The following is a 57,671-nucleotide window of genomic DNA, read 5'->3' on the forward strand; positions in this document are numbered from 1 at the left end:
CCCTCGCTCACCCTCTCTCTATATATACCACCCACTACCGCGGGGTGGAGCAGCCCGGTAGCTCGTCAGGCTCATAACCTGAAGGTCGTAGGTTCAAATCCTACCCCCGCATCCAAATATACACCCCAAAAAAAACACATCAATCCAAATCGCTTGGATTAATATCGCCTGGATGTTCTGCTGTGTAGAGAAAAAGGGCTCCATATCAGGAGCCCTTCTTTATGTCTCAGACCAAAGTAACAGTCGTTTTGATGTTACCCTTTGTAGCGTTGGCGTAAGGGCAGACAAACTCTGTCTTCTTTACCAGTTCAACAGCTTTGGCTCGGTCCATACCCGGAAGAGAAACTTCAATGGCCACCTCAAGGCCAAAGCCACCATCAGAACGGGGACCAATGCCAACCGTCGCCTGAACATGCGTATCAGCAGGAATGTCGATCTTCTCTTCGCCAGCAACAAACTTCATGGCACCAAGGAAACAGGCTGAATAACCAGCAGCAAAAAGCTGCTCTGGATTATTCCCCTTGCCGTCACCACCCATTTCTTTGGGCACACCGAGATCCACACGGAAGCTACCGTCAGTGGTTTCGGCAAAGCCGTCCCGACCACCGGTTGCACGTGCTGTAGTTTTGTAAACAACGTTGATGGACATAAACCTACTCCCATCCCGTATAGGGCCTGTTATGGTTACAGGAGCCCCCCCGGCCTTCGTAAGATTACCAGTCAGGGCTTCTGTTCTAGAGATGGGCGTTATGTCAGGCCAGACAATGGGGCTGCCTCATAAAAATATTGGAGCAGCCCCGCAAGCGGAGAAGAGTGGCTGTTAATGACTAGCCGGCTCATCCGTTAGATTGGGAGAGGTAACAGGTAGGTCCGCTAGAATAGCAATGTCACTGCCGCAGCTTAGGATAGCTGCCTTTTCGGCGAGTGTTAGTTGCGCTAATGCGTCTTCCAGTGTTGCGCTTTCTTGAAGTTTCAGAGACCCCGTCAGCAGCGGCACAGAAATAGGCTCTCCAACTTTTCGGGGAGCGGGGAGCGTCCGTAGATGTGCATGTCTCAGTTCCGTATTGCTGCGGAGCGCATGAAAGGCCTCCGTAATCACGGGGTGCGGATGATTCCGCTCTTCAAGGGCCCGTTGGATGATGGCTGGCGGTGTCGTTTCTTCCGGAATGAGAAGAAGTCCCGCCTTACGCATAGCTTGCCCGATGTGGCTGCTGCTAGTGAAACCAACTAGCGGAATGGCAAGCAACAGCCCGATCAAAACCGGCAGCATCCATAAAAACAGGGAGAGAGAGACCGACCATGCGGCTGCACTTAGAATGATACCGAACAGGCTATAGAACCAGTATTTGCGGATGGTATCTGCCCAGGGGAGACTGCCATCATCACGGTTCTGTGCTTTCCAACCGGAATCGCGTCCTAGCAGAATGGACAGAATGGCGGATGTCTGGATCAGCATAGCAATTGGCGCAAGCAACGCACCAATCAGCGTTTCCAACAGAATGGACCACCCAAGCCGCACTACACCCCCAGCCTCTTTACGCCCCGTCGGGTTAAGACAGATGGCGAGGAAGGCCAGAGCTTTAGGTGCGAGAAGCACAATCATGGTCTGAATGAAGACCAACCGGGCCAGAATGGGGTCTACATGCGGCCAGTGCGGATAGAGGCTGCGCTGCGTGCTGAAATATTCAGGGTGATAGAAATGTGCCTGTAGGGCAATGAGAATACCAAACAGTAGGAACAGCAGCCAGAGAGGCGACATGATGTAGGAGCCAATACCTACCAACATGTGGGACCGGCTGACCCAATGCATCCCTTTGGTAAAGAGAATACGAGCATGCTGGAGATTCCCCTGGCACCAGCGGCGGTCTCGCACGGCAATGTCTGTTAGGGAGGGAGGGCTTTCCTCATAGGAGCCACTCAGACCGGGAACCATGTGGATGGCCCAGCCACCACGGCGCATCAAGGCGGCTTCGATGAAATCGTGGCTCAGAATATGCCCGCCAAAAGGTGGCTTCCCAGGCAGGTGCGGCAGCCCGGCTTGCTCGGCAAAGGCCTGCGTGCGGATAATGGCATTATGACCCCAATAATTGCCCTCAGAGCCATGCCACCAAGCGATACCCTGTGCAATCAAGGGGCCATAGACACGCCCAGCAAATTGTTGCATCCGGGCAAAAAGCGTTTGCCCTCCCACAATGACAGGCAAACTCTGGATGAGTCCAACCTGCTCATGCTGTTCCATGGCGGCTGCTAGGCGGACAATCAGCCCACCATCCATCAGACTATCCGCATCAAGGGTGAGCATAGCCGGATAGGCTCCGCCAAAACGGGTCACCCAGTCTCCGATATTCCCTGCTTTGCGGTCCGTGTTTTTGAAGCGGCGGCGATAGAAGAGATGCTTGCGAGCATAATCCTGTTTGTAGAGGTCTAGAACGGCTTGCTCTTCCTGCACCCAGATATCCGGATCAGTCGTATCGGAGAGGATGAAGATGTCAAAATGGTCGCCCCGCCCTGTCTCCTGAAGGCTCTTGAGCATGGCCCGGAGATTGATCATCACCCGCTGGGGTGGCTCATTATAGGTCGGGAGGAGAATGGCGGTTTTACCGGAAAGCTCTGGCAGGGGGCCAGTGCGGCGGATGCCGAGGCCCAGCCCGCCATGCCGTAACATGGCCCAGAACCCGCCCAGCGCGGATGCACAGGAAAGGGAGATCCAAAAGCTGAGGATGGTGAACAGCCCCAGCATGATGATGCCGAGCGTACTTGTTCCTAGCGAGTTGAAGACGGCATTAATCTTCACCACGCTGTAGCCAGTCAGTAGGAAGGCGACTCCAAAAACGGCCAGCCGCCGCAGCCAAAGCAGGGATGGCGTGGTTGGAAGCCGCCAAAAGGACCGACCATGGCGGTCTGGTGCTTTGTGCAGGTCCTGCACAGGCATGGCCAGTGGAGATTCAGGGGGAAGAAAGACGTTATGTTGTGGCGTGGTCATCGCTCTTACGGGGTCCAACGGTATAGCCATGTTTCGGAAACAGGCCCTTGCGCATTAGCAAGCTGAACCTGAAGCTCGCAGAGTTTTGCCCCGCCCGGGTCGAGCTGGAAGAAGGCACGCATGCCGTTGATCTCCGGATTGGGCATAATCGTGACACCCCCGATACTGCCAGCTGATGTCTGGGCGGTCAGATGATAGGCGGCGGGGTCAGACACGGTGTGGAATGGTTCGCCGTCAAAATCCAGAACGAATTGCACTTTGTCGGGATGGTCCGTTACGGCCCCGGCCCGGGTATCATGGATGCGGGCCTGATGGGTCGGCCATGGCGTATCCCACCCCCAATACATGCGATAGGTAAAATTATAGGTTTGTCCGGCTTTCATAGGGGATTGAGGACGCCAGAATGAGACAATGTTGTCGTTGACCTCACTGGGTGTGGGGATTTCCACTAGATTGACACTGCCTTTTCCCCAGTTGCCGACAGGCTCCACCCACAGGGAGGGGCGTCTCTCGTAATGCAGAGCGAGGTCTTCATAGTCATGGAAAGACCGTTTGCGCTGCATTAGCCCATAACCATACGGCCCTGCATCGCTGAAAGAAGAGAGCTGAAGGTCAGTCGGGTTTGTGAGCGGGCGGTAAATGTTCTGGCCGGCACCTGTCCATATCTGGAGGGCTTCACTGTCATGAGCGGCAGGCCGCCAGTCATTTACGTGCACCCGGTCATTAGCATCGAAATAATACATACCCGTTAGCGGGGCGATGCCACCTGCTGAGATGTCCACACGGGGGAAGAAGGAGGATTGTACATCAAACAGGGTTGTTTCACCCGGCCGGATGGTAAAGCGGAAGGCCCCTGTTAAGGAAGGGCTGTCCATCAGGGCGTGTAGCACGAGGGATTGGCTGCCTGCGGCTGGTTTTTCCAACCAGAAGGCACGGAAGACGGGGAACTCCTCCCCAGTCGGAGTGCCTGTATCCTTGGCAAAACCACGGGCGGACAGACCATAAGCCTGCCCCTTGGCAACAGCTCGGAAATAGGAAGCCCCGAGGAAGACCGCACATTCTTCCATAACGCCGGGTTGATTGAGAGCATAGCGGATACGCAGGCCAGAAAAGCCCGCCTCGGTGCTGATATTTAACGAGGCATCCCGGCTGCTAAACGTGTCAGGCGTACAAGTGACGGGGTGGGCCGAACCGTTTATGACCTCAAAAACATCGACATTCTGTTTATAGAGATAGCCACGGGGAAAGAATTGGACATCAAACGCTAGATGATCCTGCCCCCAGAGGGTCTTTTCATTATTGAACTGGACGGATGAAAACTGGTCAAACGTCATGTGTGCCAGAGAGTCGGGCAGGTCCTTCTGTGGGGCACGGTAGCTTTTACTGGCCAGATTCTGGGCCAGAGAGCGGACGGTGCCGTCATCAAAACGTGTCGGAGCTACGTCTACGGTCTGCGCTTTCAGGGAGTGTCTTCCTGCAAAGGTTAGTCCAGCTCCAAAACCCAGACCCGCTTTTACAATGTCACGACGATGCAGTTTCATAATAAGATTTAAAAACCCTGTCAGTCTGTAATGTGGACTCTGTCTACCCCGTCAGCGAAGGGCGGGGGAAATGGTATTTTCATGGCAGACTACGCTAGAGAGTGTAGTGTCTTCACCATTGAAAGACTCAACATTCTACCACAGGCTTTTCCATGAAGGAATCTGTACAGCCATCTGGCTGACATCATACGGCCCTGGTGTCCCGGGCAAGGCGGGGATGTGATGGAGCGCGCGGCACTGGCCTAGTTTTTCCAATGTTTGGCTATTTTCCGGGCATTCTGGCCCATTGGTGATGAACCCTAGGACGGGAATTCCCCGCTGATACAGTGCTTCGAGGCTGAGCAGCGTATGGTTGAGTGTCCCCAGCCCGCTGCGTGTGACCAGAATAACAGGTAGCCCCAAACGAGCGATGAGGTCGATCATCAACATGTTATCTGTCAGGGGCACCATGAGCCCACCCGCCCCTTCTACGATCAGGGGAGAATGTGTTGTTGGGGGTAGGGTAAGATGTTCAGGCTCTAGCGTTATACCTTCCAGAGCACTGGCAGCAGCGGGAGAAAGAGGGGCCTGTAAAGCGTAAGTCGGGGGTAGGATGTGATCTGCGGATAAGCCTGTCAGGTGCTGAATGGTGGGCGTGTCCCCGGCCTCTTCCGCAAGGCCGGTCTGAAAGGGCTTCCAGTATATTCCCTGCCATGCTTTCGTCAGTATGGCACTGGTGAGGGTCTTGCCAATGCCGGTGTCTGTCCCAGTGATGAAAACGCCCTTAGGAGTGGTCCGAGGTAGAGTTGGTGGAGCTTGAAGCAGCATGGGGGTCAGTATCCTTTCAGGAAGATACCAAAGGCGGTTTGATAGGTTACATGGCTAAAATGGTTGTCAAAATGATGCATGGCTCTGCGAAGCCCGTGGGCGGGCTGGTGCCCGTCCCGTGGCAAGGAAGCACCAATCATGCGGAGGCCTTTTAAGAAGTGCCGTGCCGAAGGGGTTGGATCATGAAGCGCGCAGACATCCCATTCCCCATGCCCCCCAGTAGGCCAGTCCTCTTGGAGTTGGGCAAGGCTGGGGTAATCGGGCACACCGCAGGCTATGGCAGCGTTTTTGCAGCTTTCTTGCCATTCATGCAGGCTACCTGTCAGGAGGGTGCTGACTATCATGTGCCCGCCGGGGCGTAATAGAGCGGCAAGGTCACGGAACGCTGCGGCCCGGTCCTCAAACCACTGCAGGCAAAGGCTGGAAGTGATGAGGTCGAATCCCTCTGCTGCCCCCTGTGGCTGTGGATTTTCCCCATCCATGACATAAAGCTGCACGGTCGCTGGAAGGGGAGCCAGATGCTGGCTGGTACGTTCCAGCATGGTAGGGGAAATGTCTGTGAGGTGAAACTCTGCCTTTGGGAAGGCAGAGACTAGTTCTCGGCTTAATAGGCCTGTGCCGCAGCCAAATTCCAGAATCCGGCGGGGCGGTTGTGCAGCCCGATGCTGGCGGATGCGCTCGGCCAGTATCCGGGCGCATCGCTTCTGGATGAAAGCGGCTCGTTCATAGTCTTGGGCGGCATCAAAGCGGGCGGCGATGATGGTCTTGCGGCTGTCTGTCATACAGAAGAAGCATTCTTGATGATGCGTGTCAGAAGGGTGGCGCAGTCTTGTGGGTGTGTGTGTGGTAGTAGGTGCCCGCCGGGCAGGGTACTGCTGGGGATGTCTGCCCCCAGCCCATTTCTGGCCGGAGAGAGTGGGTCATCTGGGCTGTGTAGGCTGTGGAGTCGCCCTTCCCAGCGGGGTAAGAGAGGGCGGTGGTCCATCTCTGCCAGTGTGGTGAGACCAGCTTTCAGGGCGTCACGATCCAGAGTGCTGGGAAGAATGGGGGCAGTCTCTCCGCACATCTGGCGGAACTGGTGAAGGACAGGGGCTGGTTGACGGTCTAATTGTCGGATCATGCGATGCAGGATGCGTTCTGGCACGCCTTCCGGAAAATCCTCGGCTTTGGTGAAGCGGGCAAAGCCATTGATGCTGATGATGCCAAGGCAGTGCGGCGCCTCCAGAGCCAGCAGAGAACAGGCCCCGGCAGAGTGTCCTATCGCCCAGAAGGGGGATTGAGGCAGGTTAGATCGTGCCTCCGCCCCAAGATAGCCTGCATCAGCACAAACATGCTGGAACTCCGGTAGGTGGTTCTGCAGTGGCATCCAGAAGCCGGCATCATAGCCCCAACCATGTTGAAAATAGAGAGTCGTCATTGGGGTGGTACACTCCGTAGGCTGCCCAGCAGGGCATCACCGAGCTGATCTATGATCGTGGCAGAAAGACGACTTTCTAGGGCAATTCGTAAACGGGCTGTGCCAGGGGGGACAGTCGGTGGGCGGATAGCGATGCTGAGGAAGCCTTTCTCCTCCAGAGAGCGGGCAACATGCAGGGCTGTTTCACTGTCTCCAATCATGATTGGAATAATCTGCGTGCTGGAAGGCCCGGTCTTCCAGCCTGCGTTATTCAATCGCTGGCGCAGGCGGTCCGCCTGATGCTGGAGATGCTGGCGTTCAGCCTCCAGTGAGGGGACAATCTCAAGGGCAGCATCCAGTGCCCCGAGGCAGGCAGGGGGCAGGGCCGTGCTGTAGATGAAACCGGAAGCCTGATTGACCAGATAATCGCAGAGAGCCTGGCTGCCTGTTACGAACGCTCCCATGCCGCCAAGGGCTTTGCTGGCTGTGCTCATGGTGATGTCCGCCAGCCCGTTGGAAAGGCCGCTCCCTCCCGGCCCTAGAACAGCAGTGGCGTGGGCTTCATCAACATAGAGGAAGGCACCGTAACGGTCTGCCAGCGCCCGCAGGGCGGGGATGTCGGCCCGGTCCCCATCCATGGAGAAGACGCTCTCGGTGATGATGAATTTCAGGCCCTTCTGGTCGGCATGGCGCTCCAGCAGGGTTTCTAGATGAGCAAGGTCATTATGGTGGAAGCGTACCTGTCGCAGCCCGGCTGCCAGACAGCCATGATGCAGGCTGGCATGGTTCAGGCGGTCCATGAAGAGGATGGCCGGGTAGCCCACCTGCTGGCGGGACAGGTGGTTGAGGGCGGGCAGCAGGGACGCATTGGCCTGCCACCCGCTGGCGAACAGTAGGGCTGCCTCGCTTTTTTTAAAGCGGGCCAGCTTTTCCTCCAGCTGCGTATGTAGGGGTAGGGTGCCACTAACGAGGCGGGAGGCCCGTGCACCCGTGCCGTAGCGTTCTGCCCAGTCTGCCGCTCTCTGGCGTAGCAAGGGATGGTCCGCAAGGCCGAGATAGTCGTTGGAGGTGACGTCAACCAGTTTGCGATCCTGACGGAGCAGAGAGCCGCCCTGCCGCTCCACAGGGACAAGATGGCGGCGGGTATGCTGGCGGTCCCGCTCATGTAGGGCTGCCTGAAGGGCCGATTGGAGGGCGTTCATCCCAGATGGTCCTTTAGGACATGATGGATGCTGCTGGTGAGTGTGCTTAATTCGTCGGGTGTGATGGTAAAGGCAGGTGTGAGATAGACGATGCGGCGGAAGGGCCGCACCCAGACGCCTTTTTCGATAAAGGCCCGCTTAAGGGCTTCTGGGTCATCCAGCGTGTCCAGCTCTACAACGCCAATGGCCCCCAGAACACGGACATCCCTGACGCCGGGCAGGGAGCGGCAGGGTTCCAGCTCCGCAGCCATCTGGGTACTGATGGCCCGGACCTGCTCCAGCCGTGGTTCCGTATCGAACAGGTCCAGCGAGGCATTGGCCACGGCACAGGCTAGCGGATTGGCCATGAAGGTCGGGCCATGCATGAGGGCATGGAGCGGATCATCCGACAAGAAGGCCTCGAACACATGTTTCCGGGCAATGGTGGCAGCAAGGGGCAGGGTGCCGCCTGTTAGAGCCTTGGAGAGGGCCACGATGTCCGGCGTGATCCCTGCCTGTTCGCAGGCAAAGAATGTCCCTGTCCGCCCAAAGCCGGTGAAGATTTCATCAATGATGAGGAGGATGCCATGTTCATCACAGAGGCGGCGGAGATGGCAGAGGGTTTCTGACTCATGGAAGAGCATGCCACCTGCTCCCTGCACGAGGGGTTCCGTGATGATGGCGGCAATCTCGTGCCCCCGTTTGGAGAGTAGGGCCTCCAGTGCTGCCAATGTCTCGGGCGTGGAGGGGAGGTCGGCGATGATTTGTTGCGTTAAGGCATCCCCAAAGAGGCGATGCATCCCTTCTTCTGGGTCGCAAACGGCCATCATGGCCAGCGTGTCGCCATGATACCCACCTCGGAAGGAAAGCAACTTGTGCCGTCCTTCCCGCCCCTGATTGAGCTGGTATTGGATGGCCATCTTGGCCGCCACTTCCATCGCCACCGACCCTGAATCGGTGAAGAAGACCCGTTCCAGATCGCCCGGTAGCCGGTCCGACAGACGCCGGGCCAGTGTCATGGCGGGCTGATGAACCATGCCTCCGAACATGACATGAGGCATGGTCTCAGCCTGTTGGATGAGTGCCTGCCGGATATAGGGGTGATTATAGCCGTGGCAGGCTGTCCACCACGAGGCGATGCCATCAATAAGGGTGCGTCCATCCGCAAGGGTAATGGTGCTGCCAGAGGTGGCGGCAGCCTCTACGGGCATGGGAGCGGTCTGCATCTGGCTGTAGGGTAGCCAGAGATGGGGAAGGATACTGGCAGTGGTCATGTCTTGAATGTCAGCCTGACAGTCATGGAGGGAGAACCCTCTCACTATCGAACAGGGAGTGTTCCGTAAAGTTGAGGGTGGGGCAAGGAGGGAAAGCCGCCTTGAGGTGACTTGTAAAAATCTAACTTGACGATGTGGTGCCTGTTTCTGGAAAAGAGACAGGTTATGAAGCCTGCGGGAAGTCATGACCTACGGGCCTAGAAAAAGGCTTTTTCGTGTGGTGCCGTGTGTGCCTGTTGCGGACTATTCTGGAGATATGGAGAAACCATGCTGAAAACTCGTGGCCTGATGGCTGTCATGATCGTGCCTTTTCTGACACTTGGTGCCTGCACGACGCCCGGGCAGGAATCACGGCCTGATGTTTATGACCAGTCTCAGGTCAATACCGTGCAGAGAGGCCGTGCAGTGCAGATTATTTCCGTATCTGCTGCCCGGGTGAATGTGGATAATTCCAAAAATCGCGACACTGCAAGGGTTGTTGGTGGTCTTCTGGGGGCTGCTCTTGGCACGGGTCTGGCTGTGGGTGCCGGTCATGCAGGCTGGGGCGGTGGTCTGGCGGCAGGTGCTGGCGGTGCCTTGGGTGGTACCCTCGTCGGGGGACAGATTGCAGGTAGCCATACACTCGTTAGCGGCGTGACGATTGCTTATCAGGACCGTGCCGGCGGGGATGTTCTGCTTTCTACACAGGTAGGCAAAACATGCGAATACAAGCCTGGTACAGCACTGCTAGTATCAACTGGTGGCAATGGAACTCGTGTCCAGCCTAATGCGGCCTGCCCGCGGCGTTAAGAGGCAGGCCTTCCGGAGGAGGATGGAATGATACGTCCAGATAAATGGCATGTTGGGCTATTGTGTTTGACTCTGGGAGGCATCGGCCTGTGTAGGGCGGTGCCCGTTGTCTATGCACAGGCAATGGATCCTGCCCAGCTCGAGGCACTGGCGCATATTCAGGATGGTCAGGACCAGCGCCGTGTGGCGCTGGAGGCCGCCCAGCAACAGGCTGCCCAGCAGGCACAGCAGCAGGAGAGAAGGCTGCGAGCACAGGCCTCAGCCAATGCGGCCCGTATTGCTGCGGCCCGTAATGCTCAGAATGAAGCAGATTGGCAAGATGACCGGCGTTACAAAGAGGCCAGCCGTGAGCTGGAGCTGAAAGAGCAGCAGCTCAAGCTGAAAATGTTGGAAGCCCGTGCCAGCCGAGAGGATGATCTCATCAAGGCTGAGCTTGCTCACAAGCAGGCGGAAACGGACAGTTTACTTCAGAGTTCGCAAGGTGATGCAAAGCTGAAAGCGGATGTGGGCGAGGCAACCAAAATGAGCCAGCGGCACTGGTGGGAGGGTAACTGAACAGGCTGGTGACCAGTAGGTTCCAATGGTCTATAAGGCTGCACGGCAAGAAATAGTGCAGGGGCAGGAAAGAGCATGGCAAAAGGCATGAGGATAGTGCAGCTGTTGGGGGGGCTCTGGGGTGTTGTGCTCCTGTTGGGAGGATCCGCCCATGCAGCAGCTAGCCTACCGAATGGGGCGAGCATCCTGCGGGAACGCTATCAGGACTGGGAGGTTATCTGTCAGGCCCCGGCTGAAGGGGCGGCCAATGGTGGTACTGTGCAGTGCGCCACGCAGCAGCAGGCGTTGGAGCCCCGTTCACGCAGGCGGGTCATGACCATCCATTTTGAACCTGATGGTACGCAGGTGCATGGCGTGGTGACGGTGCCTTTCGGGCTGGACATTGTCCGGGGTTTAACACTGACTAACGCTTCCCAACCTGTAGGGGATGTCTATTCCTTCTCAACGTGCCTCCCGGCTGGCTGCCTGGTTCCCCTGACATTTGATGATCAGCAATGGGCTACTTTGCTGAAAGAGCCAAAGGCTACCTTCACGGCCATGACATTTTCCGGCAAGCCGATGAGGCTCATTTTTTCAACTAAAGGGCTGAGTCAGGCCCTTCAGCGTATCCAAAGCCTGACGCACTAATGGTGCCTCTGCCCCTTCTGTGTTGATGGGGCAGAGAGGCGATTGGTCTTATGTGCCACAAAATGTATGGTGGATTTCCTCTTCTCGCTTAGGTGCAGCTGCAAGTCCGTCATCGGCTTCTGCAAAAGGGGTTTTCAGAGCGTCATGCAGGGTATGGAACAGCCGGTAATCACCTTCGATCGCTTGTGATAGAGCCGCTTCGACCTGATGATTTCTGGGGATGATGCGGGGATTGGTTGCCTGCATGGCTTGCTGGCGCATTTCAGCGGGTCGTTTTTCGAGCGTCAGGCGATGAAGTATTTCTGTCCGGCAGAGGTCGAAATGGCCCTTATTACCGGGGAACAGTTCCCGCAGGGCTGAATAATCGTCCCGGATGGCGACGTCTGGCGAACTCATCATACGGAAGGCATTAGTAAAGTCTGCTTGGCCGGTGTGCATGGTTTCCAGAATATGCTCTAACAGGCGGATATCGTGCTCGTCCTGCTCCTCTAGCCCCAGCTTGCGCCGGAACCCTGCCAGCCAAGCGTGATGGAATAGCTGGTCGTAGCCCTGTAGAGCGTCCTGTGCTTTTTCAATGGCTTTATCTTCATCGTCATCAAAAAGCGGGAATAGACATTCCGCTAAGCGGCTGAGATTCCACAGGGCTAATGCAGGCTGGCGGCCATAGGCATAGCGGCCGTCCTTGTCGATGAAGCTGAAGCGTTTCATCGGGTCGAACCGGTCCATGAAGGCGCAGGGGCCATAATCCAATGTTTCACCGGAGAGAGCGCAGTTATCGGTATTCATGACCCCATGAATGAACCCGACTTCCATCCAGCGGGCTACCAGCTGTGCTTGTTGCTGGATGGCGGTTTTTAGTAAGGCCAGATAACATTCCGGCCCTTCGTTGGTGAGGGCGGGGAAGAGGCGTTGGATGGTGAAGTCTGCTAACTGGCGGACATGGTTTAGGCCGCCATGTGCCGCTGCATATTGGAAACTGCCAACCCGAACATGGCTGCGGGCTACCCGGACGATCTGAGCCCCAGGAAAGGGTCCATTATCTCGCTCTACCATGTCCCCGGTGGTCAGTACGGCTAGTGCTCTTGTGGTGGGGATGCCAAGGGCGTGCATGGCCTCACTGATAAGATACTCCCGTAGGGCTGGCCCTAGTGTGTTTCGGCCATCGCCGTGGCGGGAGAAGGGTGTGGGGCCTGTTCCTTTTATCTGTAATTCCAGCCGATGATCGTCTTTAGTCTGGCAGTCAGCAATGAGGGCCGCTCGACCATCTCCCAGAGATGGTACAAACTGGCCGAATTGATGCCCGGCATAGGCCGTAGCAACAGGCCCTGATGAGGCCTCATCCCGGTGGGGCAGTATTCCGCAGGAGAGAAAGGCCAGACCTTCGGCAGAGTGTAGCCAATCCACATCCAACTCTAATTGTTGGGCCAGCTCCGTATTTAAGGCAACGATGCGGGGTGCAGGCGTAGGAGGCAGTGTAATGTTGCGGTGGAAAAAACTCGGCAGGGATGAGGCATAATGCGAGGGGGTGAGCATGAAGAGGCCTTCTGCTGTTGGATATTCAAGGGAGGCTGTGGCGGGCCTTGTCTGGTTTTTTCCAGATGGGAAGCTGATAGATGGAATGGAAGAGGATGAGGTAGAAAGTGTACTGCATTTGTCCTAAAAGCTGAAAGACCTTGCTTCAAGGGGGGGTGTTCCCCGTGTGGCGAGCAAAAAGTAAAGGGGAAATTATATTTGTGCCCTTGCTGTGCCTTGTAACTGCTTATAGATTCCCGGAAGGCATAGTGTGAGCGGGGTATCAGGCAGCAGGATGCCTGATGCAGATGACGAGACAAAGTAAGGATATTCTGTGGAGAACCAGCCTCCAACTGGCGAACAGTCTTCCGGGCAGGGTGCTGGAGGTCGTAAGTCCGACGCCCCCGGGGTAGATCATAACAGCACTGGGCAGAAGCCGCAGGGTGTCAGTCCGATCTATATCCGTTTGAGGGCTGTCATGGCCGCAGCACGGTATCACGGGATCGAACTGGACATACGCGATTTTGCAGCGGAGCCCGGTGAAGCATCACCATCGCCTGCAACCCTTGTCCGCTGGCTGAGGGATTACGGTGCCGTTGCTAAGGGCATGCGCCTGCGGTGGCGGTATCTCGTCAAGCTGGGGTATACGCCGCCTGTTGTGTTGCTGTTCCGGGATGGCTCTGCCGGCCTGCTGGTCCGCACGAACCCCGAGAAGGGTATCGTCTGGCTGCGTGACCCTCTGAAGGGTGAGGGTGAGCCACCTGTTCCCATTGATGAACTAAGGCTGATGCAGCTCTGGACGGGTGATGTCGTCCTGATCAAGCGGCGCAGTGATGAGTCGGAAGCAGATGCTAATTTCGACTTTTACTGGTTCGTTAAGATGGTTCTGCGGGAAAAGAAGGGCCTGCGGGATATCGTCTTCTCCTCTATGGTGCTGAGTATCCTGGGGCTATTCCCTGCCATGATCGTCATGCAGGTGGTGGACCGGGTCATTAACTATCACTCCATGGCGACCCTTGTTTCCCTTACGGGCTTTGTCGTCATTCTAAGCCTCTATGAAGTTTTGCTGACGTATGCCCGGCAGGAGCTGACACTGGTTGTTAGTACCCGGCTGGATGCTCGTATTTCCCTCCATGCCTTTAACCGCCTTCTTGCGTTGCCGTTGGAGTTTTATGAACGCCAGCAGGCTGGTGAAGTACTCGGGCGGTTTAACTCCATCTTCAAAGTGCGTGACTTCCTAACCGGACAAGTGCTGAACACCCTTCTGGACGTGTTTATGCTGCTGGTTGTCATGCCCGTGCTGTTCTATATGAGCCCCTCTTTGGCATGGCTGACTCTTGTCGCTGCTGGAGCGATTGGTTTGATTGTGGTCATCATGCTGCCAGTGGTGAGTCGTGTGGCTGGTAAGATGGTCAGGGCGGAGATGCAACGTGGGGCCGCGCTTTACGAAACCGTAGCCGGTATCCGGACAGTCAAGACATTGGCACTGGAGAATACCCGGCGTGCCACATGGGACAACCGCACGGCTGTTGTCATTCATTGGCGTTTGGCATCTCAGCGTTTGGCCAACTGGGTCAGCACGATGGTGCAGCCGCTTAATATGTTTATTAACCGGGGCATTATTCTTGTTGGTGCCTATCTGGTGCTGACAGATGCTAACACCATGCAGGGTGGTGCGCTCATGGCCTTCATGATGCTGGGTGGCCGTGTTGCGTCCCCGCTGGTTAGTCTGGCCAAGATCATGGAATCCCTCAACGAGGTAACCGTGTCTCTGGGTGAGGCCGGTGAGGTGCTCAACCAGCCGACAGAAACTTACGCTCTGACTCATGGTATGCGCCCGCCTATTAAGGGGGCACTGAGCTTCAACAACATCAACTTTACTTACCCCGGGGCTGCGAATAGGGCCCTGACGGATGTAACCTTTGATGTGCCTGCAGGGACCATGCTTGGGCTTGTGGGGCGTTCTGGGTCTGGTAAATCGACCATCACACGTCTTCTTCAGGGTGTTAGCCGAGAGTATCAGGGGTATCTGCGCCTTGATGGTGTCGATTTGCGGGAAATTAACCTGCACTATTTGCGGCGGTCCTTTGGTGTTGTGCTGCAGGATAACTTCCTCTTCCGTGGGACTATCCATGACAATATTACCGCTGGGCGACCGGGGCTGACGCTGGATGATGTCATCCGGGCGGCTCGTCTGGCTGGGGCAGAAGAGTTTATCGAACGTATGCCAGCTGGCTATGAGACGTGGATTGAAGAAGGCTCGACCAATATTTCTGGTGGGCAAAGGCAGCGTTTGGCTATTGCCCGTGCCGTGATTTCTGATCCTAAACTCATGATTCTGGATGAAGCGACATCCGCATTGGACCCAGAATCTGAAGCCCTTGTTAATGCGAACCTCAAAAATCTGGCAAAGGGCCGGACGATGGTGATTGTCTCGCACCGTCTGTCATCACTGGTGGATTGTGACCAGATCGCTGTGATGGATCAGGGGCGTGCCATTGATATCGCACCACATGAAGTCCTGTTGGAACGCTGTGATGTGTATCGGACGTTGTGGCTCCAGCAGAACCGTCATCTTGCGCCGGAAACGCAGGCGGGCGGTAATCCGTCGGCAGGAGGACAGGAATGATGAGCGAGAGCAAGCCCACCGGGTCCGGCCCTGCACAGGAGAAGGAGCAGCGGCAGGCTGCCCCTGAAGCCGCCCCCAACATGGACGAGGACAATCATAAGGGCCCTCGTAAGGCGGACGATCCGTTCGCCCCGGAGGATATGCCCCTAGCTTTGTTGGAGTTCCATTCTCCCACGCTGGGTATGGTCAACCTGCCCATGACAGCCTCAGCCCGCTATATTACGTGGCTTGTGGGGTCGCTGGTGTTGGCTAGCGTGGCGGCTATGGCGCTGTTTCCGCTCAACAAGGTTGTGACTGTTACGGGACGAATCATCTCCACTGCACCGATTGTTGTGGTGCAGCCTGTCGCTGCTGGGCGTGTCCGGTCGCTTAATGTCAAAGTTGGTGAATATGTCCGCAAGGGACAGGTTCTGGCCCGACTGGACCCGACATTGAGCGATGTGGATATGGATAATCTGTCCGCTCAGATGCAGTCCCTACAGGAGGAAGTGAGCCGACTGAAGGCGCAGGCATCGGGTACGGAATATCGCACGGATATAAGTGTGCCAGCTTCCATCCAGCAGGAGCAGGTGTTCCTCCAGATGAAGGTGGATTACCAGTCCCACATCGAGGATTTCGACCGCCGCATTGCCGGGATGCAGAACGACCTTCAGCAGGCTAGAGCTAACGCAGCCATGTATGCCAGTAAGTTGAAGGTCACACAGGCCGTGCTGGATATGAGAGAGCGTGAGCAGAAGGAGGCTGTGGGGTCTCGTCTTTCCACTCTCGGGGCGCAGGATGCCGTGATGGATACAGAGCGGGCGTTGATTTCCGCTCAGCAGGTGGCTGGTGCTACGCAGAACCGTCTAGATGCCCTCAAGGCTCTGCGGGAAAGCTTTATCCAGTCATGGAAGACAAAGATTTATGAAACGCTTGTCACTGGTGAGCGACGGCTGGACCAGCTGAAGAGCGACTACCGCAAAGGGCGTGTGCGGCAAAAGGAGATTGACCTCCGGGCCCAGCAGGATGGTGTTGTGTTGACCATTGCTCCCATTTCCGTTGGGGCGATGGTCGGGCCTACCATGCGGGTGATGACGCTGGAGCCAACCGACAGCGGGCTGGAGGTGGAAGCCCTCATGAGCCCGCAGGATAGTGCCTATGTGCGGCAGGGGCACCATGCCATCATCAAGTTTGCTAGCTTCCCTTATGTCCAGTACGGGGGTGCGAAGGGTACGGTCAGCCTCATCAGTGCTGATACGTTCTTGCCGCCTGAAATGGTCGAAGGGAACATCAGGGCCGGGATTGATCCATCCGCTATGGTAAAACAGGGTAATTCTGTCATTTTCTACCGTGTCCGGTTGAAGATTGATAAGTACACCCTGCATGGGCAGCCGTCTTTCTTCCATCCTAGTGCTGGTATGCCAGTGACGGCGGATATTGATGTGGGTAAGCGGACTCTCCTGAAATATCTGTTCAGCCATGTTGTGCCCGCAGCAACAGAAGGCATGAGAGAGCCCTCTTAAGGCGGAGGCTGGTCATGGTGGGTAGGTTTACCTTTTTTTCCTCCAAGTCCCGTAGTCTCACCCGTGCGCAACGGTTGCTGGAGGAAGGGAAGGTACCGCAGGCTTTTTCCCTCTTTGCAAAACTTGCAAAAGCGGGCGTGCCAGAGGCGGCTTATAGGGTAGGGCAGTGTTATCTGTCCGGGCAGGGGACACCTTCTTCGCTGGAGGAAGGTGCCCGTTGGACACGTATCGCCGCAGAAGCTGGAATCAAGGAGGCCAGCTTCACACTGGCCACCCTCTTTGCCATGGGGGTGCCAGAGGGGTTCGACCCCAGCCCATCTGCTTCGGCAGGTAAGAGCCTTTACGACCGGGCTCAGGCTGATGAAGTAGAATCCTATAAACCGGATTTCGCTCAGGCCCGTATTTGGGCAGAGAAGGGTGCTGCTGAAGGATCGGTCGAGGCGCAAGCCCTTTTGGGGCATATCTTCAATCATGGCCCAGAAGGGATTCAGGACAGGCAGGCAGCCCGCCATTGGTACGGGGAGGCCGTGCAGGGTGGCTCTCTACAGGGGGCGTTAGGCCTTGGCCTCATTCTGCTGGATGAAGCAGAAGATGACAGCCAGCAGGCGCAGGCCATGGAGCTGCTCCAGCGTGCGGCAGAGGGCGGCCTTGGTCTGGCTAATGCCGCCATGGGTTGGATCTATGAGCATGGGGCCAATGGACAGCCTCGGGATGCTGAGATTTCTGCCCGTTATTACCAGAAGGCCGCTGAACAGAATATTCCTTCTGCACAGGCTCGTTATGGGTTGATGCTCCTGAAGGGCGTTGGGGTAGAGGCCAACGTCATTCAGGGTGAAAGCTGGTTGCGGCGTGCTGCCTATGGTGGTGATGCCGAGGCTGCGGCCCTTCTGGGAGACCTGTATATTCGGGGAGAGGAACTCTTCCGTCGCCCTATGGAGGCCGCCCGCTGGTACCAGTTTGCTGCCGAGCAGGATCATACACCGGCTGCCCGTGTACTGGCTGTGCTGTATTTGACGGGTACCGGCGTCCCACGGGATGAGCGGAAAGCCGCATATTGGTTCAATCATGCAGCCATGTTGGGGGACCATATGGCTGATGCAGACCTCGGTAATTTGGTTCTCGCCGGTGTAACACGGCCAGATGAGGAGCAGCACAGCCTCCAGCAGCGTCTCAGGCAGCAGGCAGAGGGTGGGAATCCTCTCGGTGCTTTCAATCTGGGCGTTTGTCTGGCGCAAGGTGTTGGCGGTACGGCTGATGAGACAGAGGCCTTTTACTGGCTCGGTCTGGCACGGGAAGGTGTCGTGAATGCCCAGTACTGGTATGGCCGTTTGCTGTTCGAGGGGCGTGGCGTAGCGCAGAACAAGCAGGATGGCCTTTCATGGATGGATAAGGCCGCGCGGCAGGGTATGCCAGAGGCCTGTGTGAGTGTGGCGCAGATGCTCGTCACGGGGCAGGTGGATGGCGTCCGAAACCATGCCCGTGCGTTGGAGCTTTATCAGCAGGCCGCCGATGCGGGGCTGCCAGAGGCGTATTTCTCTCTTGGGGCCATGTATGGTGGGGGGCACGATGTGCCTGCCGATCTTCCACGGGCTCGTGAGTGTTTTGAGGAAGCCGCACAGCGTGGGCACGGCCTTGGGCAGATGATGTTAGGGCGCTATCTGCTTAGGGGGCTTGGGGGACCAGAGGATAATGAGCAGGCCCGGTATTGGTTGGAGCAAGCGGCTGGCCAGGGGCTGGGGCAGGCACAAAAAATGCTGGATAGTTTAACAGCGACCTTGCAGCGGGAGCCCGCTTTGGTGGAGGCAGGACCTGGTCTGTGAAGATGCAGGCCAGTTTTATTCCGGGGTATGGCCGTGTTCTTCGGGCGGCGGATGAAGCCCGCTGGACGTCTCGGCGTATGGAGGCGATTCAGACAGCTTTTGACAAGGGTAGAGACTGTCTAAAACAGGGGCAGCAAGCGGATGGCCTCTTCTGGTTAAAACGGGCTGAAGCATTATCGGGGCGTGACGATAATATCAGTTTCACCTGCGCTATGGCTCTGTTGGATAATGGAGCTATTCCGCAAGCTTTGCCCCGGCTGGAACGTCTATGGGCTCGTTATGGCCTGCGAGAAGCTGGATTGGCCCTGGCAGGGGGGTATCTACGGTGTGGGGCTGTTGGCCCTGCGGTTCGCATCATGGGGCAGGTCTTGTCCCGAAACAGCTTGATACATGAACATTATGCGCTAGCAGACAGCCTTTCCTTTCCTGTCGGGTTGCCGGGCTGGGGTGTGCTGTCCAACACGGGAGATTTACGCCTGCGTGTGGTTGGGCCAGTGGAGTTGGTGCTGGATGGCAGGCCGCTCGGCACTGTGCCGGCAGGTGTGCATGACCTGGCCCAGTTGGTGCCGGATGAGGCAGGGTGCTGGTGGCAGGGGCAGCAGCTTGTCATGCTGTGTGATGGCCGCCCGCTGCTGGGTAGCCCGATCGACATACAGGGCTTGATACGCTTCCAGTCGCTCGTCATGGCGGAGGCCGAAGGCGTGCGGGGCTGGTTATGGTACCCCGGCGAGCCGGATTTTCTGCCCTCCTTGAAGGTAGAGGGGTATGGTGAGCCCTTGCTGGTGGATGATTCCGTGGAGGGCTTTAGCAGTACCGTCTTTCTGCAACGGCCTAGAGAGTTTTATCTGCCTTATGTGGATTGGCCCCGCCCATTGCATAGCTCAACTGCTTTTTACGATCAGTATGGACGTCTGCTCAAAGGTGCCCCGCTTGACCCGGCCTTGGTAGGTCTGATGCGTCAGCCTGAGGCCAGCGGGAGCAGCCGTAAGGGCTGGACGAAGCAGGGGTGCCGTATGCCCCGGAAGAGCGGCGGAACCTCTGATGAGCGATGGGTGGTGGCCGTGGGGTGTGCTGTCATTATACCGGTCTATCGGGGGGAGAGTGAGGTACGGGCCTGTTTGGCGTCCGTGCTGGCGAGTATCCCGGAGACCTGCCGCCTGATTGTCGTGGATGATGCCTCACCCGAAGCCGGAATCCGGGCCTATCTGGATGAGTTATCCGAAGCGGGGCGCATTGTCTTGCATCGTCATGCTACCAATCAGGGGTTTGTTGGTAGTATCAATGCTGGATTGGGCCTTGTGCCAGAAGGGTGGGACGTCATCCTACTCAATAGTGATACGCTCGTTTCGGGAGATTGGACTGAACGGCTATGTCGCTGGTTGCGTCTTGAAAAAGCCGGGACTGTCACGCCATTCTCCAATACGGGGGGGCTGACGTCTTACCCTGATCATGAGCATGACAATCCGGCCTTGCCTCCCGTGGATGTGGCGATGATGGACCGGCTCTTCCAGCATCAGGCAGAGAGCTTCAGGCCGGTGGTGGAGCTACCAACGGCTAATGGTTTCTGCATGGGCATCGCGGCGGCTTGCCTGGCAGAGGTAGGTTCTTTGAGAGGGGCCTATTTTGCCCAAGGCTATGCCGAGGAAAATGACTTCTGCCTTCGGGCGAGTGAGGCAGGTTTTCGTCATCTGGCCGCTGTGGATGTTTATGTTCTGCATCATGGGCATGGTTCTTTTGGGCAGGAGGCAGCCCCCCTTTTGCGCCGCAATTTGGAGATTCTGAATCGTCTTTATCCCGGCTACGACGCTGCTATCCAGCGTTGGAAGAAAATTGATCCGCTAAGGGATTATCGGAGGATGCTGGACTGGCGAAGGGTCCGGCAGTACCGGGAGGGGTTTACTGGAGCGGTGGTGTTGTTCCAGCATCGTGGGGGTGGAGGAGTCGCCCGTGCTGTGAGGGAGCAGGCGGCCCTTTTGAGGCAGGGCGGGCTCTTGCCCGTCATTGTAGAGCCAACGGAAACAGGGTGCCGGGTCGTTAGTCCGATAGTGGGATTAGAGGCTCCTAATCTGGTCTTTACTCTACCGGAAGAGCAGCCGGAATTTCTATCATATATGCGACAGTTAGGGGTACGCCTCGTCATCTGGCATCATATGTTGGGGCATGAGCCGGGATTGCGGGAGTTGCATCAGCAGTTGGGCGTTCCTTATGACGTGCATGTGCATGATCATATCTGGTTTTGCCCCCGTGTTGCCCTGCTGGACAAGCATGGCCGCTATTGTGGGGAACCCTCCATAGAGGGATGCATGGCCTGTTTGGAGCGGGGCCATGTGCTGGCAGACGATGGTCTAACACTGTCTGCTTTTTTGGCACGTTCAAAGAAAGAGTTGCACCAAGCACGCCGGGTTGTGGCCCCTTCTGTGGATGCTGCTCATCGGCTGGCGAAGCATATACCTTGCCCTGCTCCTATCAGTATCGAACCTCTAGAAGATGATCGGAAGATCAGGGCCAAAGCCCCCCCTCTGCTGGATGATAGCGGCCCGACACGGGAGCGGCCTTTGAAGATACTGGTTCTGGGGGGCATCAGTCGCTGGAAAGGTCATGATGTACTTCTGGCGTTAGGGCGGTACATTCAGAAGAATGAACTACCGTTACAGCTTGTTGTTGTAGGAAGTACGTATGATGATGCTGCCTGTCTGGAAGCAGGTATCAGGGTGACGGGGGCTTATGAGGATAGCAATGTCCTGGCCTTGATAGAGGAAGTGCAGGCGGATGTTGGCTTTGTAACATCCATTGCTCCAGAAACATGGTGTTATGCGTTGGGCTGGTTGTGGAAGGCCCGTCTTCCCGTGGTGGGGTTTGATATTGGTGCCTCCGCAGAGCGTATCCGAAAGGCTGGCCCCGCATGGGGGCAGCTCATCCCGTTGGGCCTTCCAGTGGATCAGCTGGCAGATGTGTTTATGGCCATTCAGCATCTCCGTAGATGATGAGATGGATAAAAATGTGCGTAGGTTTTGCAGAAAATTTTGAAATCGACTATAATTACAGAGATCTTTTAGATTTTTTTGTGCAGTGCATGCACCTCATCCTCAGGCAGGAAAATGGTAACCGGAGTTAAGATGCCAGAAACGGACGCAGGACAGCCCCGTCATCGTGTAGTGGATCTGAAGGCAGGAGCTCACGTGATGACGTTGGACGCCGGCGTCTTTTGCGTGTTCCATGCGCCGGGCCAGATAGAAGCCGGACCAAGTGGATTGCCGGGTGTACGGATTTCGCGGGCGCCGGGTGTACCAGAGGATGCCGTTGAGGTCGTCACATTTACAGCGGATGGCTGGATGGGTGCAGCTAATAGTGCTGCGCTGGTACGTGTGCGGCGTGGTCCGGCTGGTGTGATGGTAACCACGTATCAGGACGGCCAGGTCGGTAGTGAAGCACCTCGCCTTCAGGTGATTCGCCTTATAGGTGGGGTTCCAGCAGACCCAGCGTCTGCGGAGAAGGCGGCAGAGACAGGCCAGGCTAGCGGTAATAAGGCTTCTGTCACCGGTGCTGTTGATGGTGCTGCGCAGGAGGTTGTTGCCCATATTCAGCGTCGTGGTGACGTTGGTAGTGCCATTGGCGAGTGGGTCGGACAGGAAGGCAGTAAACGCTGGATAGAGGGTTTCTTTATTCGTCCTGCGGGTAAAGTCCGGGCTGAGGATATTGAATATCAGGCCGTGTTGGGGCGTGGCTGGCTTTCCCCGTGGGTTGAAGGGGGCCAGTTCTGTGGGTCGCGGGGTATGTCCCTGCCGATCTTGGGGCTGCGGGTCCGCTTGAAGGAGGAGGCTGCCCGTAAATGGACAGTCCGTTTAACGGCCAGCTTCACAGACGGTACGAAAGTGGGCCCCTCCGAAGGGGGAGAAGAGGCACTTCAGGCGGAGAATCTTGCCCCGCTTGAAGGCTTCCAGTTGGAGATTGTTCCCGTAAAAAAGCGGGGAAAAGAGGCAACTGCTAAGCGCGGGTAAGGCTGTAGAGGGGAGTTACGGGCAGGGGCTCTGATAGAGAGCCGGGGCGATAGGCAAGCCGGGGGAAGTGGTGCGTTTTCTTTTTGTTCATCAGAGCTTCCCTGCGCAATATGCTCATATGGTGGCCCATCTAGCCCGTAAGCCCGAACACGATGTCGTGTTTATCACGGCGGGCAAGGGGCCCGATATTCCGGGTGTTCGCCGTGTGTTGTATCGCCCGCCAGAGGTAAACCGGGAGGGGCCTCATCCATTTGTCCGAGAGCTGGACCATGCCATTAACCGGGCTGAAGCTATTGCGGTGGTGGCCCGGTCCCTCAAGAGTCTCGGTTTTCAGCCAGATATCATCATTGGGCATCATGGCTGGGGAGAGTTGCTGAATATTGATTCAGTTTTCCCCGGTGTGCCTGTTCTGGGATACTTTGAGTTCTATTACGGGCTGGAAGGCCGGGATGTGGGGTTTGACCCAGAGTTCCCCATGCCGAAGGAAGCCGGACTTCTGATCCGCTGTAAAAATGCTGTCAATCTTCAGGCTCTGGCTGGGCCTGGCGTGGGACAGACGCCGACACGGTTTCAGCGAGGGACGTATCCTTCCTGGGCGCAGGAAAAAATTACCCTCTTGGATGAAGGGGTGGACCTACAAAAATATCGGCCCGACCCTTCAGTACGTCAGAAGCCATTTCAGTTGGGTAAAATCACCATTGCTCCTTATGAAAAATTGGTGACGTACGCCGCTCGTAATCTGGAGCCATACCGGGGGTTTCATAGCATGATGCGGGCCTTGCCTGCTTTGATGAAGGCTCGGCCGGATTGTCAGGTTATTTTGATGGGACGAGAGAATGTCAGCTATGGCCTCCCTCCAGCAGGTGGCGGTACATGGCGGCAAACCATGCTGAAGGAGCTGGAAGGGAAGCTGGACCTATCTCGCATCCATTTTGTTGGCTGGTTGGAAAGGGATGAGATGATCCGGGTCCTGCAACGCTCGGATGCTCATGTTTATTTGACTTACCCCTTTGTTTTGTCATGGTCTTTGAGAGAAGCTATGGCAGTGGGGTGCCCGCTTGTGGGGAGTGATACAGCACCGGTGAGCGAATATCTGACCCATGAGGAAACAGCCCTTATGGCTCCGTTCCTTCAGCCGGAAGCCATAGGCGATGCTATTCTGCGCCTGCTGGAGAGCAGGACACTTGCAGAGACACTGGGGCATAATGTGCGGCAGCGGGCGGAGAAGCTGCTGGATATGCAACAGTATCTTGCCCAGTATGAGGCTCTGATAAGCAGAGTGACAGGTCGTGAGGTGATATGAATATGGCAGAGATGGATAAGGCTGCGCTCCAGGCGTTGGTGGCCGGTTGGATTGTCAAGAAATCGCCTTCCTCTGCCCCGCAGAGGCTGACAGCAGAGGATCGTGCCCAGCTGGAGGATGCTGCATGGCGGAGCTGGTGGGCCACGCAGGCCGGCCCCGAGGGTGACCCCGCCGAGAAGGCCATGTTGCAGACCGTGACAGAGGGCTGGATTGTTCAGCGTGAGCGGGGTGGAATGCCCGGGCATCTGTTGGAAGATGATTTCAAGGCGATCACGAATAGCCTGAAGCCGGAGAGGGTTCCCCCCGCCGTGCCGGAGCCTGTTGTGGAGAGTGTGCCAGAAGCTCCGTCCGAGCCAGAGCAGCCCATCACTCCGGTTTTACCGGCTGATGCCAAAGTTGAGGATTGGCGTGCCGACTATATGCCCGATGATCTGGGAGCAGGGAATAATGTGTTACCGGATGGGCGTGCCGTGAAGGATGTGCTGAAGGAAGACCCTTTCTATTTCGCACGGCTCCATCTGGCTTTGTCTCTTTGATAGCGATAGGCCATCATACGGGAGGGAGGCGGTTATTCCTGCCTCCCTTTTTTATGGCTGGAGCATGGGAGTGGGGCATAGCGTAAAAGAAAAGGCATACCCCCGTAGAGGGAGCATGCCTTTTTCCATTTAGCTGAAGGTCCGAAGACCCTCTGCAAGACCGCTCTTAGCGCGGGCCAGCTTCAGCCTGGAGGTGGGCCTCAAGGAACCAGAGGTTCTTGTCCAGCCCGCGGGAGATTTCGGTGAAGATGTCGGATGTGTCTTCATCACCGGCTTCGGCTGTCACCTTGATGGCTTCACGGACCTTGTTAGCCACAACGCCATAACGCTCTGCCAGAGCCTTCACATGGTCGTGAACTGTGTAGATGTCCGTGGGGTACGGAGCACAGTTTGTGTGCTTCTGCACGGTCTGAACAGTGCCGAGAGCCACACCACCCAGCTGAACAGCACGCTCAGCAGCGGTATCAACAAAACCATCAAGCCCGGTACGGAAGCCGTCTAGCATCTCGTGAACACCGATGAAGTTGACACCCTTGAGGTTCCAGTGTGCCTGCTTGGTCACCAGAGCCAGGTCGATAAGGTCAGCCAGACGGGCATTCAGGGTTTCGATGGAAACAGCCTTTGTGTTGTCTGGGGTGTTGTTGCTTGTGTGATACTGATTGATCTTGCTCATCATGATACTCCTTCGTCTTCTCCCCTCCTTTATGGAAGGGAGAAAAACCTTTTAGAAACCGGGAGGGACTCCTCCAAACTTCCTACCCTCAGGACCATAAATCTTCTGGGGCGTGGAGGTCAAAGAAGGTCCGCAGATCCTGTCGGAAATAATGTGGGTATGCCGGATCTTTTTTAAAGAGCGGATTGTCCTTCCATCGCTCCAGCATGACCTGTTTTTCATTGAAAAAGCGGGCTTCATGCTCTGGGCGGTCGTCACTTCCTCGGGAGTAGCTTTCATGGTGGACAGCCTCTGCCTCCGCACAGAAGATGATGCGGTGCCCGCTATCCCGGATTTTTAGGCAGAGATCGACATCATTATAGGCTACGGCCAAGTTGGCTTCATCAAAGCCGCCGACTTCATCAAAGAGTGGATGGGACACTAGCAGAGCAGCCCCAGTGACAGCCGTTACTTCATGGTTGAGGCGCAGCCGACCGATATAGCCGAAGTCCTTGGATGACTGGAGGCGATGAACATGCACCCCGATGACATCCGGCCCGACAGCCACGCCAGCATGCTGGATAGTCCCGTTAGGATAGAGCAGCCGTGCCCCTACGGCACCGACATTCGGTGTGGCCAATGTTTCCAGCACCATTTTTTTGATGAAGTCGGGCTGGGTAATGATGACGTCATTGTTGAGGAAGAGCAGCAGGTCGCTCTGGCTCTGTTTGGCGGCCAGATTGTTGAGCCGGGCATAATTGAAAGGCTCTTCTACATGGAGAACGCTGACCTGCTGGTGTGCGCTGATCTCCTCCAGCCATGCCAGCGTGTCCTTCTGAACGGAGAAATTATCCACAAGGATGATGTCAAACTGGCTGTAGGTCTGTGTTTTTAGAAGAGACTCGACACAGTTCCGCGTCATGTCCAGCTGATCCCGGAACGGGATGATAATGCTGACAGACGGCCGTTCGGCAAAAGGCCAGTCCACGGCATAGAGGCTCAGACGCTCCACAGAGGAAACAGCCGCTTCAATCCCTTTGCGCTTCAGGTGGTCTGCAACGCAGCTTATGCCAGCTTGGACGGCATAGCCTTTATTGCCGATATTGCTGGCGGTGGAATTGGGTGTTTTGCGCCAGTGATACAGAATCTCCGGTACGTGATGGATGGCCTCACGTGGGATGATCTCTACGGTACGGAGGAGGAAGTCATGATCCTGCGCCCCGTTATAACGGCTCTCCAACAAGCCTACCTGACGGACCGTCTCTGCCTCCATAAAAGTGAGATGGCAGATATAGTTGCAGCCCAAAAGATAGCGGTAGTCATAAGCCGGCTTCAGGTTCGGCTCGAGGAAGTGGCCACCGGCATCTACCTTGTCTTCATCGCAGTAGAGTAGCTTGGCCCCTGTTTCCAGCGCAGCGCGCACCATGCGTTCTAGAGCGACATCAACCAGCAGGTCATCATGATCGAAGAAGGCGATGTAGTCACCTTTGGCATGGCTAATGGCCTTGTTGGTGGCCCCGGCAATGCCCCGGTTCACCTTTAGTGAGAAGGTGCGGATTCGTGCATCTTTTTTGCGATATTCTTTAAGCAGGTCTCTGGTCTGCTCACACTGGCTACCGTCATCGACAAGGATGAGTTCCCAGTTTTCATAGGTCTGATTCAGGACAGATTCGATAGCCGCCCGGAAGTCGGCCTCATCCGGCCGCCATGTAGGGCAGAGGACGGAGACGAGCGGTGCTTTCTTCAGCGGGTGAGCTTTTCGCAGTAGGGCTGTTTGCTCCCGCAGGAGGGGGTAATAGCTTTTCGCCCATCTGTCATAATGCTGGAGATTAAGCGGCTTGCGGGGGATCAGCGAGCGTGTGGTGTTCCGCAGGGCTGTCAGCTGCTGGTGCAGAACGGCAATGCTGTTCTCGATCTGCACGAGCTTGGTAGTCAGCTGGTCATCGGCCAGAGATGTGAGCAGTGGGCTACCAGATAGCGGGATGTCATCCGGCATGCTGGTAACGGTGATCTCGTGGGAGAGGCCATCATGATACCGCTGAGGGATGGGCAGCTCGAAACCACAGTTAGGCGGCCCTTGCAGAGCCTCGGCAACATCGCCCCGGTAGCAGTTGGCCCGGACGGTCCCAATGGGCACACCATCAATTCGGACAGATACGACAACACCGTCTGACCAGGCAGCGTTCGGATGATTGCGGGAGATGACCCAGCCTCGCAGGAGACCTTCGGAGATGCCATCTACGCAGCTTTGATACTCAGTATGTGGCGTGAAGGAGAAGGGAAAGGATTCGTGGCCTTCTTCAGGCTTGTCCTCATTGGGCAAAAGGAGAGCAGTGCGGTCAGCAAAGCGGATGGAGATGTCATGAGACTCGCCATCAAAAGCTTCTTGAGGAAGTTTGAACCGGAAGCCCAGCTTATTGCTGGCAGTCCGCAGTACCTGGCGGACATCATCCCGAGGTAGGTCACAGAGAACCTGCATAACTTCCTGACCATCCATCAGGATATGAAGGAGGGCAACACGCGCCGGGTTGTGCAGATTGACAGCCCAGCCACTTATGATGCCGCTTTGGCTGTCTATAGTATCAACAAAACCGCGGAACTGGTCTGTAGGCAATGTCTTCTTCTCCTCCTCAACAAGGCCCGACGAAAGAGAGGCGTTTCATAATTATGCAATATTTCTATGCCAGGCACATGGCGTTCGATGTTCCAGAATGGGGAATATAGAAAAAAGCGGGCAGTTCCACCCCTTAAAGTGGGATAATCGCTTTTTCTGACGGTTGTTCTTTGCGAAGAGGGGCGGTAATGCACGAAGGCGGAGGCATCCTGCATCAGTAAGGAATGTCGCTGCAGTTGAAACGGTCAAGGCTTCGGACACATGCGCATGACGCCCGTATCGCGTTCATCACACCGCAGAGCGGGGTTTGATACCGTTTTTCATGGGTTGCTTCTGCTCTGCTCGCTCCTGGTGCTAGCCATGCTGGGCGGGCTGATCCTGCTGATGGCGACAGGAGGCTGGCAGGCTTTTACCAAGTTTGGCCTCTCCTTTTTCACCACGGCATCGTGGAATCCCGTAAAGGATGTATATGGGGTTCTGGCCCCTCTGCTGGGAACCCTCGTCAGCACGCTCATTGCCATGTTGATCGCCGTCCCCATGGCCTTCGGGACAGCTTTTTGGCTGACCTACATTGCTTCAGGGCGGTTTTCCTCCATTGTGGGAACCACCATCCAGCTTCTGGCCGCTGTGCCATCCATCATATTCGGTATGTGGGGATTCCAGACGATCGTCCCTTTCATTGCCCGTGATGTGCAGCCGTTTCTCAATCACCATTTCCGCCACACGCCCATCGTGGGGTCGCTTTTGTCCGGCCCGCCTGTGGGAACAGGGCTTGTAACATCCGGCATCATATTGGCCGTGATGATCGCTCCTTTCATTACGGCTGTCATGGTGGATGTGTTTAGTGCTGTTCCCCCCATGTTGCGGGAAAGTGCCTATGGGCTGGGAGCAACGCGCTGGGAGATGATGCGCAAGATTGTCGTGCCGTGGTCCCGCAATGGTATGATCGGGGCCATTGTGCTGGGCATGGGGCGTGCGCTGGGCGAGACCATGGCGGTGACCTTTATCATCGGTAATGTGACAACGGTTGGTTGGTCCCTGTTTGCGCCACGCAGTACCGTAGCTTCCTTGATCGCCCTTCAGTTTCCGGAAAGCCCGGAAGGCTCTTTGCGTCTTTCCTCCCTTATGGCGTTGGGCTTCATTCTCATGCTTCTTTCCTGTGTCAGCCTGATTCTGGCACGCTGTCTCAGAGGGAAACGTCAATGACGGCACCTGTAATCTCTTCGGCCTCTGCTGGTAAGGAAGGCAGTACCGGCTCCGAACCGGGACAATGGCGTCCAAGCCGCAAGGCCATGCGGCGGCAGTTGCTGGATTATGTGGCAACGGGTGTCAGCATTGCAGCGGGGAGCATCCTGCTGCTGGTTCTGGCCTCCATCCTGTGGACATTGCTTAGCCGTGGGTTGGTAGGTCTTTCATGGGCGACGCTGACGCATAAAATGGGGCCGCCCGGCTCTGGCGGTGGGCTGGCTAATGCCATTGTGGGCAGTGTGTTGCAGACGGGCCTTGCCCTGCTGATGGCCGCCCCGGTCGGGTTGATGTGCGGCATCTATCTTTCCGAATATGGGCGCAAAGGGAATCACTTTGCCAGTGCCGTGCGGTTTGTTGCCGACATGCTGATGTCCGCCCCATCTATCTTGATCGGCCTGTTTATCTATCAGCTCTTTGTTGTGCCGTTTGGTCATTTCTCAGGTTTTGCTGGAGCGGTGGCCTTGGCTGTTCTGGCCTTGCCTCTCATCGTGCGGACAACGGAGGATATGCTCCGTCTGGTTCCGACAGCCATGCGGGAGGCCGGGGCAGCTCTGGGCGCAGCCCGCTGGCGTGTCATCCTGTTTCTCTGTTTGCGGTCTGCCCGTAAGGGGGTGACAACGGGCATCTTGTTGGCGTTGGCCCGTATGGGAGGGGAGACAGCCCCGTTGCTTTTCACCTCATTGGGCAACCAGACCATGTCCACAGATATGACCCGCCCTATGGCGAGTCTGCCTATTGCCATCTACCAGTATGCTGGTGCCTCTTATGAGGACTGGGTGCAGCTGGCCTGGACAGGCGCCCTGCTGGTGACCTTTGGCGTGTTGATCATCAACATCACCGTACGGCTTTCATCCCGTCACTGAAATCAAGGGAAGAGATTTTCATGACTCCTGCTTCGATGTCGTCTACCGAGCCGTCAGGTAAGGCACCTGCTCAGGATGTGGCCCTTGCAGTGCGGGACCTGAACTTCCATTACGGCAGCCACCATGCCTTACATGGCATTTCGTTGGATTTCCCTGCCCGTTGTGTAACGGCCATGATCGGCCCCAGCGGGTGCGGTAAGTCCACTCTGCTGCGTGTCTTCAACAAGATATATGCTCTTTATCCCGGCCAGCGGGCCACGGGTGAAGTGATGTTTGATGGCCGTAATATCCTTGATGATTCCATCAATCTAGACATGCTGCGCTCCCGTATCGGGATGGTGTTTCAGAAGCCTACACCGTTTCCTATGTCCATTTATGACAATATCGCTTTTGGCGTGCGCCTGCATGAAAAGCTAGATCGGACGGAAATGGATGAGCGTGTGCAGGACGTGCTGACCCGTGTGGCCCTCTGGAATGAGGTGCGGGACCGGCTAAATGCCCCGGCGACGGGTCTTTCCGGCGGGCAGCAGCAGCGTCTCTGCATTGCCCGTAGCATTGCAACCCGGCCGGAGGTCCTTCTGCTGGATGAGCCGACCTCTGCACTGGACCCGATCTCCACAGCCCGGATTGAAGAACTTCTTGATGAGCTGAAAGAAGAGTTCACCATTGCGATCGTAACGCATAACATGCAGCAGGCCGCACGTTGTGCCGATCGTGTCGCTTTCTTTTACCTCGGTAGGCTGGTGGAGGTGGATACGGCGGACCGTATCTTCACCAACCCCCGTGAAAAGCAGACGCAGGACTATATTACCGGCCGGTTTGGATAAGCGAAGGGAGAGAGCCTATGCCTCACGAGCGTTCTCACATTGTCTCAAGCTTTGAGCAGGAGCTGGAACAGCTCAGGGCGATGATGGTGAAGATTGGCCGTATTGTGGAGGAGCAGGTGGAACTTGCCCTTCGTGCCATTTCTGACCATGACGAATCCGCAGCCGAGGAAGCCACACGCCTCGACCCGGAAGTGGATGAGTTAGAGCGGGAGGTGGAAGGGCTGGTTATCCGTCTTCTGGCATTGCGTAGCCCGATGGGGGCAGACCTGCGGGAGATTGTCGCTGCTCTAAAGATCACAGGTGACCTGGAACGCATTGGCGATTATGCTGCTTCCATTGCACGTAAGGCCATTAAGGCGGCTTCAGGTGATGGGCAGATTTCTTTGTCCGGCCTGCGGAGTATGGGGCGCCTGGTGCGGGATAATCTGGGCCGGACGGTAGATGCCGTCATTGAGCATGATGCCTATCAGGCCATGGAGGTCTGGCACGCTGACCGAGGCGTGGATGAGCATTACGTGACTGTGTTCCGTGAGCTGGTAACGTATATGATCGAAGATGCCCGGAACATCCGTGCCTGTACGGAGCTTCTCTTTATTGCCAAGAATCTGGAGCGTATTGGCGACCATGCTACCAACGTGGCTGAGCGTGTCTATTACGCTGTGACTGGTGAGAATCTGCCAACAACTCGCCCTCGTGGGGGCAGCCCGACACGAAGCAGTGGGTTGGGTGAAGACACAGACTGATTCGCCATCAGAGTGGATCAAGACGTAGGGTTATCATGTCCTTGTTTATATGAAAAAACCCCCGGCAGGCATCAAAGCCTGTCGGGGGTTTTCTTTAGGAGTCTTTGCGTATGGTCAGTCCTCGGAGTCGCTCTCTTTATCGTTGCGCTTGAGGATCATCCACCCGCCATAGAAGACCAGTGCCAGAATGGGGATGGACCCAACTGTGATGGTGCCGGACGGATAATCAAATGCCATCATGACTAGTACGAGCAGCAGGAAGGCTAGAGTCAGCCAGCCGGTATAGGGTGCTCCCGGCATGGCAAACCCTGTTCTGGCGATGCGGCCCTGCCGGATGGCTTTGTGTAGGCGTAGCTGGCAGAGCAGGATAGTGGCCCACGTTCCCAAAATCCCCAGAGAGGATATGCTCAGCACGATCTCAAATATCTGCGTGGGGTACAGATAATTCATCAGAACGCCGATGAGGTAGATGAAGAGTGTCGCACCAATCCCCACATAGGGGACGGCGTTACGGTTCAGCTTACTCATAGCCTGTGGAGCGGAGCCCCCAAGGGCCAGAGCCCGCAGAATACGCCCAGTGGAGTACAAGCCAGAATTGAGGCTGGAGAGGGCTGCCGTCAGCACCACAAAGTTCATGATGCTGTCTGCTGCGGGCAGGCCCAATTTGTGGAAGAAGGTCACAAACGGGCTTTCACCAGCATGATAGGCCGACCACGGCATAAGGCAGACCAGCAGGGCAACCGAGCCGACATAGAAGACAACAATACGCCAGATCACGCTGTTGACAGCATTGGGGACGACTTTGCGTGGGTTTTCACATTCCCCGGCAGCAATGCCGATGAGCTCCGTTGCGGCATAGGCAAAGACGACACCCTGAATCAGCATCAGAGATGCCACGACCCCATGGGGGAATATGCCGCCAAATTCGGTAATGAGATGGGCACCCGGTGCATAGGGGCCAACATGCGTGCCGCTTAGCAGGACATAGCCGCCTACACCGAGGAAGATGAGCAGCGTGAGGACTTTTACCAGCGAGAACCAGAATTCAATCTCGCCGAAATAGCGCACACCAGTAAGATTAACGGCCCCGACCACAAGCAATGCGCCCAGTGCAATCAGCCATTGAGGGATATCGCCAAAGATCGGCCAGTAATGGATGTAGAGCGCAATGGCCGTAATATCGACAATGCCAGTCATGGCCCAGTTGAGGAAGAAGAACCACCCTGCCGCATAGGCGGCTCCCTCACCAAGGAACTCACGCGCATAGGTGACAAAGCTGCCACTGCTGGGGCGGTACATCACCAGCTCTCCCATGGCCCGAAGGATCATGAAGGCACATAGGCCACAGATCGCATAAGTGATGGCAAGGGAGGGACCGGCAATCTGGAGACGGGATCCCGCTCCCAGAAACAGCCCGGTACCGATGGCGCCACCAATGGCGATCATCTGCACATGCCGGCGGCTCAGGTCTTTTTGATAGCCTTCATCTGCCGCATTGGCCTGTTTGGGGAGGTTCTGGTCGGGGGGAGAAGTAGTCATGCGATGATCCTGCAATGGTCGGTCTGGAGGGCCATAGCCCGGCAGGTGGTACCTTTTCGCTTCTGTCTGGTCTGCCATGTGTTTTACGAATAGATTCTATAACCAACGCTCAAGGCTTTGCCAATGCGCAGTGCTACGAAAGCAGTTCTTAACAGGTTATTATTGTATTGTTGCTGGTCTGCCCTGTTTTTTTATGGGGGAGTTGTGCGGCAGCCATGCAGAAAAATGCGTAAGCCCTCTTCGAGATAGTGATGCAGGTTGTCCTTATCTCGTGCGAGGTTGCAATGGGCGAGTCGGCTGAGCATAGGTGCCCCGATGGTTAGGCCGAAGAGATGGTCGGCCGCATCAGCCGCATTGTCGAAGTGCAGCCGCCCGGCTTTTTTCTGCTCATCTAGCCAGTTTCGCATGCTCGTTTTGCTATCAGCCGTATGAAATAGTTCAGTCATGAGCTGCTGAATGGAGGGGGAGCGGTTCGTCTCACCAATAATAGTCCGCAGCAGGCCAAGGCGTTTCTCACAAAGGAGGATGTCCGCCATTTTGAAGATCATGCCCCGGAGCTGTTCTTCCATCCCGATGTCTGGAGTGAGCGAGGGGGTTAGCGGTACAAAAAGCTCGGAAAGCAGAAGCTGCTCTACTAAAACTCGTTTGGAAGGGAAAAAAAGGTAGAGTGTCTTTTTGGACATGCCCGCATGGTGGGCGATGTGATCCATCGTGGTGCGGTGGTAACCCTGTTGCTGCAACAGGGTGCAGGCCACCCGGAGAATGGTTTCACGGCGGTCCGTGCCATCATGAGGCTGCATAATACCACACTCCCTGTGAGATGGAAAAGAAAGCCAACTTCTTGCCCGATCTTTGCATAGGGCTGTCAAGCTTTAATCAGAAAAGATGTCTCCAGCATGAGATTTTTGGCCTAGTTGGGAGGGGGAGGGATTGACCGGTAGATAGGAAACTAATTAGTTTCCGTCTCCACTTGTTTTTTATGATGATACATGGTGCAGGTTGGCTTAGTTGCTTCTAGCCCCATTGTCCCATGTTTATTTTTTAGAGAGCCTGCCTGTCTATGCCCATGATCCGCCCAAAATTGGCTGTCTGCCTGTCCCAAACGGTATTTTATGGCGGCGTGTCTTTGCTGGGCATGAGTGTTCTGGCGGGATGCCAGAAAAAAGCTCCGCCCGCCCCGCCGCCGCAGTCCGTAGCGGTTGTGACCCTCCATGCGCAGAGTGTCCCGCTGGAAACATCCCTCCCGGGGCGGACGGATGCTTACGAGCAAGCACAGATACGCCCGCAGGTCAGCGGGGTTCTGGTCGCTCGTATGTTTGAGGAAGGCAAGGACGTCCAGGCCGGGCAGCCTCTTTATCAGATCTATATTGCACCATTTCAGGCTGCTTATGATCAGGCCCGTGGTCGGCTGATGGAAGCGCAGGCTAGTGCTATTCGTGCTCATGCCCAGCTAAAGCGGTATAAGGCATTGGTCGGGCCGAGGGCGATCAGCCGCCAGGATTATGATAATGCTCTGGCCACATCCCGGCAGGCGGATGCTGAGGTAGTGCAGGCGCAGGCCGCTGTAGAAACGGCTGCGGTCAATCTCAATTATACTCATGTTCAGTCGCCGATTGATGGGCGTATCGGTAGAACGCTTTACACGGCGGGGACGCTGGTGACGGCCAACCAGAGCACGCCTATTGCTGTGGTCACACGGCTGGACCCAATCTATGTGGATGTTAATCTGGCTGCTGAAGATATGATCCGCCTGCGGCGTGAACTGGCATCCGGCCAGTTGGAACGTAAAGGCAACGAAGCAGCTGTGACGCTGGAGCTGCCTGATGGGTCCAGTTACGGACAGACGGGCCAACTGAAACTTTCCGAAGTTACGGTCGACCCCGGTACGGGGACGCTGGTGATGCGTGCTGTTATGCCCAACCCGGATAAATTGCTTCTGCCGGGTATGTTCGTTCATGCACATATTAAGGAAGGAAGTGACCCGAATGCGCTGTTGCTCCCTCAAATTGGAGTGCAGCGGACCCCAAAGGGTGAGCCTTACGTTATGGTGGTTGATGAGCAGAACCATGTCCATATGCGGCTGGTGTCGCTGGGGCAGACGGTTGGCTCTAACTGGATGGCCACCAAAGGGGTGAAAGCCGGGGAGAGGGTGATTGTAGAAGGGTTGCAGAAGGTCAGGCCGGAAGCGTTGGTCAAGCCCTATGAGGCCAATCTGGCCGAGATGGGGTTGGAGTAATAGCGGATGTCACTTTCACGTTTCTTTATTGACCGCCCCATTTTTGCTTGGGTGGTCGGGTTGATCATCATGCTTGTGGGGGGTGTGTCCATCACCCGCATGCCTATTGCCCAATATCCGACCATCGCCCCGCCGCAGATCGCCGTTGCCGTGGATGACCCCGGTGCTTCGGCAGATACGGTCAATAATACGGTAGTACGGCCTATCCTTCAGCAGATGTCTGGGTTGGATCATCTGGAATATCTGTCTGCCCAGTCTTACGGCAGCGGTCATATGGAAATTGACCTGACCTTCGAGCAGGGGACAAATCCCGACATTGCTCAGGTGCAGGTGCAAAACAAGTTGCAGCTTGCCCAGCCGCGTTTGCCGCCAGAGGTAGTAAGCCAAGGGCTGAGCGTCACCAAGGCCGCCAAGAACTTCATGCTTGTTATTGGCTTCATCTCCACAGATGGCAGCATGAACGGGAAGGATATTTCCGATTATGTGGCGTCCAACGTGATGGACCCGCTCTCCCGTATTTCTGGTGTGGGGGATCATACGCTCTTCGGGTCTGAGTATGCCATGCGTATTTGGATGGACCCGGACAAGCTGTACAAATATGGCCTGACCGTAGGAGATGTGCAGAGTGCCATCCAGAGCCAGAACATTCAGGTAGCGTCTGGTGAGTTGGGCGGTCTGCCGGCTCGTAAGGGGGTTGGTTTCGATGCAAACATTATCGGGCCAGTCCGCCTGACAGAGCCAGAACAGTTCAATAGCATGCTGTTGAAGGTCCAGCAGGATGGCAGCCAGGTCCGCATGAAGGATATCGGGCATGTAGAGTTGGGCGCACAGAGCTACAATTTTACATCCCGCTATAACAACGAGCCTGCTACGGCTATGGCGTTGAAGCTGGCCCCCGGTGCTAACCAGATGGTGACGGAAGCGGCTGTTCGGGCCAAGATCGCCCAGCTGTCCCAGTTCTTCCCCAAAGGGCTGAAGGTTGTTTATCCGCTGGATACGGAACCTTTCATCACCCATTCCATTGAGGAAGTGATTGAGACATTGCTGGAAGCCATTGCCTTGGTCTTCATCGTAATGCTTGTGTTCCTTCAGAACTTCCGGGCTACGTTGATTCCGACCATTGCCGTGCCGGTGGTGCTGTTGGGGACATTCGGTATCCTGTCCGTGTTGGGTTACAGCATCAATACGTTGACCATGTTGGCCATGGTGTTGGCCGTGGGGCTGCTGGTGGATGATGCCATCGTGGTGGTGGAAAATGTCGAGCGTGTGATGAGCGAGAAAAAGCTTTCACCACGGGCGGCAGCACGGGAATCTATGGATGAGATTTCCGGTGCGTTGGTGGGTATCGTGCTGGTTCTTAGTGCGGTCTTCCTGCCGATGGCGGCTTTTAGCGGGTCCACCGGGGTGATCTATCGCCAGTTTTCTATCACGGTGGTGGCGGCCATGTGGTTGTCCGTTTTGGTCGCTATGGTCATGACACCGGCCCTCTGTGCCACCATGCTCAAGCCGACCCAGCATGAGGTCCATTTCCGTCCGGCTGTCTGGTTCAACCGTCAGTTTGAATGGCTGACGAACCGCTATATCGGTGGGGTACGGCACATACTGCGTTTGCGTGTTCTGGCGATGGTCATTTTTGCTGGCCTAACAGTTCTGGTTGGTTTCCTGTTCATGAAGGTACCAACAGGCTTCCTGCCGGATGAGGATCAGGCTCTCATTTTCGGGCAGATCAGTATGCCCGCTGGGGCTACAGATGCGCAGACAGGGGCTGTTAACCGCCGGGTTACGGACTATGTGCTGAAGACGTATGGCAGGGATGTTGAATCCGTCTTTACCATGAACGGCTTTAGTTTTGCCGGTCAGGGGCAGAATGCCGGTGCGTTCTTCATCCGTCTCAAGCCGTGGGATGAGCGGCCGGGGTACGAACATTCCAGCATGGCCATTGCCAACAAGATCATGAAGCATTTCTGGGGGGACCCTGCGGCGCAGATTTACGCACTGAACCCTCCCGCTGTGATGGAGCTTGGCAATGCCACGGGGTTTGATCTGGAGCTAGAAGATAACGGCCATATCGGTCATCAGGCCTTCCTTGCTGCCCGTAATAAGCTTCTTGCTGCGGCATCCAAAAATCCGCTTCTTTCTGCTGTGCGCCCGATGGGGCTGGAGGATGCTCCGCAATTCGTGTTGGACCTCAATCGTGAGAAAGCCAATGCGCAGGGCATTAGCAATGCGGATCTCAATACGACCATTCAGGGGGCATTGGGGTCGATTTATGTTAACCAGTTCACCCGGAATGACCGTGTGAAACAGGTTTACATTCAGGGTGAGCCTTTCTCCCGTATGACACCAGAGGACCTAAACCGTTGGTATGTCCGCAATAATGTGGGGGACATGGTGCCCTTTACAGCCTTTGCCTCAGGGCATTGGGTTGTCGGCCCGCAGAAGGTGGAAAACTATAACGGTCTGAACTCTTATGAGATTCAGGGTGTGCCTGCCGTGGGTGTTAGCTCTGGCCGAGCAGTGGAGGAGATTGAGAAGATCATCAAGACTCTTCCGCCGGGTGTCGGGCATGAATGGACAGGCCTGACCTTCGAGCAGCTAGCTTCTGGCAATGCTACGGGGCCGCTCTATGCGCTGGCTGTTATCGTGATCCTGCTTTGCTTGGCGGCCCTTTATGAGAGCTGGGCTATTCCGTTCGCTGTGCTGCTTGTGCTGCCGTTGGGCGTGTTGGGGGCCATTGGCTCGACCCTGTGGCGTGGGCTGAGCAACGACGTGTATTTTCAGGTCGGGTTGCTGACAACGGTCGGCTTGGCTGTGAAGAATGCCATCCTGATCGTGGAATTTGCCAAATTCTTCTATGATCAGGGCGACACGTTAGAGGATGCCGTGCTGAAAGCTGGGCGGGAGCGTCTACGTCCTATCCTGATGACCTCCATTGCCTTTGTCTGCGGTGTGTTCCCACTGGCGATTGCAACAGGTGCGGGGGCGGCCTCCCGTGTGGCTATCGGTACCTGCGTAGTGGGTGGGATGGTTACTGCTACCGTGCTGGCCGTCTATTTTGTGCCGCTGTTCTTTGTGGTTGTGCTGCGTCTCTTCAAGGTCAAGCGACTTTCGGAACGGCACGAGGCAGAGCAGGAAGGAGACCACGCATGAGCATGAAGCAGCAGAGCAGGAACAGGGCTGTCCTTGCGGGGGTGATGGGGCTTGGCAGCCTGCTTCTGTCCTCCTGTAATTTAGCACCTAAATATCATCGGCCAGATCCGGCCGTCTCAAAGGCGTATCCGGCTGATGCCGAGATCAAACCGGGTCAGCCAGTTCATCAGCAGGTGTCCGATCTTGGTTGGGAGGATTTCTTTACCGACCCACGGCTGAAGGCTCTCATCGGCCTATCTCTTGCCAATAACCGGGACCTTGCTGCCCAGATGGCCGCTGTGGCTGCTGAACGTGGGCAGTATCAGGTGCAGAATGCAGCTCTGTTCCCGACTATCTCGGCTGGAGGAGGGGCCCAATATGCTGGGCCTTCCGATACTGCGGGGTTCTCCTTTGCGCCGGGGGCGGGTGAATCCGTCTCTACGCTGCGTTTCTATCAGACCTCTATCGGGTTTTCGTCTTACGAGATCGACCTCTGGGGTCGCATTCGCAACATGAGCCAGGCCCAGAAGCAACAAACACTGGGCACGGCGGAGAATCTGCGGAATCTGTGGATTACGACTGTGTCGCAGGTGGCCAGTACCTACATTCAGTGGTTGGCAGATCGGCGTTTGCTGGACCTCGCCCACCATACGGCCCGCACGAGGGCGGATACGTGGCGTCTCAACAAGCTGGAATATGATCATGACGAGCTGGATGCTCTGACGTTGGCACAGAGTGCGGCAGAACTTGAGCAGGCTCGGTCGGATGAGGAAAAGGAAACACGGGCTGTAGCGGATGACGAGCATGCGTTGCAGCTGCTTGTTGGCGTTCCACTGCCTGCGGATTTGCCACCCCCCTTACCTATGGGGCGGCAGACGATGATTTCCGATCTGCCGGCTGGTTTACCGTCTGATCTATTGCAACAGCGGCCTGACATCATGGCGGCTGAACATAGCTTGCTCGGCGCTCATGCCTCTGTAGGGGCGGCACGGGCGGCGTTTTATCCCCGTGTGACGCTGACAGCGAGTGAAGGGACCAGCTCCCTGCAGTTCCGTCGCTTGTTCAGTCGTTTGGCCGAGACATGGGGTGTGTCCCCCAATATCAGCGTTCCGTTGCTGACATGGGGTGTGAATGAAGGGAACCTGCGGACCGCCAAGGCGAAGCTGCGTCAGAGCGTTGCGGAATATCAGAAGGCTATTCAGTCGGCTTTCCGGGAGGTTTCTGATGCTTTGACCGCTCGGGAAACCTATCGCAGGCAAGATAGTCATATGATCGTGTTGGAGACACAGGCTCAGCGGGCTTACGATCTCGCCCGTATGCGCTATCATGCTGGAATTGATAGTTATCTGACCACATTGGTGCAGGAACGTCAGCTTTATCAGGCCCAGCAGACTCGTATCATGGTCGAGGCGGCACGGTTCCAGAACATGGTGACCCTGTATCGTGCACTCGGTGGTGGCTGGAGCCGGAAAAGCCGGGGTGTAGCCGACACGCCCCCTGGCCATTTATAAGCGGTCGTGTCGAAGGGAGAGGGCGTATGCGTTTTGTGAAACAGGCCGGTTTGCTGGCGGGAGCTGGCATGCTGCTGGTGGGCGTGGTCGGACTAGCCCCGGCGCAGGCTGATGACGTTAATACCATCGTCAGAAAGCCCATGCCTCGCTCCAGCCTGCCCCGTGTTCATGCTGATTATAGCATGTTTCATTTTGTGCCACGGGGTGATGAGGTGACTGTGCAGCCCGAGCGTGACCGCCTTCTTTTCCGTAAGAAAAGCGGTCAGCCAGATGGCTATGCGGAACGTCGTGGGGCTGCCATTGTCTATTACGATGCCAGCGGTAAGCCTATTCGCATCCAGCATCTTACCCCGGAAGAGCTGGACCGGATGAATCAGTAAGAGGATAGCGGTCCCTTGGCAGGGATTTAGCGTTTCCACTTCCAGTAGCCGTACAGGCCGAGGCCGGTATAGCCTGCATAAAGCAGGGCCGTAATGGTGAGTGAGCGGTTGAGGAACAGGCCTGTATAGATCACATCAATGGCGGACCAGAGCAGCCAGCTTTCCCGGTGGCGGCGGGCAGTCCAGAGCTGGGCGAGCAGGCTGGCCCCGCTTAGCCCGCCATCTAGCAGAGGGGTGGGGTCATCACTCCAGTGTTTCAGGGCTAAAATCCAGAGAATGGAGAGAAGCAGGAAGAAACCTGTTTCCAGTACGGCCCGACTGAGGGGAAGAGGCCGGGCCGGAAGTGTGTCTGCTGGAATGGTGGGGAGGTGCTCTACCCCGCTAATGCGTCTTTTTTGTTCCCTAGCCCATAAGGCCCAGCCATAGAGGATGGCGATGCTGAATACTCCTTGCAGCACCGTATCCGCATAGAGATGGGCCTGAAAGAATACTGTGCCATAAAACAGCGTTGCCAGTAGGGAAATGGGCCAGCCGATCATGCGGCGTTGTGCTGTTAGCCAGACGCCAGAAGCACTGAGAAAAGCGGCGATTAGTTCCATGAGGTCAGCTTCCTTTCAGCAGGGTGAGCAGAGCCTGTCCTCTGGCTGTATGGAACCATTGGGCATGACCAATGAGATAGTCCCGCCGGGAAACCTCAGCGGCGTTTTTATTGCCAAGGATATCGCTGTAATAGGCGATTTCCGAGAGGGCGAAGGTAACATGGCAGAGTGGTAGCCAGCAGGCGGTGAGGTGTTTTTCAGCGGGGCTACGGGGCCGCTGGGTATCATAAGCACGCAGGAAGGCCAGAAGCTGCTCCTCCTGCACGGCTGGGGTGCCGTTTGGGTCCAGCCAACTGATGAAGCTGCGTTCTATGGCGACAGCAAGGTCAAAGGCGGCACTGGTCTGGTCACACATGCCAAAATCGAACGCACGGGCAGCCGTGATGTCCTGCCCTTCTATGCGCCAGAGTAGGTTGGCCCCGTGCCAGTCTCCATGCCCCCAGAGTGGATGATCATCCGGAAGTAGAGGATGTAGGGCCGCATGAAAGGGAGCCAGCAGAGGCAGGACATCCCGTTGTAGTGAGGCAGGCGGGTAGAAGGCTGCTAGTCCGCTCTGTTCTGCAGCCCACGGGATCAGACTGTCGGCCAGTCTGCTACCCAGAAGGGGGTGACGTGCCGAGATGAGTGGAGGGTTGTGGCGCGGTGGTGCTTGATAGGTCTCACTAGCCTGATGCAACTGCGCCAGAAGTGTGCCGCTGGATGCTGCTTGGGCTGTGCTGTGATAAGGCCGCCAAGAATCCAGCCCGCGATAGGCGTCTTGCTCCGTAAAGAGGGGGAAGGCTTCGTAAGTATAATCAGGCGTGGCGAGAGCTGTCTGTCCATCCAACATAGGTAGAGGGGCGGAGACGGGCAGGCCCTGCCTAGCTAGATGGCGAGCAAAACGGTGTTCTTCTGTCAGTGTGTCTGCAGAGCGCAGGGCTCGCCCGTGTCGTTTGAGGAACATCCGCCTGCCATCGTCCAGTGCTACGATGGCCGAGGAGGAGAAGGGGCGGCGGCTGTGCCAGAGGAGGGGATTATGGTCCGGCTGGACGCCCCAGCGTGGTAGAAGTGTGGTTATGTCGTTGTCTGTCAAATAGGGCCAGACGCAGCCATTATAACCACTCTCCAGACCAAGGGGGCGTGCCGACATGCTCAGAATCCGGCTGTCAGGCTAGCAAGGGCGGCGAAGGGGGCACCGATATAATAACCCGGTGCCGAGCCGCTAATCCGTGTGCCATGTAGCCCGGTAGTGTCATGTGCGTTCAGCGCGGTGGAGTTGACGCCAGAGAGGTAACGTTGATTGCTGATGTTGCTCAGGTTCAGTCGTAATGTGGGTTGATGAAGGAAGCCCACATTGTTGAAGCGGTAACCAAGGCTTAGATCAGCCGTCATAATGGAAGGGATACGCTCGTCATTCATGAAGGTAGAATATTGGTGGCTCATGTAATGCATGGTGATCATGCTGAAGAAGTGTCCATCATCATAGCGTAATCCGGCGCCCACCTGAAAATGGGGGCTGCGGATCGCCGTCTTGCCTGCTGTTGGTAAGATGTCCCCTCCGGTGGCGATATTATTATCAATACTCGTATGGAGATACTCGAAGGACGCATAGGGGCTAATATGATGCCAGGGCCGTGTACCAAGCTCCACATCCACGCCACGGGAGGTCTGTTTCCCAGCGTTGATGGTCGTGATGATGTTGGGGTTGTTCGCTTCGCCTGTTTGTATCTGCCGGTTGCGGAAATTATAGTTGAAGAAGGTCAGGCTTGCTGTCAGCCAATCCCCCGTGCGGCGGTATCCGAATTCCTCGGCGACTGAATATTCATTCTTCAGGTGGTTGGTCCCGGCCTGACTGATGGAGCCATTGGCTGCTCCATTCGCATCTACGCCAGCATAGCTGTTATAATAGGCAGAGACAGCCGGTGCCCGGAAATTGGTGTTCACATTGAGGAAGATTTGATCCTGCTTCGTGATGTTCCAGCGTAAGCCGAAGCGGGGAAGGGGTTCCTGCCTGTTGCTGGTAACGTTGCGCTGCGAGCCGGGCACATCGTTCGTCCCCCAGCGGTGCAGCATGACCTCCTTAAAGCCAATATCCATAGCCAAGCTGTCATCCATTAAGGAGATATGGTCGCCAATGTAGAGGGCATTGGTCTGCGACATGGTGTGAAAAGCCCCGGCCAGATAGGGGTTGCCATCTGACATGAGGATGCGGTTGCGCCTTTTGTCAGCCCAGATGTTGGCAGCGGAGCCATCATCACCCACGCTCGTGAAGGGCTGACGCTCATTATCATCGGAGTAGTCGTACCAGTAGCCCATGACGAAATCATTCCATTTGTAATGGGCATGGAAGGCCATGTTCACACCGGCCCGATAACTGCGCTGGGTGTAATCAGCCCGGACGGTCTGGCCGTCTCTAACAGGTAGGGAGGACACGGGCTGAGAGCCGTAATAATTCCCCGTGCTGGAGAGCGTGGAACCATAGGGAAAGTTGCCGTAGGCACTCTGGGCATAAGGGGTGATGTCGAAGGAAAAACGCTGGTTGAAGCGCAGATGCACCGGTGCGCCGACATAGAGCGTTTCTTCCGGGTCGCGGGCAAGACGCCAGTAGTTGGTGCTGTTTTCACCGGGCTGGAAATGCTGGGTTAGCTTGCCGCTATGGGTGCCGTAGGTTTTCCAGTCCGCAAGGGAGGTAAAGGGGTAATAGCTGGTATCGGCTTTGTTCCATGACCCCAGAAGGCTGGCATGGCTTCCTTGTCCCCATTCTTTGAGAAGCCTGAAGTCGATATGCTGGCGGGTGTCATACCCTCCGCTGCGCCAGTTGTCCGCATGAGTGTTGGAATAGGAGACAAATCCCCTTACACCGCTATGGCCTATCTCACCTGTTTCCAGCCGGATGAAGCCACGCCTTGTGTTGAAGGACCCATAAGAGAAGGAGGCAAAGCCGCCGGGCTTTAGGGCGGGGTCAAGAAAGGAGAGTTTCATCAGCCCGCCTGCGGCGTTGAGGATAGGGCTGTCCAGATCGGCTGATCCCTGTTGGAGGCCAATCTTGCTGTAATTTTCTGTATCGGCAAACTGGTTGGGGTAGCCATTGTAGGCGGCAATGTCGTTAAGGGGCATTCCCTCCAGCACATAGCCCAGCGCATCGCCATTTAGGCCACGCACGCTGATGTTGGTGTTAGGCGAAATTCCGAACGGGTCGGATGTCATGACATTAGCACCCGGCAGGATGGAGACGAGCTGAAAGGCCGAGGCCATAGGGGCCTGAATGTCCATGTAGCTGCGGCCCACCTCACTGATGGACTGCGTACCATGCTGAGGGCGGATCAGTCCGCCGCCACGTTGGACGACCTCCGGGGTGGCACGGGTGGTGATGTACTCCACCTTTTTGGCCTGCATGGCGTGGGGTGCCTGATGCTTGGCGGGATGGTGGGGCGTGGCGGATTTATGAGCCTGCTTCTGGGAGGCTGCTAGTGCCCAGCCGGGGCTACAGAGAAGTAGAAAGAACGGAGCTGTTTTTCTACCGGAGAAAAATGAACGCATGGAATCTTCGCCTTCGGTATACGACGGTGAAGGTTCGCAGTAGGGGCGTCAGTTCAGGGGGAGTAACGGGGGATAAACCCGCTCTATGCTGTTTCCTGTCCCTTCGCCGGTACGAACCGGATCAGGTTCAAAGGGTTAGATGGGCTAATAGCCATCTTCTCAGCCTTACATCGCAAAGGCACCCCTCGGAACATATCCCTTCGTTAGCAGAGAGGGCGGCCTGTGTCTATTTGCTTTCCCCTTCGCCAGGGTGGTTCCCATAGCCTGTGGGATTCCCTTGTAAAAAAGCCGTATTCTGCCAATATCGCATGCAAATATGCACTGTCGGTTCTTTATATGGAGGTTACATGCCCATCATTGCACCAAGTCTGCTTGCTGCTGATTTTTCCAATCTGCGTCACGAGATGGGCGCTGTTGCGGAAGCACCGTGGCTGCATCTTGATGTCATGGATGGACATTTTGTACCGAATATTTCCTTTGGTATGCCCGTCATCAAGGCGTTGCGCCCCCATAGTAAGGCCCGTTTTGATGCCCATTTGATGATTGAACCGGCCGACCCTTATCTGGCCGCCATGGCGGAAGCCGGTGTGGACCATATCACCGTGCATGTAGAGGGAAATGCTCATCTTCATCGCACATTGCAGACCATCAAAGCACTGGGGTGTAAGGCTGGCGTGGCCATCTGCCCCGCTACACCGCCAGAGGCTTTGTCAGAAGTGATGGACATGGTCGATATCATTTTGGTCATGACGGTCAATCCCGGTTTTGGGGGGCAAAAATTCCTGCATGGTCAGCTGGCTAAGATACGGACCCTTGCTGAGATGATTCGTAAGAGCGGGCGTGACATCGTGCTGGGGGTTGATGGTGGTATTGATGAGACCACTACCCCGCTGGTGACAGAAGCTGGGGCAACCATGCTGGTGGCGGGCTCTGCTATTTTTGGTAAGGATGATCGCAAGGCAGCGATTGAGGGTATGCGTGCCGCTGCCCGGCCAGCCCAGCTTTCAGCCTCGGCAGGGGAATGATGGTTGTTTAGGGCTTGCTGGCGGTATTTCAGGCTGATGTTAGTCTCCATGCCCCGGCGACGGCGGCATGAGGGAGTAAGTCCTGTCTGTCTTTATCAGGACAGGGAGGAAGGCGATGTGGATCAGGGTGCCCTGCTAACGGGGGGCGTGTTTCGCTTCGGCCAGAAGACCTACAGCCTGCCCTTGCGGGGTGTCTGGCAGACCAATAGCTGGCCGGATGATGTTCGCCGCTGGTTCTATGGCTTCGATTGGCTGCGGGATTTGCGGACGCTCGGGACGAATGGGGCCCGGCTTTTGGCCCGGTCCATGGTGGCCTCATGGGCGGACCGCCCGCCAACTGATTCAGTCGCACGGGAAAGCGGCGTGATGGGGCGGCGGCTGGCTAATTGGTTGGGGCATTATGAATTTTGCCTCTCCACCGCTACGGAGGGGACACAGCAGCTGGTTTTGGATGCCGCCGTGCGGGAGGCTCGTCGCCTTTCAGCTATGTTGCCTCTGCCGCCCACGGGGTGGGAAGGGCTGGTCGCCTTGCGGGGGCTGCTGGCTGTTTATATGGCTGTGCCGTATTATGATGGTTTCTTCAAACGGTTTGAGCAGCAACTTCCGCTGGAATTAAAGCGTCTTATGGGTGAAGACGGCATTACCGCCGAGCGCAGCCCGGAGGCACAGTATCGGTGCGTGCAGGAGCTGACAGCCATTCAGGGTATGTTCAGCACCTTGCAATGGATGCCGCCGGATTGTGTGCCGGTGATGTTAGGCCGTGCCTGTGCTGTATTGCGGGCGTTTTGTCATGGTGATGGCGGGTTAGCCCTGTTCAATGGCTCGCAGGAGCGTGGCGCAAAAGCTGTGCAAGACCTGCTGGAACAGGCAGAACGCTATAGGGTTGTTGCGTCTAGCATCAGCAAAGGTGGGTTTGCTCGTCTGACAGCAGGGCGGGCATTGTTGCTGGTGGATGCCGCCGCTCCGCCCTCTGCTGGGATGGATCGTCTGGCTCATGCCGGGACATTGTCTTTTGAATTTTCCCACTATCGGCAGCGGTTGTTTGTCAATTGCGGTGCAGCAGAGGGGGGAGCTTGGCAACGGGCCCTCCGGGGCTCTGCTGCTCATACAATTCTGGTTGTGGATGGGGAGTCCTCGTCTGATTTTGGGGAGGATGGCCATGTGACCCGCCGCCCCTCACAGGTGCGCTACGAAGAGAAACGACAGGGCCGCACGCAGGAACTGCACTTATCGCATAATGGATATTATCCATCTTATGGGGTCGTCTGGTTCCGTTCCCTGTTTCTGGCACCGTCTGGTGAGGAGCTCAGAGGGCAAGAGGTGGTGGAAGGCGAGCGGGATGTGCCCTTTACGTTAAGGTTCCATATTCATCCCGATGTCCGTGTGGAGCGGGAGGATGATGAGATTCTACTCCATGCCCCGTCAGAGATATGGCGTTTTCATCAGGTGGGTGGTGTGTTGTCCTTGGAGGAAGACCTGTATATGGGCCGTGGTGCGCCAGAGCAGACATCCCAGATCACTGTTCAGTCTCTTCCGGGCCGGACTGTGCCCGTGGTGGGGGATGCGGCCGATGCTGGTAGCAGGGCCACAAAGCCCCCCAAACGCCAGCAGAGAGTGGAATGGGTGCTGGAGTATGTGCCTCTTTAGGGGGGATTACTGGGGTGTGTTCTTGCGGATGATGGTCTTCTGGTGGGGGTCATACTCGTAAAGGTGGAGTGTGCCCTCCTGTATGAGGTGGGCTGCCTGACCAATCAGGGCAGCGGGTAGTAGGAACCATTCCTTGGGGTAGATCAGCTTCCCCATACGGTCATGGACGTGCAGTATCGCCCGTGAGGGAGAGAAAAAGCGATGAAGGCAGTCTTCCACCTTGCGATAGGAGAGATTGACCAGCGTATAGGTGGCTACAATCTCCACGGGTGCCATGAGGAAGGTAGGGTCATTGCGGGCATCGGCAACCCGGCGGCGAACATCACCGCTTGTGACACCAATCTTATAAAGTTCTCCACGTAGTTTACGGATGGCCGGAACATCGGAGAGAGAGCGGGCAACATAAATGGTACCGGTGGCGTTGGTGATAGTTTCGCTACCGGCGAGTGGCCCAAGGCCGATGCGGGATATGAAGCGGGCTGTCTTATCTTCTGTTAAGGACTTGCGGAAGGACGACATAAGCGGGTCACTTTCCGTCCCATTGGAGAAGATAATGCGCAGGCGATGTTCTCGGTCGCCGTGGCGATAGGTCTTTTCATATTTCTCGGCGACATAGGCAATGAGACCATTACGGATGAAGAAGTCGCCTTCCGCAGGTTCAAGAATCTGGTTCTTCTTTATACGCTTTGCTTTGCGGGTGCCGTTGGCTATTTCCTGCTGCACAGCCTCGAACAGGGCCTCATAATCTTGAAAATTGTCGCAGGGCGTGATGAAAGCTTGATGCTCTGGCACGGCCCGTTCCGCAGCAGGGCTGGAGTGCCGGAGGGTGAAGAGGCTTTCATCTATGTCCAGGCTATCATCATTGAGGATATCATCCAGTGATTGGGGGATATCCGTAAAGGCCTGTTCATCCCGCCAGTCGGGTAGGGTTGGGGAGGGGGTGGTGGACTCGGCAAGTAACCCCAGCTTGTCAGCCTCCTTCATGGCTGGGGATGGGGTTTGCGCCATACGAGTCCATGCCGCTGCAAGGCACATTTCGTCGTGATCTTCAGCCTTGTTATCTGGGAACCTGCCGTGCTCTTCGTAAAAACGGCTCACCTGTTCCAGAAGATCCAACTCTGTTTTGCGGGTACCTCGCCCCTGTGGAGATGGTGAGGCATCGTCCATAAGTAGGCCGAGTTCGTCATCCTCAGCGAAAATATCTTCCAGTGTGAGGCGTTTCATAGGGTTAGTCCTGCCGCTGGCGTGCTTTGGCTTTGGCTTTGCTAAGATAAAGCCGTACGATAGCAAGGCGTTGTTCCAGCTCGTCGGGTGAATGGGGGTCGGGGTGGCGACCTTCTTGTAGGCAGAAGGCCCGGAAACGGGGCCAGAGGGCTCGAGCCTCGTCATCTGTCATGGGGTAATTCTGGGCGGTGAAAGCGGTCTTGATCTGCGCTAGCAGGGGGGCGTCCATATCACGGGAGATGATTTCAAACCGTTCCTGAAAACAGTTGACGCTGTCGATCAGCTCCATGTCGATATCTTTTACATTGATGAGCCGCCTGACGAGGCTGAGCAACGTGTTAGGCGCACTGGCTGTCTTTTCGTCCTCTGTGGTGGGGCTTGGGCCAATGTCGGGTGAAGGCCTGTTCTCATCGGGGGTGGGTGGAGTGATGTCTTCCTCCGGGAGGGTTTGCCGGGCCAATGTGGAAAGATTGATGCGAGCGGAAAGCTGTTGCCGGACAGATTGCGTCTCATCTTGTGTTAGGTCGGGGTAGCGTTTCTCGATGATGCCAGTCAGCATGGGCTGGTTGAGGACTTCCGGGGCTGTGCTGGGGTTTAGGGCACGGCTGGACATGTGTTGATGGGTGGTGGCGACGAGGTCGTTCATGTCCCGTTCGCAGATGTCACGGGCCCGCTGGGTTGGGGGTTCATCAAGATTGTGGATGCCAATGGTGACATGCCCCTGTGCATCCGTGCTGATAGGCGCACGGATATCACCATCCTCCCGCCTGTAGAACTTGAAGTTGGGTGCCAGAACCTGCTCCATGAGTAGAGAGCCTGAAATGGCCTTGAGCATGTCATTTACGGCATCCTGCACGGCCTGTGTTTCCACTCCCGGCTCGGCGACCAGATTGGTGAAGACAGCCCGTGTTTTGGCGGGTGCGTCCCGTGTGGCTCGGCCGATAATCTGGACGATCTCCGTCAGGGAGGAGCGGTAGCCTATGGTCAGGGCATGTTCGCACCAGACCCAGTCAAACCCTTCCTTAGCCATGCCGAGGGCAATGATGATGTCCACCTTGGCCCGGTCGGCTTCGTCATCCCGTTTGCCATCTGGCCCGGTGATGGTTTTGGCAAGGCTGGCCTTGATGAGGTCCCGGTTGGGGCCATCATCCACAAGGTCAGCCACTTTGAGCAGCTGGCCATCAGGCCGGCGGACCAGATCAAACCCGGTTTCTGGGTCCCGTCTCTCAATCGTGCCGATGAGGTCGATGATCTGCCCGACCTCATTATATTTATCGTCAAAGGCCTCGGATGACCCACGGTGCGGAATATGGATGATGGTCTTGCGTGTGGGGTCCAGAACATCCTTTAGCCCGTTGATGTAGGTCCCTTTATAGAACTCGTAGGAGATGCCCAGTTTCTTGAGGAACTCATACCCCTCTAGCTGTTCGTAATAGCTGTAGGTAATGGGGGTGAAGCGGCTTTCATCTTCCGGGCGGAGAACGGGGATGGAATCCCCTCGGAAGTAGCTGCCCGTCATCGCCATGAGGTGGCAGCGGTCCCGGCTCAGCAATTCCCGCAGGATGAAGCCGAGGCGGTTATTATCCCCCGCTGAGACATGATGAAACTCATCCACAGCGATGAAGCAGGAATCGAAACGCTCCACACCATCTTGTGCGATGACGGCATCATACCCAAAGCGGAAGGTAGCATGGGTGCAGACGAGCACCTGCGCCTTGTCATCCTGTAGAAAATCCTGAAAAGCCCGCACCTTGCGGGGGGAGCTTTCGTCACTGTCGAGGCAGAGATTCCAGCGGTCTTCCACCACCCAGTCACATTCAAAACCGGGGAGGGATGTACTGCGGAAGGAGCCGCCGATGGAGGTCTCCGGCACGCAGATGATGGTTTTTTCCACGTGCTGGTGGCGCATCTTGTCCAGCGCGACGAACATGAGGGCACGGCTTTTCCCGGCGGCGGGCGGGGCCTTGAGGAGAATATGCTGGGCCTGCCGAACATTGTAGACACGCTCCTGCATGGGGCGCATCCCCTGTGCGTTGGTGCCTGCCTTGCTGTGGCCATAGGTCATGGTGAGCATGTTTGCCATTGGGTCAGCCCTCCTGCTTTTTTGTTGTGGAGCGTTTTTTGCGGGTAGTCTGTTTCTTCCGGCTTTGTGCCACATGGGCAGCATAGCGGCGGAAGAGATGCTCAAGCCGCTGTGTATCGTTAGTGAAGGGCTGGCCCTTGTTATACAGCCCCTCCAGCAGGGCATCATTGGCCTGATGTGCCTCCCAGAGATCGGCAGGCATTTTGTCCGGGTCGTACAGTTCGGCCAGAGACTTGTCGAAATAGGACGCCCGTACCCGCATGATCGCCCGCCCGGACTGCTTCAGGGCCTCTTTGTCTGCCTCCGTGAGGGTAGGCACGGGGAAGGTGTGCCAGCCGAGCGTGTTGGAATATTGGAAATCTGTTTTTAGGCGTCCACATACCGTGCCGCTCCATACCCAATGCATGCGTGAAACCAGCAGGGCAAAGCACCATTCTGGGGCGTCATAGAGGACGAAGTTTTTGTTTGAGGAAATCGTATCGGACTTGACACGGAGGACCGGAAGATAGGGGCGGCGTTCCGAGCTGATGCTAGGAACGAGGTAGGCGTGGTTTTGTGGGGCATCATGCTCTCTGAACTGCCAAGGGCGGTCCAGTAGTTTCTGGTTGTTGCGGGCGTCTTTCATGGCAAGACGGGCCGCATATGTAGCCTCTATGCGTTCGGCAATGGGCGGAATCTGTTTTGCCTGTTCCAGCTCTGCATCATCAATCCAGAGGCAATAACGCTCAAGGTCGTTGATCGCTTCTTTAGACCCCATGAAACGCCGGATGAAGGGCTCAGCCTGTGGGGCCTGTTGCAGAAGTCGGTCTTTCTCTTCTGGTGAGAGGATGAGATGGCCGTTATCGGTGGGTTTGTTGCCGTAAGTCATCACAGGCAGGCCAAAGAGGCTTTTGCTAGCTTTTTCTATGAAGACATCCGGAGCATCGAGCAGATAGGCATTGATGTTTGTGGCCTGATGCTCCGTCTCCCCGGTGAAGAGGCGTTTTAGTATTGTTGTGGTCTTGGTTTCCGGGCGGTTTCTCAACCCGACAATGATGCAGATGACAGCGGCATTATGGCTGGCATTGTTGCGCCATTTAAAGGAGGTATGGGCAAAGCTGATTTCTAACGCTTCCCCTAATAAATCGGGCCAAAGGGCATTGACGGCTTGTCCCTGACAAAGTGAGTTGGTGGAAACCAGAGCGGCTTCTGCCTGTCGTCCCTGAATATAGCGGGCGGCTTTGAAGAACCATGCCGCCACATAGTCCAGCCCCTTATAGTTTTTTACGGCACCGGAGAAGGTGATGGCCATGTCGGCTTTCTGCTCTGCGTTCTGGTATGTTGAACCCAGAAACGGCGGATTGCCGATGATGTACACCAGCTCACCATCCCCCGGTGGCGGGCAGACGGCCTCCCAGTCGAGCCGTAGCGCATTACCGCAGACAATATGGGCGGCCTCCCGCAGTGGCAGGGGGGCAATGGCCCGGCCAAAACGCTCGGCAAAGAGGGCATTGGCCTGATATTCCGCAATGAACAGGGCCAGCTTGGCCGTTTCTGCGGCAAAATCGGCACATTCTATGCCATGAAAATTGGCAATCGGGATGGTAGAAAATAGCTCCATCGTGTCATTGCCGTTCAGTGTGGCCAGCCGTTGCAGGATGGTCATTTCCAGCTCTCGCAGCTGGCGATAGGCAATGACAAGAAAATTCCCGGAGCCACAGGCGGGGTCAAAAATATGGATATGACCGAGCTTATGCAGGAGCTTCTGTAGGGCTGCGGGTTTGTCCCAGTCCTTCTGGACCTCGCTGCGTAGACCATCCAGAAAAAGAGGGTCGATGACTTTGCGGATATTGGGGACGGATGTGTAATGCATCCCCAGTTCGGCCCGGATGCCCGTATCCGCAACAGATTGGATCATGGAGCCGAAAATATCGGGGTTGATGTCCTTCCAGTCCAGCGCGCAGGCATCTTTCAGGTAACGGAAGGCCGTAACATCAAAGGTTGGTATGGTGATGTCACCAGCAAATAGCCCGCCATTGACGTATTCTAGCGGGGCTGTCCAGTCCGGCAGGTGGCTGCGTTCATCTTTCGGCAGGTTCATGGCTTCAAACCCGGCCTGAAGGACAATGTGCAGGGCCTCGCCTTCTCTCCCGCCATAGTCCAGCACCAGGCGGCTGAACTGGTCTTTAGGGAAGATGCCGACATCCTCGGAGAATAGGCAGAAGATCAGCCGCATCATGAACTGGTTCATAATGTGTGTATGGCTGGGGTTCTTCCACTCCGGATTATGCCGGATGAGGGCATCATAGAGCTTGGCCAGCTTGCCCGTTGCCTGCACGTCAACGGGGTTTTCCTCTACGGCCCGGTAACGCTCCTTACCAGCAGCGGGGAGGAAGAAGCCAAAATGTTTGGCCATTTCATCCAACGGGCAATGCAGGCTCTCCCCGCTGGCAGGGTGAAAAGCGGCCAGCATGGTACCATCTGTTGTGAGGAGAATGGCCGGCTTTGCCTGCTTGTTGCGGGGCGAGGCCTTCAACTGCTCTAAAACGACATCAACTGTCGCCTGTTCCGTTCCTCCAGCAGGGGCAAAGTGGAAGCGGCGGCTTAGCAGCACGCCACCGGGGAGGTCGGAACGGTTGGTCGCACCTTTGCGGAGCTTATCTACGGTTGCTTTTGCGGCGTCCGTAGCGAGTGCAAAGTCGTAGGGAAATATACTGTCATCAAAGGGCTGAGATGCGAGGTCCGAGAGAGCATCATAGATTTCGGTCGGATTCATAGCATCAGTCCTTTAGTAAGAATAAGGAAGAAGCGAATCACATACTGTCAGTTTTGTCCAGATACGCTACTGCATAGCGTGTAGTCGGAGAGGAAGGTAACGCCTCTCCGACTGTATAACGTGACTTTACCCTACCCGGACGAGGATATGCTTCTTCTTGCCGGAGGAAAGTTTTAGCGCACCATCTGTCAGGTCGGCAGATGTGATGATTTGGTTCTCATCCTTAATGACCACATCATTCAACCGGGCACCACCCCCACGGATGAGACGGCGGGCTTCGCCACCGCTGGCAGCCAGTCCGGCTTCTGCAAAGAGTTTGAAGGCCGGCATCCCCTCAGCAGGTAGGCCAGAGGCAAGCGTGACTTCCGGTAGGGCGGCCTGAACGCTCCCCTGTTCAAACACTTTGCGAGCCGTCTCGGCAGCTTCCTCGGCGGCTTCCCGACCGTGACAGATGGCCGTGGCCTCGGTGGCCAGAATCTTCTTGGCCTCGTTGATCTCTGCCCCTGCCAGTGCACCGAGACGCTCACATTCTTCCACGGGCAGGTCCGTGAACATTTTGAGGAAGCGGCTGACATCGGCATCCTCGGTATTGCGCCAGAACTGCCAGTAATCAAACACAGGCCGCCGTTCCTTGCGGACCCATACGGCCCCGTTGGCGGACTTGCCCATCTTGGCACCGGAGGATGTGGTGACGAGGGGTGTCGTCAGCCCGAACAGGCGGGCACCGTCGGTGCGGCGGGCAAGGTCGATGCCGGAGACGATGTTGCCCCACTGGTCAGAGCCGCCCATCTGGAGGATGGCCCCGTGGCGGCGGTGCAGCTCCCGGAAGTCGAACGCCTGAAGGATGGAGTAGTTGAACTCCAGGAAAGTCAGCCCCTGTTCCCGGTCCAGCCGTTGCTTCACGCTCTCAAAGGAGAGCATCCGGCTGACAGAGAACTGCACACCGACATCTTGAAGCAGGCCGATGTAAGATAGTTTATCCAACCAGTCCGCATTATTGACGAGGCGGCATTTATCATCATCAAAGTTCAGGAATTGCCCAAGAGAAGCCCGCAGGCCGGCGAGATTATGGGTGATAGTCTCATCCGTCATCAGGGAGCGGGCTTCATCACGGAAGGAAGGGTCACCAATCTTTGCCGTGCCGCCGCCAATCAGGGCGATGGGGTTGTGCCCGTGCTTCTGGAGCAGCCGTAGCATCATGATCGACATGGCATTGCCCACATGCAGGGAGTCTGCTGTGGGGTCAAAACCGATATAGGCCGTAATAGGGCCAGCCAGCATGAGTTCATCCAATGCTTCGAAATCTGTGCACTGGAAGATCATGCCACGGGCTTTTGCTTCCCGCAGGAATGGGCTTTTAAGCGTTATATCGGTCATGAAGGGCCTTCTTCCTGGTAGATGTCCTGTCGGCAGGGTGTAGGTAGTTAGCCGACAGCTTCTGCAGCGGGCTCGGGCATTAGGGTGTCTTCGGGGGCGAAGAGGTTCCGCTGCCGGGTTGTCACGTGGTCTTCCAACGCATCGGCAATCAGTTCTGCCTGCTGGGAGAAGATGTGATCAGCCTCGGGGAAGACCCGGTAATCAACCGTGACATTCTTTTGCGTGTTGAGCTTGTCCACCAGTTTATGGATGACGGGCTCCGGCGCCATGCTGTCCTTGCCGCCAGCAATCATCAAGCCGCTGCACGGGCAGGGGGCAAGGAAGTTGAAGTCATAATCATCAGCCGGAGGAGCAACGCTGATCCAGCCACGGATCTCCGGGCGGCGCATAAGCAGCTGCATTCCCACAAAGGCACCGAAGGAGTACCCGGCAATCCACAACTCGGAGGAGTTGGGGTTGATCATCTGCATCCAGTCCAGCGCAGCGGCTGCATCGGAGATTTCCCCGATTCCCCCGTCATAACGCCCCTGAGAACGACCAACACCACGGGAGTTGTAACGCAGGACAGAAAAGCCCATTGTCTGGAAACGCCGATACATGGTGTAGGCGATTCGATTGTTCATCGTCCCCCCATGTAACGGATGTGGATGGATGATCAGGGCAAGCGGGGCGTTTGGGTCTTCAGAGTGATGGTAATGGCCTTCGAGCCGCCCGTCCGGGCCGGCAAACATGACTTCAGGCATGCGTCTCTCACCTTTTTGTCCACCCATTGCCCGTTGAAGGACCAGAGTGGTTGTGCAAACCGATAATGCCCGGGTCCTGTCCGGGGCCCGGGCATAATTTTACGCCCCGGTCAGAAGGCACAGCCCCAGTCCGGGAGGAACATACCGGCGTTGTATATCGGTTCCACCCTCGCAATTTCTACCAAAATCGACTCTTCTCTTCTGGTTTTTTCAAAATGGTAAAGAAGATTGTATCTATCATCGGTCATGAGCATGGCTTGTTGTAGAGTGTTTAGACAAGGCATGACTCTATGCGTATCAGGCAGAGCAGAAGGGGTTTTTCATGATTCAGGAGGCGGCTTTGCGGCAGAGTCCTGTCTATCTCGATGCTAATGCAACCGAGCCCCTGCGCCCTGCTGCTCGGGAGGCTGTGTTAGCTGGGTTGGAGCAAACAGGGAATCCGGCTTCTGTTCATGCCGCAGGGCGTAAGGCCCGTATCATGCTGGAAGAAGTTCGTAAGCAGATGGCTGCAGCATTTGGCAGAGAGGCTGACTGCTGCATTTTTACATCAGGGGGAACAGAGGCGGATACACTTGCCCTGCATGGTTTTGGGCGTGCGGAAGGCCGTGCCATCCTCATTGGTGCTACCGAGCATGATGCCATCCGTAAAGCTGCCCCGGATGCTGCTCTTATCCCAGTAGATGGGCAGGGTGTGATTGACTGCACGGCATTAGAAGAGATGCTGGCGACCCGTACCGCCGGGGAGGGGGGACAGCGGGGGCCACTGGTCTGCATTATGGCCGCTAATAACGAGACGGGGGTATATGCACCTTTGCAGGATGTGGCCGCCCTTTGCCGCCGCTATGGTGCCTTTCTTCATGTGGATGCTGTACAGGCCGCCGGGCGGATGCGGGAACAGGATGAGTTTTCACAGGCTTTGAAGGATGGCTCGCTGGCCGGGGCGAGTCTGGCCCTGTCCGCCCATAAGATGGGTGGCCCCAAAGGGGCGGGGGCGTTGATTCTGCCAGAAGATAGGCCTCTATCCCCTCTGTTGCCCGGTGGTGGGCAGGAGAGGGGACGGCGGGGCGGTACGCCAGCTCTTGCCCTGCATAAAGGCATGGTCGCCGCCTTTGAGGAAAGCCGAAAGCAAGATTGGACCATGTTGGAATCCCTCCGGGACGAACTGGAATCCATCATGGTGAAAGCTGGAGCCCTCATCATGGGTGGTGGTGTGGCCCGTCTGCTCAATACCATCAGTGCTGTTCTTCCCGGTGTAACAGCCCAGATGCAGCTTATGGCGTTGGATATTGAGGGGTATTGCGTGTCGGCTGGTTCGGCTTGCTCGTCTGGCAAGGTGTCTCGGTCTCATGTGCTGGAGGCCATGGGGCAGGGGGAGGCTGCTGGGCAGGCTATTCGTGTGTCCTTGCCGTGGAATGTGAGGGCTGCGGATGTCAGAGCGTTTGGGGAAGCTTATGCACGTATGGCACAGCGTTTTGCCGAACGTGGCTTGTTGAAAAGGCCTGCTTCCTCGGGAGGGTTAGATGGTCGGTAAGGGGGCGTGTTCGTCCGATGGGGTAATCTATTTGGACTATCTCGCCACAACCCCCTGTGACCCCGCCGTGGTGGAGGCGATGCTACCGTGGTTCATGCAACATCCTGCCAATGCGGGGAGTCTGCATGTGCCGGGGCGGCGGGCGGAAGAAGCGGTGGAGCAGGCCAGAGCAGAACTTGCCGCAGCACTTCACGTCAGCCCGCAGGAACTGATTTGGACCTCCGGCGCCACAGAATCCAACAATCTGGCTATTAAGGGGGCGGCCCGTTTCCTGAAAGAACAAGGTGACAAGCGGCGGCGCATCATCACCGTAGCAACGGAACATAAATGCGTGCTGGAGAGTGTTCGCTCTCTGGCGGATGAAGGGTTCGAACCCGTCATCCTGCCCGTGGAGCCGGATGGTCGCTTGTTGCCTGATTGTCTGGAAGATGCTTTGAAGACGCCCGCCCTGCTGGTCAGCATCATGGCGGCGAATAATGAGACGGGCGTGGTACAAGACCTTGCCTCTCTCATACCGCTGGTCAAGCAGGCTGGGGCTCTACTGCATGTGGATATGGCCCAGATGTTCGGTAAGCTGCCTTGCACGTTGGAGGGGGTCGATCTCGCTTCAGTCTCGGCACATAAGATATATGGTCCCAAAGGGGTTGGTGCCTTGTATGTCCGGCGGCGGCCCCGTGTGCGGCTTGCCCCCCTGCTCTCTGGCGGAGGGCAGGAGCGTGGTGTGCGCTCTGGCACGTTGCCTGTGCCGCTGATTGTCGGCATGGGGGTGGCCGCCCGCCTCGCTGTGGAGACGCAGCTTGCTGAGGCAGACCGTCTTGCGGGCTTGCGGGATAGGCTGTGGCAGGGTATGCGGCAGCTGTTCCCGGTGGTGCACCTTAATGGCGCACCGGCCCCACGGCTGCCGGGCGTCTTGAACATATGCCTGCCCGCCGGGCCGGAGGCACGGCAAGCTCTGGCCCTTGTGCCGGGGGTT

General features: G+C 56.5%; 43 protein-coding genes, 1 tRNA gene and 1 riboswitch (1 of these 45 running past the window's edge). Of the genes, 23 read left to right on the top strand and 21 right to left on the bottom strand.

From position 1 onward, the window contains the following. Positions 1-38: 38 nt before the first annotated feature. Positions 39-115 (top strand) — tRNA-Met (locus tag CPA57_RS08305). A gap of 111 nt (positions 116-226) precedes the next feature. Here the strand turns inward: CPA57_RS08305 and CPA57_RS08310 are convergent. From CPA57_RS08310 to CPA57_RS08345, 8 genes are all read right to left on the bottom strand, one after another. Beyond that, positions 227-649, bottom strand: coding sequence for an organic hydroperoxide resistance protein (locus CPA57_RS08310; protein WP_182082353.1), 423 nt, complete (start codon positions 647-649; stop codon positions 227-229). Between the two features lie 171 nt (positions 650-820). Beyond that, positions 821-3,013 carry a glucans biosynthesis glucosyltransferase MdoH gene (gene mdoH, locus CPA57_RS08315; RefSeq protein ID WP_182082354.1) on the bottom strand — a complete coding sequence of 731 codons (2,193 nt, stop codon included), beginning with the start codon at positions 3,011-3,013 and terminating at the stop codon, positions 821-823. Next, entirely contained in the window at positions 2,989-4,524 is a 1,536-nt protein-coding gene (locus CPA57_RS08320; RefSeq protein WP_182082355.1) for a glucan biosynthesis protein, read from the bottom strand. The genes mdoH and CPA57_RS08320 overlap by 25 nt, the downstream gene beginning before the upstream one ends. A 135-nt stretch (positions 4,525-4,659) precedes the next feature. Next, on the bottom strand, positions 4,660-5,331 hold the full coding sequence (gene bioD, locus CPA57_RS08325) for a dethiobiotin synthase (RefSeq protein ID WP_182082356.1): 672 nt from the start codon (positions 5,329-5,331) through the stop codon (positions 4,660-4,662). A gap of 5 nt (positions 5,332-5,336) precedes the next feature. After that, complete coding sequence (locus tag CPA57_RS08330; RefSeq protein ID WP_182082357.1) at positions 5,337-6,113, bottom strand: methyltransferase; 777 nt, start codon at positions 6,111-6,113, stop codon at positions 5,337-5,339. Beyond that, the gene (locus CPA57_RS08335) at positions 6,110-6,748 is read right to left on the bottom strand and encodes an alpha/beta fold hydrolase (protein ID WP_182082358.1); all 639 of its coding nucleotides are present in this window, start codon (positions 6,746-6,748) and stop codon (positions 6,110-6,112) included. Before CPA57_RS08335 ends, CPA57_RS08330 begins: the two co-directional genes overlap by 4 nt. Continuing rightward, complete coding sequence (locus tag CPA57_RS08340) at positions 6,745-7,929, bottom strand: aminotransferase class I/II-fold pyridoxal phosphate-dependent enzyme (RefSeq protein ID WP_182082359.1); 1,185 nt, start codon at positions 7,927-7,929, stop codon at positions 6,745-6,747. Before CPA57_RS08340 ends, CPA57_RS08335 begins: the two co-directional genes overlap by 4 nt. Next, positions 7,926-9,182: an adenosylmethionine--8-amino-7-oxononanoate transaminase gene (locus CPA57_RS08345; RefSeq protein WP_182082360.1), complete on the bottom strand. Its 1,257-nt coding sequence runs from the start codon at positions 9,180-9,182 to the stop codon at positions 7,926-7,928. Before CPA57_RS08345 ends, CPA57_RS08340 begins: the two co-directional genes overlap by 4 nt. 267 nt (positions 9,183-9,449) lie before the next feature. On the opposite strand from CPA57_RS08345, the gene CPA57_RS08350 reads away from it, so the two are divergent. The 3 genes from CPA57_RS08350 to CPA57_RS08360 all read left to right on the top strand — a co-directional run bounded on the left by CPA57_RS08350 (position 9,450) and on the right by CPA57_RS08360 (position 11,153). Then, positions 9,450-9,971, top strand: a complete 522-nt coding sequence (locus tag CPA57_RS08350) for a hypothetical protein (protein ID WP_182082361.1) — start codon at positions 9,450-9,452, stop codon at positions 9,969-9,971. Between the two features lie 27 nt (positions 9,972-9,998). After that, on the top strand, positions 9,999-10,526 hold the full coding sequence (locus tag CPA57_RS08355) for a DUF5384 family protein (protein ID WP_182082362.1): 528 nt from the start codon (positions 9,999-10,001) through the stop codon (positions 10,524-10,526). A gap of 75 nt (positions 10,527-10,601) precedes the next feature. Continuing rightward, positions 10,602-11,153 (top strand): invasion associated locus B family protein, encoded by a 552-nt coding sequence (locus CPA57_RS08360; RefSeq protein ID WP_182082363.1) that lies wholly within the window; start codon positions 10,602-10,604, stop codon positions 11,151-11,153. Positions 11,154-11,201: 48 nt separating this feature from the next. On the opposite strand, the gene CPA57_RS08365 is transcribed toward CPA57_RS08360, so the two are convergent. Next, positions 11,202-12,686: a protein adenylyltransferase SelO gene (locus tag CPA57_RS08365; protein ID WP_182082364.1), complete on the bottom strand. Its 1,485-nt coding sequence runs from the start codon at positions 12,684-12,686 to the stop codon at positions 11,202-11,204. A 457-nt stretch (positions 12,687-13,143) separates the two neighbouring features. Between CPA57_RS08365 and CPA57_RS08370 the strand changes: the two genes are divergently transcribed. The 7 genes from CPA57_RS08370 to CPA57_RS08400 all read left to right on the top strand — a co-directional run bounded on the left by CPA57_RS08370 (position 13,144) and on the right by CPA57_RS08400 (position 24,453). Beyond that, positions 13,144-15,294, top strand: a complete 2,151-nt coding sequence (locus CPA57_RS08370; RefSeq protein ID WP_182082401.1) for a peptidase domain-containing ABC transporter — start codon at positions 13,144-13,146, stop codon at positions 15,292-15,294. Continuing rightward, on the top strand, positions 15,291-16,796 hold the full coding sequence (locus tag CPA57_RS08375) for an HlyD family type I secretion periplasmic adaptor subunit (protein ID WP_182082365.1): 1,506 nt from the start codon (positions 15,291-15,293) through the stop codon (positions 16,794-16,796). Before CPA57_RS08370 ends, CPA57_RS08375 begins: the two co-directional genes overlap by 4 nt. 14 nt (positions 16,797-16,810) lie before the next feature. After that, positions 16,811-18,616 carry a tetratricopeptide repeat protein gene (locus CPA57_RS08380; RefSeq protein WP_182082366.1) on the top strand — a complete coding sequence of 602 codons (1,806 nt, stop codon included), beginning with the start codon at positions 16,811-16,813 and terminating at the stop codon, positions 18,614-18,616. Positions 18,617-18,618: 2 nt separating this feature from the next. Further along, positions 18,619-21,600: a glycosyltransferase gene (locus CPA57_RS08385; RefSeq protein WP_229709368.1), complete on the top strand. Its 2,982-nt coding sequence runs from the start codon at positions 18,619-18,621 to the stop codon at positions 21,598-21,600. A gap of 198 nt (positions 21,601-21,798) precedes the next feature. After that, positions 21,799-22,614, top strand: a complete 816-nt coding sequence (locus CPA57_RS08390) for a hypothetical protein (RefSeq protein WP_229709362.1) — start codon at positions 21,799-21,801, stop codon at positions 22,612-22,614. A 70-nt stretch (positions 22,615-22,684) separates the two neighbouring features. After that, a complete protein-coding gene (locus CPA57_RS08395) occupies positions 22,685-23,917 on the top strand; it encodes a glycosyltransferase (protein ID WP_182082369.1) in 1,233 nt (410 codons plus the stop codon). Between the two features lie 2 nt (positions 23,918-23,919). Then, a complete protein-coding gene (locus CPA57_RS08400; RefSeq protein ID WP_182082370.1) occupies positions 23,920-24,453 on the top strand; it encodes a hypothetical protein in 534 nt (177 codons plus the stop codon). A 166-nt stretch (positions 24,454-24,619) separates the two neighbouring features. Here CPA57_RS08400 and dps read toward each other — a convergent pair whose 3' ends face one another. Both dps and CPA57_RS08410 read right to left on the bottom strand, forming a co-directional pair. Further along, entirely contained in the window at positions 24,620-25,126 is a 507-nt protein-coding gene (gene dps, locus CPA57_RS08405; RefSeq protein ID WP_407647576.1) for a DNA starvation/stationary phase protection protein Dps, read from the bottom strand. An 88-nt stretch (positions 25,127-25,214) separates the two neighbouring features. Beyond that, positions 25,215-27,719 carry a glycosyltransferase family 2 protein gene (locus CPA57_RS08410; RefSeq protein WP_229709363.1) on the bottom strand — a complete coding sequence of 835 codons (2,505 nt, stop codon included), beginning with the start codon at positions 27,717-27,719 and terminating at the stop codon, positions 25,215-25,217. Positions 27,720-27,980: 261 nt separating this feature from the next. Here CPA57_RS08410 and pstC point away from each other — a divergent pair, with 261 nt between their 5' ends. The 4 genes from pstC (at position 27,981) to phoU (ending at position 31,400) form a co-directional block, all read left to right on the top strand. Continuing rightward, complete coding sequence (pstC, locus tag CPA57_RS08415; protein WP_077397166.1) at positions 27,981-28,925, top strand: phosphate ABC transporter permease subunit PstC; 945 nt, start codon at positions 27,981-27,983, stop codon at positions 28,923-28,925. Between the two features lie 86 nt (positions 28,926-29,011). Beyond that, the gene (gene pstA / locus CPA57_RS08420; RefSeq protein ID WP_143280754.1) at positions 29,012-29,830 is read left to right on the top strand and encodes a phosphate ABC transporter permease PstA; all 819 of its coding nucleotides are present in this window, start codon (positions 29,012-29,014) and stop codon (positions 29,828-29,830) included. Between the two features lie 20 nt (positions 29,831-29,850). Next, on the top strand, positions 29,851-30,657 hold the full coding sequence (gene pstB, locus CPA57_RS08425) for a phosphate ABC transporter ATP-binding protein PstB (protein ID WP_229709364.1): 807 nt from the start codon (positions 29,851-29,853) through the stop codon (positions 30,655-30,657). A 17-nt stretch (positions 30,658-30,674) separates the two neighbouring features. Further along, complete coding sequence (gene phoU / locus CPA57_RS08430) at positions 30,675-31,400, top strand: phosphate signaling complex protein PhoU (RefSeq protein WP_182082373.1); 726 nt, start codon at positions 30,675-30,677, stop codon at positions 31,398-31,400. Between the two features lie 114 nt (positions 31,401-31,514). On the opposite strand, the gene CPA57_RS08435 is transcribed toward phoU, so the two are convergent. Next, on the bottom strand, positions 31,515-32,939 hold the full coding sequence (locus tag CPA57_RS08435) for an amino acid permease (protein ID WP_182082374.1): 1,425 nt from the start codon (positions 32,937-32,939) through the stop codon (positions 31,515-31,517). Between the two features lie 191 nt (positions 32,940-33,130). Next, the gene (locus CPA57_RS08440) at positions 33,131-33,739 is read right to left on the bottom strand and encodes a TetR/AcrR family transcriptional regulator (protein WP_182082375.1); all 609 of its coding nucleotides are present in this window, start codon (positions 33,737-33,739) and stop codon (positions 33,131-33,133) included. Between the two features lie 335 nt (positions 33,740-34,074). On the opposite strand from CPA57_RS08440, the gene CPA57_RS08445 reads away from it, so the two are divergent. Genes CPA57_RS08445 through CPA57_RS08460 form a run of 4 tightly spaced genes read left to right on the top strand, consistent with a single transcriptional unit; the run spans position 34,075 to position 40,195 of the window. After that, positions 34,075-35,175, top strand: coding sequence for an efflux RND transporter periplasmic adaptor subunit (locus CPA57_RS08445; protein ID WP_229709369.1), 1,101 nt, complete (start codon positions 34,075-34,077; stop codon positions 35,173-35,175). A 6-nt stretch (positions 35,176-35,181) separates the two neighbouring features. Beyond that, on the top strand, positions 35,182-38,325 hold the full coding sequence (locus CPA57_RS08450) for an efflux RND transporter permease subunit (RefSeq protein WP_182082377.1): 3,144 nt from the start codon (positions 35,182-35,184) through the stop codon (positions 38,323-38,325). A 2-nt stretch (positions 38,326-38,327) separates the two neighbouring features. Further along, positions 38,328-39,815 (top strand): efflux transporter outer membrane subunit, encoded by a 1,488-nt coding sequence (locus tag CPA57_RS08455; protein ID WP_182082404.1) that lies wholly within the window; start codon positions 38,328-38,330, stop codon positions 39,813-39,815. A 26-nt stretch (positions 39,816-39,841) separates the two neighbouring features. Beyond that, a complete protein-coding gene (locus tag CPA57_RS08460; protein WP_182082378.1) occupies positions 39,842-40,195 on the top strand; it encodes a hypothetical protein in 354 nt (117 codons plus the stop codon). A gap of 26 nt (positions 40,196-40,221) precedes the next feature. Here CPA57_RS08460 and pnuC read toward each other — a convergent pair whose 3' ends face one another. Genes pnuC through CPA57_RS08475 form a run of 3 tightly spaced genes read right to left on the bottom strand, consistent with a single transcriptional unit; the run spans position 40,222 to position 44,313 of the window. Next, positions 40,222-40,794, bottom strand: coding sequence for a nicotinamide riboside transporter PnuC (pnuC, locus tag CPA57_RS08465; RefSeq protein WP_182082379.1), 573 nt, complete (start codon positions 40,792-40,794; stop codon positions 40,222-40,224). Positions 40,795-40,798: 4 nt separating this feature from the next. Next, positions 40,799-41,923 carry a phosphotransferase enzyme family protein gene (locus CPA57_RS08470; RefSeq protein WP_182082380.1) on the bottom strand — a complete coding sequence of 375 codons (1,125 nt, stop codon included), beginning with the start codon at positions 41,921-41,923 and terminating at the stop codon, positions 40,799-40,801. A gap of 2 nt (positions 41,924-41,925) precedes the next feature. Continuing rightward, complete coding sequence (locus CPA57_RS08475; protein ID WP_229709366.1) at positions 41,926-44,313, bottom strand: TonB-dependent receptor; 2,388 nt, start codon at positions 44,311-44,313, stop codon at positions 41,926-41,928. Positions 44,314-44,393: 80 nt separating this feature from the next. After that, positions 44,394-44,509, bottom strand: a riboswitch (TPP riboswitch). A gap of 151 nt (positions 44,510-44,660) precedes the next feature. Here CPA57_RS08475 and rpe point away from each other — a divergent pair. Further along, on the top strand, positions 44,661-45,338 hold the full coding sequence (gene rpe, locus CPA57_RS08480) for a ribulose-phosphate 3-epimerase (protein WP_182082381.1): 678 nt from the start codon (positions 44,661-44,663) through the stop codon (positions 45,336-45,338). Between the two features lie 48 nt (positions 45,339-45,386). Next, positions 45,387-46,985 carry a heparinase II/III family protein gene (locus tag CPA57_RS08485; protein WP_229709367.1) on the top strand — a complete coding sequence of 533 codons (1,599 nt, stop codon included), beginning with the start codon at positions 45,387-45,389 and terminating at the stop codon, positions 46,983-46,985. Between the two features lie 6 nt (positions 46,986-46,991). On the opposite strand, the gene CPA57_RS08490 is transcribed toward CPA57_RS08485, so the two are convergent. From CPA57_RS08490 to CPA57_RS08510, 5 genes are all read right to left on the bottom strand, one after another. Beyond that, positions 46,992-48,209 carry a GIY-YIG nuclease family protein gene (locus tag CPA57_RS08490; protein WP_182082383.1) on the bottom strand — a complete coding sequence of 406 codons (1,218 nt, stop codon included), beginning with the start codon at positions 48,207-48,209 and terminating at the stop codon, positions 46,992-46,994. Between the two features lie 4 nt (positions 48,210-48,213). Continuing rightward, positions 48,214-50,292: a DEAD/DEAH box helicase gene (locus CPA57_RS08495; protein WP_182082384.1), complete on the bottom strand. Its 2,079-nt coding sequence runs from the start codon at positions 50,290-50,292 to the stop codon at positions 48,214-48,216. 4 nt (positions 50,293-50,296) lie between these two features. Further along, a complete protein-coding gene (locus CPA57_RS08500; RefSeq protein WP_182082385.1) occupies positions 50,297-53,047 on the bottom strand; it encodes a class I SAM-dependent DNA methyltransferase in 2,751 nt (916 codons plus the stop codon). A 126-nt stretch (positions 53,048-53,173) separates the two neighbouring features. Next, on the bottom strand, positions 53,174-54,424 hold the full coding sequence (gene tyrS, locus CPA57_RS08505; RefSeq protein WP_182082386.1) for a tyrosine--tRNA ligase: 1,251 nt from the start codon (positions 54,422-54,424) through the stop codon (positions 53,174-53,176). Between the two features lie 47 nt (positions 54,425-54,471). Further along, complete coding sequence (locus CPA57_RS08510; protein WP_077397182.1) at positions 54,472-55,167, bottom strand: alpha/beta hydrolase; 696 nt, start codon at positions 55,165-55,167, stop codon at positions 54,472-54,474. Positions 55,168-55,489: 322 nt separating this feature from the next. On the opposite strand from CPA57_RS08510, the gene CPA57_RS08515 reads away from it, so the two are divergent. Both CPA57_RS08515 and CPA57_RS08520 read left to right on the top strand, forming a co-directional pair. Continuing rightward, positions 55,490-56,698, top strand: coding sequence for a cysteine desulfurase family protein (locus CPA57_RS08515; RefSeq protein WP_182082387.1), 1,209 nt, complete (start codon positions 55,490-55,492; stop codon positions 56,696-56,698). After that, positions 56,688-57,671, top strand: the 5' portion of a protein-coding gene (locus CPA57_RS08520) for a cysteine desulfurase family protein (protein WP_182082388.1). It continues 183 nt past the right edge of the window; the window shows 984 of its 1,167 coding nt (coding positions 1-984); its start codon is at positions 56,688-56,690; its stop codon lies beyond the right edge, outside the window. Before CPA57_RS08515 ends, CPA57_RS08520 begins: the two co-directional genes overlap by 11 nt.

Source organism: Bombella favorum (assembly GCF_014048475.1).
Classification (GTDB): Bacteria; Pseudomonadota; Alphaproteobacteria; order Acetobacterales; family Acetobacteraceae; genus Bombella; species Bombella favorum.

Bases quoted from the DNA above. Each gene is read 5' to 3' on its own strand.
- CPA57_RS08310 (WP_182082353.1), bottom strand. From the start codon at position 649: ATGTCCATCAACGTTGTTTACAAAACTACAGCACGTGCAACCGGTGGT.
- mdoH (WP_182082354.1), bottom strand. From the start codon at position 3,013: ATGGCTATACCGTTGGACCCCGTAAGAGCGATGACCACGCCACAACAT.
- CPA57_RS08320 (WP_182082355.1), bottom strand. From the start codon at position 4,524: ATGAAACTGCATCGTCGTGACATTGTAAAAGCGGGTCTGGGTTTTGGA.
- bioD (WP_182082356.1), bottom strand. From the start codon at position 5,331: ATGCTGCTTCAAGCTCCACCAACTCTACCTCGGACCACTCCTAAGGGC.
- CPA57_RS08330 (WP_182082357.1), bottom strand. From the start codon at position 6,113: ATGACAGACAGCCGCAAGACCATCATCGCCGCCCGCTTTGATGCCGCC.
- CPA57_RS08335 (WP_182082358.1), bottom strand. From the start codon at position 6,748: ATGACGACTCTCTATTTTCAACATGGTTGGGGCTATGATGCCGGCTTC.
- CPA57_RS08340 (WP_182082359.1), bottom strand. From the start codon at position 7,929: ATGAACGCCCTCCAATCGGCCCTTCAGGCAGCCCTACATGAGCGGGAC.
- CPA57_RS08345 (WP_182082360.1), bottom strand. From the start codon at position 9,182: ATGACCACTGCCAGTATCCTTCCCCATCTCTGGCTACCCTACAGCCAG.
- CPA57_RS08350 (WP_182082361.1), top strand. From the start codon at position 9,450: ATGCTGAAAACTCGTGGCCTGATGGCTGTCATGATCGTGCCTTTTCTG.
- CPA57_RS08355 (WP_182082362.1), top strand. From the start codon at position 9,999: ATGATACGTCCAGATAAATGGCATGTTGGGCTATTGTGTTTGACTCTG.
- CPA57_RS08360 (WP_182082363.1), top strand. From the start codon at position 10,602: ATGGCAAAAGGCATGAGGATAGTGCAGCTGTTGGGGGGGCTCTGGGGT.
- CPA57_RS08365 (WP_182082364.1), bottom strand. From the start codon at position 12,686: ATGCTCACCCCCTCGCATTATGCCTCATCCCTGCCGAGTTTTTTCCAC.
- CPA57_RS08370 (WP_182082401.1), top strand. From the start codon at position 13,144: ATGGCCGCAGCACGGTATCACGGGATCGAACTGGACATACGCGATTTT.
- CPA57_RS08375 (WP_182082365.1), top strand. From the start codon at position 15,291: ATGATGAGCGAGAGCAAGCCCACCGGGTCCGGCCCTGCACAGGAGAAG.
- CPA57_RS08380 (WP_182082366.1), top strand. From the start codon at position 16,811: ATGGTGGGTAGGTTTACCTTTTTTTCCTCCAAGTCCCGTAGTCTCACC.
- CPA57_RS08385 (WP_229709368.1), top strand. From the start codon at position 18,619: ATGCAGGCCAGTTTTATTCCGGGGTATGGCCGTGTTCTTCGGGCGGCG.
- CPA57_RS08390 (WP_229709362.1), top strand. From the start codon at position 21,799: ATGACGTTGGACGCCGGCGTCTTTTGCGTGTTCCATGCGCCGGGCCAG.
- CPA57_RS08400 (WP_182082370.1), top strand. From the start codon at position 23,920: ATGGCAGAGATGGATAAGGCTGCGCTCCAGGCGTTGGTGGCCGGTTGG.
- dps (WP_407647576.1), bottom strand. From the start codon at position 25,126: ATGAGCAAGATCAATCAGTATCACACAAGCAACAACACCCCAGACAAC.
- pstC (WP_077397166.1), top strand. From the start codon at position 27,981: ATGCGCATGACGCCCGTATCGCGTTCATCACACCGCAGAGCGGGGTTT.
- pstA (WP_143280754.1), top strand. From the start codon at position 29,012: ATGCGGCGGCAGTTGCTGGATTATGTGGCAACGGGTGTCAGCATTGCA.
- pstB (WP_229709364.1), top strand. From the start codon at position 29,851: ATGACTCCTGCTTCGATGTCGTCTACCGAGCCGTCAGGTAAGGCACCT.
- phoU (WP_182082373.1), top strand. From the start codon at position 30,675: ATGCCTCACGAGCGTTCTCACATTGTCTCAAGCTTTGAGCAGGAGCTG.
- CPA57_RS08435 (WP_182082374.1), bottom strand. From the start codon at position 32,939: ATGACTACTTCTCCCCCCGACCAGAACCTCCCCAAACAGGCCAATGCG.
- CPA57_RS08440 (WP_182082375.1), bottom strand. From the start codon at position 33,739: ATGCAGCCTCATGATGGCACGGACCGCCGTGAAACCATTCTCCGGGTG.
- CPA57_RS08445 (WP_229709369.1), top strand. From the start codon at position 34,075: ATGAGTGTTCTGGCGGGATGCCAGAAAAAAGCTCCGCCCGCCCCGCCG.
- CPA57_RS08450 (WP_182082377.1), top strand. From the start codon at position 35,182: ATGTCACTTTCACGTTTCTTTATTGACCGCCCCATTTTTGCTTGGGTG.
- CPA57_RS08455 (WP_182082404.1), top strand. From the start codon at position 38,328: ATGAAGCAGCAGAGCAGGAACAGGGCTGTCCTTGCGGGGGTGATGGGG.
- CPA57_RS08460 (WP_182082378.1), top strand. From the start codon at position 39,842: ATGCGTTTTGTGAAACAGGCCGGTTTGCTGGCGGGAGCTGGCATGCTG.
- pnuC (WP_182082379.1), bottom strand. From the start codon at position 40,794: ATGGAACTAATCGCCGCTTTTCTCAGTGCTTCTGGCGTCTGGCTAACA.
- CPA57_RS08470 (WP_182082380.1), bottom strand. From the start codon at position 41,923: ATGTCGGCACGCCCCCTTGGTCTGGAGAGTGGTTATAATGGCTGCGTC.
- CPA57_RS08475 (WP_229709366.1), bottom strand. From the start codon at position 44,313: ATGCGTTCATTTTTCTCCGGTAGAAAAACAGCTCCGTTCTTTCTACTT.
- rpe (WP_182082381.1), top strand. From the start codon at position 44,661: ATGCCCATCATTGCACCAAGTCTGCTTGCTGCTGATTTTTCCAATCTG.
- CPA57_RS08485 (WP_229709367.1), top strand. From the start codon at position 45,387: ATGCCCCGGCGACGGCGGCATGAGGGAGTAAGTCCTGTCTGTCTTTAT.
- CPA57_RS08490 (WP_182082383.1), bottom strand. From the start codon at position 48,209: ATGAAACGCCTCACACTGGAAGATATTTTCGCTGAGGATGACGAACTC.
- CPA57_RS08495 (WP_182082384.1), bottom strand. From the start codon at position 50,292: ATGGCAAACATGCTCACCATGACCTATGGCCACAGCAAGGCAGGCACC.
- CPA57_RS08500 (WP_182082385.1), bottom strand. From the start codon at position 53,047: ATGAATCCGACCGAAATCTATGATGCTCTCTCGGACCTCGCATCTCAG.
- tyrS (WP_182082386.1), bottom strand. From the start codon at position 54,424: ATGACCGATATAACGCTTAAAAGCCCATTCCTGCGGGAAGCAAAAGCC.
- CPA57_RS08510 (WP_077397182.1), bottom strand. From the start codon at position 55,167: ATGCCTGAAGTCATGTTTGCCGGCCCGGACGGGCGGCTCGAAGGCCAT.
- CPA57_RS08515 (WP_182082387.1), top strand. From the start codon at position 55,490: ATGATTCAGGAGGCGGCTTTGCGGCAGAGTCCTGTCTATCTCGATGCT.